Annotated in this window: 53 protein-coding genes, 4 tRNA genes and 5 pseudogenes (1 of these 62 running past the window's edge); 35 read left to right on the top strand and 27 right to left on the bottom strand. The window is 37.4% G+C overall.

The window, feature by feature from the left end; translation table 11 throughout:
• Window positions 1–33: 33 nt before the first annotated feature.
• Window positions 34–1,008 carry an NAD(P)-dependent oxidoreductase gene (locus QV06_RS04030; RefSeq protein ID WP_245174241.1) on the bottom strand — a complete coding sequence of 325 codons (975 nt, stop codon included), beginning with the start codon at window positions 1,006–1,008 and terminating at the stop codon, window positions 34–36.
• A gap of 117 nt (window positions 1,009–1,125) precedes the next feature.
• Window positions 1,126–2,784, bottom strand: coding sequence for a putative transporter (locus QV06_RS04035; protein WP_065237057.1), 1,659 nt, complete (start codon window positions 2,782–2,784; stop codon window positions 1,126–1,128).
• 183 nt (window positions 2,785–2,967) lie between these two features.
• Here QV06_RS04035 and QV06_RS04040 point away from each other — a divergent pair, with 183 nt between their 5' ends.
• Entirely contained in the window at window positions 2,968–4,752 is a 1,785-nt protein-coding gene (locus QV06_RS04040; RefSeq protein WP_065237058.1) for an ABC transporter ATP-binding protein/permease, read from the top strand.
• A gap of 54 nt (window positions 4,753–4,806) precedes the next feature.
• Here QV06_RS04040 and hpaC read toward each other — a convergent pair whose 3' ends face one another.
• On the bottom strand, window positions 4,807–5,307 hold the full coding sequence (gene hpaC, locus QV06_RS04045) for a 4-hydroxyphenylacetate 3-monooxygenase, reductase component (RefSeq protein WP_065237059.1): 501 nt from the start codon (window positions 5,305–5,307) through the stop codon (window positions 4,807–4,809).
• 64 nt (window positions 5,308–5,371) lie between these two features.
• Window positions 5,372–6,973 (bottom strand): 4-hydroxyphenylacetate 3-monooxygenase, oxygenase component, encoded by a 1,602-nt coding sequence (gene hpaB, locus QV06_RS04050; RefSeq protein ID WP_065237060.1) that lies wholly within the window; start codon window positions 6,971–6,973, stop codon window positions 5,372–5,374.
• 266 nt (window positions 6,974–7,239) lie between these two features.
• Here hpaB and hpaA point away from each other — a divergent pair, with 266 nt between their 5' ends.
• From hpaA to QV06_RS04115, 17 genes and pseudogenes are all read left to right on the top strand, one after another.
• The gene (gene hpaA, locus QV06_RS04055; RefSeq protein ID WP_082985036.1) at window positions 7,240–8,175 is read left to right on the top strand and encodes a 4-hydroxyphenylacetate catabolism regulatory protein HpaA; all 936 of its coding nucleotides are present in this window, start codon (window positions 7,240–7,242) and stop codon (window positions 8,173–8,175) included.
• Between the two features lie 232 nt (window positions 8,176–8,407).
• Window positions 8,408–9,433 (top strand): TRAP transporter substrate-binding protein, encoded by a 1,026-nt coding sequence (locus tag QV06_RS04060; protein WP_065237061.1) that lies wholly within the window; start codon window positions 8,408–8,410, stop codon window positions 9,431–9,433.
• 53 nt (window positions 9,434–9,486) lie between these two features.
• On the top strand, window positions 9,487–10,014 hold the full coding sequence (locus QV06_RS04065; protein WP_065237062.1) for a TRAP transporter small permease: 528 nt from the start codon (window positions 9,487–9,489) through the stop codon (window positions 10,012–10,014).
• 87 nt (window positions 10,015–10,101) lie between these two features.
• Window positions 10,102–10,670, top strand: a pseudogene (locus tag QV06_RS12065) (TRAP transporter large permease subunit).
• A 32-nt stretch (window positions 10,671–10,702) separates the two neighbouring features.
• Window positions 10,703–11,338 carry a TRAP transporter large permease subunit gene (locus QV06_RS12070; RefSeq protein ID WP_280641925.1) on the top strand — a complete coding sequence of 212 codons (636 nt, stop codon included), beginning with the start codon at window positions 10,703–10,705 and terminating at the stop codon, window positions 11,336–11,338.
• An 11-nt stretch (window positions 11,339–11,349) separates the two neighbouring features.
• Window positions 11,350–11,517: a hypothetical protein gene (locus QV06_RS11925; RefSeq protein WP_245174242.1), complete on the top strand. Its 168-nt coding sequence runs from the start codon at window positions 11,350–11,352 to the stop codon at window positions 11,515–11,517.
• A 12-nt stretch (window positions 11,518–11,529) separates the two neighbouring features.
• Window positions 11,530–12,036 (top strand): annotated as a pseudogene (locus tag QV06_RS04075) (fumarylacetoacetate hydrolase family protein); the annotation flags it as partial.
• A gap of 291 nt (window positions 12,037–12,327) precedes the next feature.
• Window positions 12,328–12,801: a fumarylacetoacetate hydrolase family protein gene (locus tag QV06_RS11930; protein WP_245174244.1), complete on the top strand. Its 474-nt coding sequence runs from the start codon at window positions 12,328–12,330 to the stop codon at window positions 12,799–12,801.
• 31 nt (window positions 12,802–12,832) lie between these two features.
• On the top strand, window positions 12,833–13,021 hold the full coding sequence (locus tag QV06_RS12170) for an aldehyde dehydrogenase family protein (protein ID WP_280641926.1): 189 nt from the start codon (window positions 12,833–12,835) through the stop codon (window positions 13,019–13,021).
• Entirely contained in the window at window positions 12,988–13,182 is a 195-nt protein-coding gene (locus tag QV06_RS12175) for an aldehyde dehydrogenase family protein (protein WP_280641927.1), read from the top strand. The genes QV06_RS12170 and QV06_RS12175 overlap by 34 nt, the downstream gene beginning before the upstream one ends.
• Window positions 13,179–14,297, top strand: coding sequence for an aldehyde dehydrogenase (locus tag QV06_RS04085; RefSeq protein WP_280641928.1), 1,119 nt, complete (start codon window positions 13,179–13,181; stop codon window positions 14,295–14,297). Before QV06_RS12175 ends, QV06_RS04085 begins: the two co-directional genes overlap by 4 nt.
• 16 nt (window positions 14,298–14,313) lie before the next feature.
• Window positions 14,314–15,162 (top strand): 3,4-dihydroxyphenylacetate 2,3-dioxygenase, encoded by an 849-nt coding sequence (gene hpaD, locus QV06_RS04090; RefSeq protein ID WP_065237063.1) that lies wholly within the window; start codon window positions 14,314–14,316, stop codon window positions 15,160–15,162.
• Between the two features lie 10 nt (window positions 15,163–15,172).
• Window positions 15,173–15,556, top strand: a complete 384-nt coding sequence (locus QV06_RS04095; RefSeq protein WP_065237064.1) for a 5-carboxymethyl-2-hydroxymuconate Delta-isomerase — start codon at window positions 15,173–15,175, stop codon at window positions 15,554–15,556.
• Window positions 15,557–15,577: 21 nt separating this feature from the next.
• Window positions 15,578–16,789, top strand: a pseudogene (locus QV06_RS04100) (Bcr/CflA family multidrug efflux MFS transporter).
• 18 nt (window positions 16,790–16,807) lie between these two features.
• Window positions 16,808–17,611: a 2-oxo-hept-4-ene-1,7-dioate hydratase gene (gene hpaH, locus QV06_RS04105; protein ID WP_065237065.1), complete on the top strand. Its 804-nt coding sequence runs from the start codon at window positions 16,808–16,810 to the stop codon at window positions 17,609–17,611.
• Between the two features lie 84 nt (window positions 17,612–17,695).
• Window positions 17,696–18,433, top strand: a pseudogene (locus tag QV06_RS04110) (aldolase/citrate lyase family protein).
• Window positions 18,434–18,449: 16 nt separating this feature from the next.
• A complete protein-coding gene (locus QV06_RS04115) occupies window positions 18,450–19,901 on the top strand; it encodes an NAD-dependent succinate-semialdehyde dehydrogenase (protein ID WP_065237066.1) in 1,452 nt (483 codons plus the stop codon).
• 48 nt (window positions 19,902–19,949) lie between these two features.
• Here QV06_RS04115 and accC read toward each other — a convergent pair whose 3' ends face one another.
• The 3 genes from accC to aroQ all read right to left on the bottom strand — a co-directional run bounded on the left by accC (window position 19,950) and on the right by aroQ (window position 22,342).
• Window positions 19,950–21,296 (bottom strand): acetyl-CoA carboxylase biotin carboxylase subunit, encoded by a 1,347-nt coding sequence (gene accC / locus QV06_RS04120; protein WP_065237067.1) that lies wholly within the window; start codon window positions 21,294–21,296, stop codon window positions 19,950–19,952.
• A gap of 69 nt (window positions 21,297–21,365) precedes the next feature.
• Window positions 21,366–21,827: an acetyl-CoA carboxylase biotin carboxyl carrier protein gene (gene accB, locus QV06_RS04125; protein WP_065237068.1), complete on the bottom strand. Its 462-nt coding sequence runs from the start codon at window positions 21,825–21,827 to the stop codon at window positions 21,366–21,368.
• Between the two features lie 62 nt (window positions 21,828–21,889).
• Window positions 21,890–22,342, bottom strand: a complete 453-nt coding sequence (gene aroQ, locus QV06_RS04130) for a type II 3-dehydroquinate dehydratase (RefSeq protein WP_065233697.1) — start codon at window positions 22,340–22,342, stop codon at window positions 21,890–21,892.
• A 224-nt stretch (window positions 22,343–22,566) separates the two neighbouring features.
• Between aroQ and QV06_RS04135 the strand changes: the two are divergent.
• Window positions 22,567–23,553, top strand: a pseudogene (locus QV06_RS04135) (2-hydroxyacid dehydrogenase).
• A 120-nt stretch (window positions 23,554–23,673) separates the two neighbouring features.
• Window positions 23,674–24,000 carry a thioredoxin gene (gene trxA / locus QV06_RS04140; RefSeq protein WP_065233699.1) on the top strand — a complete coding sequence of 109 codons (327 nt, stop codon included), beginning with the start codon at window positions 23,674–23,676 and terminating at the stop codon, window positions 23,998–24,000.
• Window positions 24,001–24,062: 62 nt separating this feature from the next.
• Here trxA and smpB read toward each other — a convergent pair whose 3' ends face one another.
• Window positions 24,063–24,542, bottom strand: a complete 480-nt coding sequence (gene smpB, locus QV06_RS04145) for an SsrA-binding protein SmpB (protein ID WP_065237069.1) — start codon at window positions 24,540–24,542, stop codon at window positions 24,063–24,065.
• A 144-nt stretch (window positions 24,543–24,686) separates the two neighbouring features.
• Here smpB and QV06_RS04150 point away from each other — a divergent pair, with 144 nt between their 5' ends.
• Genes QV06_RS04150 through QV06_RS04160 form a run of 3 tightly spaced genes read left to right on the top strand, consistent with a single transcriptional unit; the run spans window position 24,687 to window position 28,781 of the window.
• Complete coding sequence (locus QV06_RS04150) at window positions 24,687–25,994, top strand: acetyl-CoA C-acyltransferase (protein WP_065237070.1); 1,308 nt, start codon at window positions 24,687–24,689, stop codon at window positions 25,992–25,994.
• Window positions 25,994–28,135 (top strand): 3-hydroxyacyl-CoA dehydrogenase NAD-binding domain-containing protein, encoded by a 2,142-nt coding sequence (locus QV06_RS04155; RefSeq protein ID WP_065237071.1) that lies wholly within the window; start codon window positions 25,994–25,996, stop codon window positions 28,133–28,135. The genes QV06_RS04150 and QV06_RS04155 overlap by 1 nt, the downstream gene beginning before the upstream one ends.
• Before the next feature lie 10 nt (window positions 28,136–28,145).
• Entirely contained in the window at window positions 28,146–28,781 is a 636-nt protein-coding gene (locus QV06_RS04160) for a class I SAM-dependent methyltransferase (RefSeq protein ID WP_065237072.1), read from the top strand.
• 20 nt (window positions 28,782–28,801) lie between these two features.
• Here the strand turns inward: QV06_RS04160 and cpdA are convergent, their stop codons facing one another.
• The 4 genes from cpdA to QV06_RS04180 form a co-directional block, all read right to left on the bottom strand.
• On the bottom strand, window positions 28,802–29,629 hold the full coding sequence (cpdA, locus tag QV06_RS04165; RefSeq protein ID WP_065237073.1) for a 3',5'-cyclic-AMP phosphodiesterase: 828 nt from the start codon (window positions 29,627–29,629) through the stop codon (window positions 28,802–28,804).
• A 140-nt stretch (window positions 29,630–29,769) separates the two neighbouring features.
• The gene (nudF, locus tag QV06_RS04170) at window positions 29,770–30,402 is read right to left on the bottom strand and encodes an ADP-ribose diphosphatase (RefSeq protein ID WP_065237074.1); all 633 of its coding nucleotides are present in this window, start codon (window positions 30,400–30,402) and stop codon (window positions 29,770–29,772) included.
• Between the two features lie 9 nt (window positions 30,403–30,411).
• A complete protein-coding gene (gene psiE / locus QV06_RS04175; protein ID WP_065233706.1) occupies window positions 30,412–30,843 on the bottom strand; it encodes a phosphate-starvation-inducible protein PsiE in 432 nt (143 codons plus the stop codon).
• A complete protein-coding gene (locus QV06_RS04180) occupies window positions 30,840–31,559 on the bottom strand; it encodes a 4'-phosphopantetheinyl transferase family protein (RefSeq protein ID WP_082985037.1) in 720 nt (239 codons plus the stop codon). Before QV06_RS04180 ends, psiE begins: the two co-directional genes overlap by 4 nt.
• 157 nt (window positions 31,560–31,716) lie before the next feature.
• Between QV06_RS04180 and leuS the strand changes: the two genes are divergently transcribed.
• The 3 genes from leuS (at window position 31,717) to holA (ending at window position 35,929) form a co-directional block, all read left to right on the top strand.
• Window positions 31,717–34,299, top strand: a complete 2,583-nt coding sequence (leuS, locus tag QV06_RS04185) for a leucine--tRNA ligase (RefSeq protein ID WP_065237075.1) — start codon at window positions 31,717–31,719, stop codon at window positions 34,297–34,299.
• Between the two features lie 100 nt (window positions 34,300–34,399).
• Window positions 34,400–34,888 (top strand): LPS assembly lipoprotein LptE, encoded by a 489-nt coding sequence (gene lptE / locus QV06_RS04190; protein WP_065237076.1) that lies wholly within the window; start codon window positions 34,400–34,402, stop codon window positions 34,886–34,888.
• A 30-nt stretch (window positions 34,889–34,918) separates the two neighbouring features.
• On the top strand, window positions 34,919–35,929 hold the full coding sequence (holA, locus tag QV06_RS04195) for a DNA polymerase III subunit delta (RefSeq protein WP_245174245.1): 1,011 nt from the start codon (window positions 34,919–34,921) through the stop codon (window positions 35,927–35,929).
• A 2-nt stretch (window positions 35,930–35,931) separates the two neighbouring features.
• Here the strand turns inward: holA and mutT are convergent, their stop codons facing one another.
• The 3 genes from mutT to secM form a co-directional block, all read right to left on the bottom strand.
• A complete protein-coding gene (mutT, locus tag QV06_RS04200; protein ID WP_065233709.1) occupies window positions 35,932–36,336 on the bottom strand; it encodes an 8-oxo-dGTP diphosphatase MutT in 405 nt (134 codons plus the stop codon).
• A 106-nt stretch (window positions 36,337–36,442) separates the two neighbouring features.
• Window positions 36,443–39,145 carry a preprotein translocase subunit SecA gene (gene secA / locus QV06_RS04205; RefSeq protein ID WP_065237077.1) on the bottom strand — a complete coding sequence of 901 codons (2,703 nt, stop codon included), beginning with the start codon at window positions 39,143–39,145 and terminating at the stop codon, window positions 36,443–36,445.
• A gap of 75 nt (window positions 39,146–39,220) precedes the next feature.
• Complete coding sequence (gene secM / locus QV06_RS04210) at window positions 39,221–39,550, bottom strand: secA translation cis-regulator SecM (RefSeq protein WP_065237078.1); 330 nt, start codon at window positions 39,548–39,550, stop codon at window positions 39,221–39,223.
• A 96-nt stretch (window positions 39,551–39,646) separates the two neighbouring features.
• On the opposite strand from secM, the gene QV06_RS04215 reads away from it, so the two are divergent.
• On the top strand, window positions 39,647–39,967 hold the full coding sequence (locus QV06_RS04215) for a DciA family protein (RefSeq protein ID WP_231923567.1): 321 nt from the start codon (window positions 39,647–39,649) through the stop codon (window positions 39,965–39,967).
• Here the strand turns inward: QV06_RS04215 and QV06_RS04220 are convergent.
• The 7 genes from QV06_RS04220 to QV06_RS04250 form a co-directional block, all read right to left on the bottom strand.
• The gene (locus tag QV06_RS04220) at window positions 39,954–40,838 is read right to left on the bottom strand and encodes a Dam family site-specific DNA-(adenine-N6)-methyltransferase (protein WP_065237079.1); all 885 of its coding nucleotides are present in this window, start codon (window positions 40,836–40,838) and stop codon (window positions 39,954–39,956) included. The genes QV06_RS04215 and QV06_RS04220 overlap by 14 nt on opposite strands.
• Before the next feature lie 3 nt (window positions 40,839–40,841).
• Window positions 40,842–41,933 carry a 3-dehydroquinate synthase gene (aroB, locus tag QV06_RS04225; RefSeq protein WP_065237080.1) on the bottom strand — a complete coding sequence of 364 codons (1,092 nt, stop codon included), beginning with the start codon at window positions 41,931–41,933 and terminating at the stop codon, window positions 40,842–40,844.
• Window positions 41,934–41,966: 33 nt separating this feature from the next.
• Entirely contained in the window at window positions 41,967–42,494 is a 528-nt protein-coding gene (aroK, locus tag QV06_RS11935) for a shikimate kinase AroK (RefSeq protein ID WP_065233715.1), read from the bottom strand.
• Between the two features lie 233 nt (window positions 42,495–42,727).
• Entirely contained in the window at window positions 42,728–43,876 is a 1,149-nt protein-coding gene (pilQ, locus tag QV06_RS04235) for a type IV pilus secretin PilQ (RefSeq protein WP_065237081.1), read from the bottom strand.
• Window positions 43,873–44,412, bottom strand: coding sequence for a hypothetical protein (locus QV06_RS04240; protein ID WP_065237082.1), 540 nt, complete (start codon window positions 44,410–44,412; stop codon window positions 43,873–43,875). Before QV06_RS04240 ends, pilQ begins: the two co-directional genes overlap by 4 nt.
• The gene (locus QV06_RS04245; protein WP_065237083.1) at window positions 44,412–44,978 is read right to left on the bottom strand and encodes a hypothetical protein; all 567 of its coding nucleotides are present in this window, start codon (window positions 44,976–44,978) and stop codon (window positions 44,412–44,414) included. The genes QV06_RS04240 and QV06_RS04245 overlap by 1 nt, the downstream gene beginning before the upstream one ends.
• The gene (locus QV06_RS04250) at window positions 44,971–45,753 is read right to left on the bottom strand and encodes a hypothetical protein (RefSeq protein WP_065237084.1); all 783 of its coding nucleotides are present in this window, start codon (window positions 45,751–45,753) and stop codon (window positions 44,971–44,973) included. Before QV06_RS04250 ends, QV06_RS04245 begins: the two co-directional genes overlap by 8 nt.
• A gap of 86 nt (window positions 45,754–45,839) precedes the next feature.
• Here QV06_RS04250 and QV06_RS04255 point away from each other — a divergent pair, with 86 nt between their 5' ends.
• A complete protein-coding gene (locus tag QV06_RS04255; protein WP_065237085.1) occupies window positions 45,840–48,407 on the top strand; it encodes a penicillin-binding protein 1A in 2,568 nt (855 codons plus the stop codon).
• Window positions 48,408–48,449: 42 nt separating this feature from the next.
• Here QV06_RS04255 and QV06_RS04260 read toward each other — a convergent pair whose 3' ends face one another.
• Window positions 48,450–49,436 (bottom strand): Asd/ArgC dimerization domain-containing protein, encoded by a 987-nt coding sequence (locus QV06_RS04260; protein WP_065237086.1) that lies wholly within the window; start codon window positions 49,434–49,436, stop codon window positions 48,450–48,452.
• A gap of 68 nt (window positions 49,437–49,504) precedes the next feature.
• On the opposite strand from QV06_RS04260, the gene ybaK reads away from it, so the two are divergent.
• The 5 genes from ybaK to QV06_RS04285 all read left to right on the top strand — a co-directional run bounded on the left by ybaK (window position 49,505) and on the right by QV06_RS04285 (window position 50,524).
• Entirely contained in the window at window positions 49,505–49,981 is a 477-nt protein-coding gene (ybaK, locus tag QV06_RS04265; protein WP_065237087.1) for a Cys-tRNA(Pro)/Cys-tRNA(Cys) deacylase YbaK, read from the top strand.
• 171 nt (window positions 49,982–50,152) lie between these two features.
• A tRNA-Lys gene (locus tag QV06_RS04270) sits at window positions 50,153–50,228 on the top strand.
• Between the two features lie 23 nt (window positions 50,229–50,251).
• Window positions 50,252–50,327 (top strand) — tRNA-Lys (locus tag QV06_RS04275).
• Window positions 50,328–50,349: 22 nt separating this feature from the next.
• A tRNA-Lys gene (locus QV06_RS04280) sits at window positions 50,350–50,425 on the top strand.
• 23 nt (window positions 50,426–50,448) lie between these two features.
• Window positions 50,449–50,524: transfer RNA gene (locus tag QV06_RS04285), tRNA-Lys, on the top strand.
• A 241-nt stretch (window positions 50,525–50,765) separates the two neighbouring features.
• Here QV06_RS04285 and ilvA read toward each other — a convergent pair.
• The 4 genes from ilvA to ilvG all read right to left on the bottom strand — a co-directional run bounded on the left by ilvA (window position 50,766) and on the right by ilvG (window position 56,149).
• Entirely contained in the window at window positions 50,766–52,310 is a 1,545-nt protein-coding gene (gene ilvA / locus QV06_RS04290) for a threonine ammonia-lyase, biosynthetic (protein ID WP_065237104.1), read from the bottom strand.
• Between the two features lie 17 nt (window positions 52,311–52,327).
• The gene (ilvD, locus tag QV06_RS04295; RefSeq protein ID WP_065237088.1) at window positions 52,328–54,163 is read right to left on the bottom strand and encodes a dihydroxy-acid dehydratase; all 1,836 of its coding nucleotides are present in this window, start codon (window positions 54,161–54,163) and stop codon (window positions 52,328–52,330) included.
• Window positions 54,164–54,264: 101 nt separating this feature from the next.
• Window positions 54,265–54,492, bottom strand: coding sequence for an acetolactate synthase 2 small subunit (gene ilvM, locus QV06_RS04300; RefSeq protein ID WP_065237089.1), 228 nt, complete (start codon window positions 54,490–54,492; stop codon window positions 54,265–54,267).
• Window position 54,493: 1 nt separating this feature from the next.
• Window positions 54,494–56,149: an acetolactate synthase 2 catalytic subunit gene (gene ilvG / locus QV06_RS04305; protein WP_065237090.1), complete on the bottom strand. Its 1,656-nt coding sequence runs from the start codon at window positions 56,147–56,149 to the stop codon at window positions 54,494–54,496.
• Between the two features lie 355 nt (window positions 56,150–56,504).
• Between ilvG and QV06_RS04310 the strand changes: the two genes are divergently transcribed.
• Window positions 56,505–57,326: a Cof-type HAD-IIB family hydrolase gene (locus QV06_RS04310; protein WP_065237091.1), complete on the top strand. Its 822-nt coding sequence runs from the start codon at window positions 56,505–56,507 to the stop codon at window positions 57,324–57,326.
• Between the two features lie 11 nt (window positions 57,327–57,337).
• On the top strand, window positions 57,338–57,671 hold the 5' portion of the coding sequence (locus QV06_RS04315; RefSeq protein ID WP_065237092.1) for a fluoride efflux transporter CrcB. The gene runs 50 nt beyond the window's last position; 334 of the gene's 384 nt are visible here — the first part of the coding sequence; it begins with the start codon at window positions 57,338–57,340; its stop codon lies beyond the right edge, outside the window.

Genomic DNA, 57,671 nt, shown 5'->3' on the forward strand with positions numbered 1-57,671 from the left:
TGTCTACTATACCTTATCTATCGGGGATTTTTATTATGCAACATCCCGATTTACTAGGTTGGTAGTCGGCTTAGTCGGTTGCAATGCCACAATTAAATTATCTACCGCTAACTCAGCCATTTTATACCTTGTTTCAACAGTTGCTGAACCAATATGCGGTACTAACACTGCATTTGGTAAAGACAGCAATTCTGAATCAGCCGGCAATGGCTCTTGTACAAATACATCCAATCCCGCTGCCAAAATATGTTTATTCTTTAATGCCTCAATTAACGCCTGTTCATCAACAATTTTACCTCGCCCACCATTAATCAAAATACTGGTTGGTTTCATCAATGCCAATTTTTCTTTAGTTAGTAGATTTTCCGTTTCTGGTGTTAAAGGTAGGGTAATACAAACAAAATCAGCCTCTGTTAATAACTGATCTAATTCACACCATACAGCCTGATATTTTTGCTCAACCTCTGGTTTGTGTTGACGGCTGGTATATAACACTCGCATATCAAAACCACAAAAAGCCCGCTTAGCGACAGCTGCACCAATATTTCCCATTCCGATAATACCTATCGTCTTATGATGGACATCAACTCCAAATAAATCACGTCCAATACTCTTCTGCCATTTCCCTTGATGAATAAAATCAGAAACTTCAACTATCCGTCTTGCGGTCGTCAGTAATAAAGTAAAAATTAAATCTGCCGTTGTATCTGTTAATACTCCCGGGGTATGCATTAAACGGATATTTCTCTCAGTTAATTCACTAATATCAAAATTATCGTAACCAACAGAAATCGTAGAAATTGCCTTTAACTTTCTAGCGTTAGCCAGTTTTTCTCCTTTTATATTAACGCCTGAACCAATCACACCATCAGCATCAGCTAATACAGCCAAAAATTGTTGTTCATTATGGCTATCCACTTTATCAAAACAAATAAGATTAAATTCATTAGCTAAACGGGCTTGTAACTCTGCAGGGATTGGGGAATATAAAATAACTGTTTTTTTCATAATTTTATCGCTATAACTGTTATCTTTGTTATCCTATCACTTAACGGCTAATTTAACAGAAATAGATAAAAAAATAGCCTAACTCATTGAGTTAGGCTATTTTTCATCAGAACTATTTTACAGCGCGAACAACAATATCGCTAATAACTGAGGCGAGATAATCCGTAAGAACATCACTAACGGATAAACGGTTGCATAAGAAAGTGCTGCTGCACCGCTCTCTTCTTTCATCGCATTGGCAAATGCTAATGCTGGAGGATCGGTCATTGAACCAGCAAGCAAGCCACAAATAGTCAAATAATTCAACTTACCATAGATTCTTGCCACAACCCCGGTAACAAATAATGGGATAAATGTAATTAACATCCCATAAAGTGCCCATTCACCACCATCACCATCAATTAAAGATTCGAGGAAGTTTCCACCTGATTTCAAACCAACAATTGAAAGGAATAACACAATTCCAATTTCACGCAATGCCAAGTTTGCACTCGGTGGCATAAACCAGTAAAGTTTTCCGATACTACCAATTCTTGCCAAAATTAATGCAACTACTAAAGGCCCACCAGCAAGTCCAAGTTTTAATGCTACTGGGAAGCCCGGAATTTGTAAGGGAATAGAACCTAGCAATACCCCCAAAGCAATCCCAATAAACACTGGTAACATTTGTACTTGTTGTAATTTTTGTTGTGCATTTCCAATAATTGAGGTAACTGCTTCAATCGCATCTAAACGTCCAACAAGATTTAAAACGTCCCCAAATTGTAAACTGGTATTTTGACTCGGTACCAGTTCAACCCCTGCACGGTTTAAACGAGAAATCACTACTTCATATTTTTGATGAATATTGAGATCACGGATTTTCTTCCCTAATACTTGTTCATTCGTCACCACAACACGCACAGTACGTAAATCAGTACCTCGTGTAGTTAATAATTCACTACCAGCCAAATCACCAACCACTAATTGCACACGGTGTAATACAGCTGGTTCGCCCACTAAATGCAAATAATCATGTAAATTCACAATAGTGTCATCTTTTGGCACCAATAAAGTATCACCACGTTTCAAGCGAGAACAAATCACCTCTTTAACTTCCAATCCCGGAATTTCACAAATACGAAGTCCTTCTAAATTCGGATTCGTTACTCTAACATTGATAGCATGTAAGGTTTCTTTATCGTGATTCATTTCACGTTCAAACGCCGCAGCTTCCTGATCAATTTTCACTTTAAAGAATAAGCGAATCAGCCACATAGTTAATAAAATACCACAGATACCAAATGGATATGCCATTGCATACGCTGTACCCATTGTTTCAGTAATATTCATAAAACCAAGTTCAGAGAGAATTTGTTGCCCCGCACCTAGTGATGGTGTATTGGTCACCGCACCAGAGAAAATACCTAAAATAACAGGTAATTCTAAACCAAACAGCTTATACAGAATGACGACTAATAGTGCACCTAAAAAAACGATCATCATGGCGAATAAATTGAGTTTTAAGCCTGATGATCGTAATGAAGAGAAGAAACCTGGTCCGACTTGAATCCCGATAGTATAAACAAACAGGATTAATCCAAATTCTTGCACAAAATGCATAGTATGCGCATCTAGTGTAATCCCATATTGTGTTGTGAAATGTGATACCAATATTCCACCAAACAATACCCCACCGATCCCAAGACCGACCCCTCTTATTTTCCAGTGTCCTATCCATAATCCAAGTACAGCAACTAACGATAGGAGACTGATAGTGATAGCAATATCACTCATACAACTACTCCTTAATAGTTAAAAATAAAACTAGCAAAATTATATTGCTTTCTATTAAGAAAAAAACTGAGGCAAGGCAATTTTTTACAACTTTTTTAGAAATTTTTTGCTTAAATTGTTGTCTGTAAGCAAAATAATATAAGTCATCATATAAACAAGTTATCAATTTTAGGTTGTAATAGAATGGATTTAGTTTCAGAAGCAGTGACTTCTCTTTTTTGGATTGTTAAAAGTTTTATCATTAGCAGTATTTGTTTTTGTTTAGCTCTTACTTTATTAGTTAAGTTCACCCGTTGGGGACACCAATTTTGGCAATTAACTAAAGAGTATTTCATTGGCAAACAAGGTATTGTTCCACTTTTTACCTTCACTATTATTGTTTTACTCACGTTATTTTCCGTACGTTTAGATGTGATCTATTCGCAATGGTACAACAATATGTATAAATCCTTACAGGATCTAAATGAAGAAGCTTTCTGGCAACAAATGGTTGTATTCTGCGTAATTGCTGGTGTGAATTTAGTGAATGTCTTAGTAATCTATTTTGTGAAAAGCAAATTCAATATCCACTGGCGAGAATGGTTAAATAGCCATTTCTTAGATCGTTGGCTCAGTAATCAGAGTTTTTATAAAACACAATACACTTACAACCAACTGGATAATCCCGACCAACGTATTCAACAAGATATTACTGCCTATGTAGAAAATTCGATGAGTTTTGCAACAGGGGTTATTAGTGCAACTGTTTCAATTGTTGCCTTTACTGGTATTTTATGGCATCTCTCTGGTCCAATGAAAATTGCTGGATTTGAAATTCCACATATGATGGTATTTCTTGTCTTTATTTATGTATTGATTACCAGTGTATTCGCCTTTAAGTTAGGGCGTCCATTAATCAAACTCAATTTTGCTAATGAAAAATTAAATGCAGATTACCGTTATTCTCTTATTCGCATTAAAGAATATGCAGAGAGTATTGCTTTTTATGCCGGTGAAAAAATTGAGAGAATCTTATTGAATGACCAATTTAAGAAAATTATCGATAATATATGGAAACTTGTTTATCGTACTTTAAAGCTCTCCGGGTTTAACTTAGTTGTGTCACAAGTATCAGTTGTCTTCCCTTTTATTATTCAAGCACAACGCTTTTTCTCTAAACAAATTACACTAGGAGATATGGTACAAACTGCCCAAGCTTTTGGACAAGTACATTCATCACTCTCCTTTTTCCGTAACTCTTACGATACATTTACTGAATATCGTGCAACATTAGAACGGTTAAGTGGCTTTACTGCGGCAATTCAAACTTGCCAACAAGGAAATGTTGCTGAAATCACACATACCTCCGAGCAGATTGTATTTGATAACCTTTCGGTACTGAATGCAGAAGGTACGACCTTATTAAATCAACTTAACTTAACTTTAAACAGTGGACAACGCTTATTAATTCAAGGCCCTTCTGGGGTTGGAAAAACGACATTATTGCGAACAGTCGCAGGATTATGGCTCTACTCCAGCGGAAAAATTGCTTGTCCAGAAGAAGCCTTATTCTTATCCCAAAAAAGTTATTTACCACAAGGGACACTTCGTTCAACCTTATATTATCCAAACAATATTCCTGATAATGATAACGAACGGGCACTTGAGATTTTAAAAGCAGTTCAACTACCGCATCTTATTGAGAAGTTAGATGAATATCGTGATTGGACTAAAATTCTCTCTTTAGGCGAACAGCAACGTGTTGCAATTGCTCGCTTATTATTGGCCCAACCTAAAGTTGCCTTCCTAGATGAAGCAACTTCAAGTATGGATGAAGGCTTAGAATATTCAATGTATCAATTATTGATTGAACGTTTACCAAATACGATTTTAATTAGTGTTGGTCATCGTTCTACATTACATCAACACCACACAGATCTCTTAACCTTGCTAGGAAAAGGGGCGTGGCAAACAAAAGCACTAAATTAAGAAAAAAATAACCCGCATCTTATTGCGGGTTATTATTTATCTCACCTAATAATCTTATTTCACAACTTGGAATGTTCTATTGAAATAAACTAAACCTTGTCCTTCATGAACATCAATTTTATCTAATGTCACCAAGAAAAGAGAATGTGTACCTACTTCATGCACAGTCGTAATTTTGCCATGTAAATTAGACAGTGATCCTACTAGCGCTGGTGCATGGCCTGGTTCATGTTTTTCTTTCCATACATCCATCTTAAAGCGATCTTCCATCGAACTTTCTCGCATTCCCGCAAAATGGCAAGCGAGTTCTTCCTGTTCTGCCGATAATACATTAATACAAACTTGTTTATTTTGTTGGAATACAGGGTTCATTTGGCTATTACGATTAACACAAACCAATACCGTAGGAGGCGTATCCGTAATCGAGCAAACCGCAGTTGCAGTAATACCACAAGTTCCTGCCTCTCCGTGTGTTGTAATGATATTTACTGCAGCAGCCATTCTCGCCATAGCATTACGGAAATTTTGTTGTTCTGGGGTTAAGGTTTTCGACATAAAACACTCCTAGCGTTCAGGATAAAAGAAGGTATGCGATCTAAACCGCATACCTTGTCTATGATTATTTACAGAATTTATTAAGGTCACCGAGCATATTAATATCATCTGGGTTAGTCAAGTGCGGAACTTTCCAGCCATTTTCGTCATAATCAGCCAAACATTGATCCACAAGATCAAAGCATTTTTGTAAAATGCCGTTTGCGGTTGATTGACCAAGCACTTGTAAACGGACCTCTTCTTGGCTACCAGCATAGTTAATTTCATAAAGCTCATGACGACCACCAAACTCAGTACCAATGGCATCCCATAATAATTTTAGAATCTTAATCCGTTCGCGATATTCAATATTATTTGAACCACGAACATATTTTTCTAAGTATTTATCAATATCTGGGTTATTAAAATCAAGTTTATGCGATGGTAAATAAATCAATCCACTGGTTACAGTCTGCTCTGCAATTTTCTTCACCGCAAGATAAGCCATTGGTGCCATTACTCGATAAGTTTGAATTGCAGGTAAGCTTGGCATACGACAACCGCTTTCCCAAGAGAACGAGTTTCCATACATTGCATCAGTTAATGACCAGAATAGGTTACGCCATGCTAATACTTCACCCATTTGTGCTGCTACACCACGGAACTCAATAACACCTGTACATTGTAGTGCTTTGTGAATGATACCTGATAAGAAATCTAATTTAACTGCTAAACGTGTACATGCTTGCATTGGGAATAATGTTGCAAACCCAGCATATTGAGCCCATTTACGGCAACGTTCAAAATCTTTATAAATTAAGATATTTTCTTTTGGAATAAATACCTTATCCAAAACTAGAATTGCATCATTTTCATCAAAACGGCTAGAAAGAGGGAAATCATATGGTGAACCAGTTGCACCTGCGGCTAATTCATAAGAATGGCGACAAATTAATTTCACTCCTTTTGCATCCATTGGTGCAATAAACATCATCGCAAATTTTTCATCTGAACCGATAATTTGTGCAGAACCAAAACCGATAAAGTTATAGTGGGTTAATGCAGAGTTTGTAGCCACTACTTTCGCACCACTGACAATAATACCGTTTTCTAACTCTTCTTCGACTTTAACATAGACATCTTTTACTTCATCAATTGGTTTATTACGATCAATAGGTGGATTAACAATCGCGTGGTTAAAATAGAGGCAAGATTCTTGAATACGTTTATACCATTCACGAGCATTATCCGCATAAGGACCATAGAACTCTGCATTAGCACCTAATGATGTACCAAACGCAGCTTTATAATCAGGTGTTCTACCCATCCAACCATAACTTAGACGAGACCAGGCTGCAATCGCATCACGTTGCTCACGTAAATCTTCAGCCGTTCTTGCGTAACGGAAGAATTTATGGGTATAACCGCCATTCCCAGTATCTGTTTCCCAGCATAATTCATCTTTGCTTTTTGGATCATGTAATGCATCATAAAGTCTTGCGATTGATGCTGCTGCATTTCTAAATGCAGGGTGAGTCGTTACATCTTTAACACGTTCACCATAAATATAAATTTCACGACCGTCACGAAGACTTTCTAAATATTCTTCGCCGGTAAATGGACGATTTTTTTCTTTACGGCAATCATCAGGTCTTTTATGTTGATAGTAACGATTTTGATCGGTCATGGCAGTCACTCCTTAATAAAGTTATTTGGAATTTTTACCCTTATTGGGTAGGTATTAACATTTATAGAGGAGAATTTGTGTTATTAAAATGTAATTTTTAAGTTAAAAAATGTACTTTTCTGTTATTTCTCTGTTTTATAGATAAAATGTGAGTCAGATCTCATTTACTTGGATTGACTAGTTTTTTACCTAAGAAAGAATGATAAAATAAGTATGTTTTATTTGATATCTATTGTTAATGTTCAGTAAATTTTGAGGTCTCGTTTATGCGCATTTATGATAAAGAAAGTTTTATTACCCTATTAGACGATGCCAAAAACCAAGCAATTAATATTGATATCAACCAAACCTACGGTGCACCAAAGGATGGTTCACAGATTCATTATGAATCCTTCGAGAAATTACGTATCTTTTATGGACAATTTTCAAAACTTCATTTTCATGATCGTTATTTTCAACTGCATTATTTAACTAAAGGAGCAATTTATTTACAGTTAAGTGAGAATATTTATTCCTTGAAAGCACCTTGTTTTATTTTAACTTCCCCTTCCGTTCCACATAGTTTTTATACCGAACTTGATACAGTTGGTCATGTATTAACTATTCCACAACAATTTATTTGGGATTTATTGCGTTCTATTCAGCAAAATAACAATTACTTCCAACCGCTTTGTATCGAATTAGCCACAGATAGTCCTGAAACTAAAGAGATAGAAAATATTTTAGATAAAATTGTCGAGGAATACGAAGATAGCCGTCCAGAAAAACATACAATATTACGTCTATATACCAAAATTTTGTTTATTAATATTGCTCGCTTAAAAGAAAAGAATTTACAAACTGCAGAAAAGCTACCTGTGAAAGGTGGCGATATTGATCTATTCAACCAATTAATTGAACAAAACTTTAGAAAAAACTGGGTAATCTCTGAATATTTAACTCATCTCTGCATTAGCGAAAACCGTCTCAATGTTTTATGCAAAAAGTTTTCTGGTCTTTCGCCTAAACAAATTATCATTGAACGTCAGCTACAAGAGGCAAGATATCAATTAATGTTTACCCAAGACTCTATTAGCAAAATTGCTTATGATCTTGGTTTTAGTGACCTGCTTATTTTTCTCGTTACTTCCAAGCTCGTGTTGGTGTTTCTCCAAAAAGATCTCGCGATCGAGATCACACATCCTAAAAACTCTTTCCATTGAACAGGAAAAGTACATTTTTTCACGAAAAGTACATTTCAAGTTTGTAAAAAAATCTATTATAAATTTTAACAATCTTAATAATTTTTAACCAATAAGTATTAAGATTCTGTTTTGACTATTCTGTCTGTTTTCTAAATTGTCTTAACGATTTTAATAATAATTACTCTGCTTGCTTCTATGGTTTTAAGCAAGTGTTCATGCAACACTTCATATTTATGATGGAGACCTTACCATGAAAAAAATGACACTACTTGTCCCTGTTTTAGCTTTTTCGTCTATCACAAACGCTTTGGCTGCAGATAAAGTCACGTTAAAAATCGGACATTTTTTACCGCCACTTTCTACAATTCATCAACATATCCTTACCCCTTGGTGTAGTGATTTAAATAAAGAATCTAAAGGTCGAATTGAATGTCAACTTTATCCATTAAACCAACTTGGTGGCACTCCAGCACAACTGGTTGACCAAGTTCGTTATGGCGTTGCTGATATTGTCTGGACTGCACCTGGCTGCTCTGCTGGACGTTTTAAAACCATTGAAGCCTTAGAAACACCATTTCTTCTACCTAATTCCCGAGTAGGTAACCAAGTTGCATGGAAATTCTTTGAGAAACATTCTAAAGATGGTGAATTCAAAGATTTCAAAGTTATCAGTGTACAAACCGACGGTGGGGTCACTTTCCATGCAAATAAACCGCTAGACAATGTAAGTGATCTCAAAGGAATGAAACTAAGAACGCCTACTCGTTTAGCTTCTCAAGTAATGAAAGCACTCGGTGGCGAAGCAATTTCAATTCCACCATCACAAGTGGCAGAAAGTATTTCTAAAGGCGTTGTAGATGGTGCAATGGGTGCATGGGAAGTCGTACCACCATCTAAACTCGATGAAGTTACTAAATATCACGTATTGCCAGAAAGTGGACAACCATATCCAACTGTAACGGTATTAATGCTGTTAATGAACAAAAATAAATACAACAGTATGCCTGCTGACTTAAAAGCTATCTTTGATAAATACAGTGGTCCAGCTATGGTTGAACGTATTACCAAAGCATGGGAACAAGCTGAAAAAGAGGCAATTGATAAAACATTAGCAGGTAAAGGTGTTATCGCAAAATATGACGCAGCAAAAATCCAACAAATGCAAGAGATGACAAAATCTGTTACTGAACAATGGATTTCTGATGCGAAAAAATCTGGTGTAGATGGCCAAGCATTAATTGATGACATCAAAAATATGGTTAAAGAACAACAATAACCATTATTTTCTCAAATTTTAGCCCCATCTTTTGCGTGGGGCAGGAGGATGCAATGAGTGAAACATTGCCAGTCAACGAAGTACCTACTTTAGTTGATACCCCTGTGGGACGAGTTCTATATCAAATCTCTAAACAATTTGCCTTGTTAGGTGGATTTATTTTTCTTGTGCTAATTGTTATTTCACTCTACTCATTAATCGGGCGCAAGTTAGGCTTTGGCGGTGTAGTTGGTGATATTGAGCTGGTTCAAGCAGGCGGGGCTGTTGCTGGTTCATTATTCTTACCGTTCTGTACCATTATGTATGAACACTTAAAGGTTGATTTCTTCACTATGAAATTGCCTCTCAGTATTCAAAACAAACTTGATGCACTTGCTGATTTAGCATTATGTGGTGTTGCTTTATTGTTGGTATATCGAATGGCAATCCAAAGTGTAGCGTTATATGACTTTGCCGAAGTCACAGCATTAATGTCTATCCCTGTATGGATCCCCAATATGCTGATGATCCCTGGATTTTGTTTAATGGCAATTTGCTCACTATATTACTGCATAGTTCACGCTACACAAAAAGGAGAATAACCTATGATGAGTGGCGTAGAAATGGGAATTGTAGGATTCCTTATCTTATTAACCTTACTATTAATTCGTATCCATATTGGCATTGCAATGTTCCTAGCCGCCGCAGGTCTTTATCTCTATTTAGGCCAAGGTGATGTGAGTATGTTAATGTTCACGTTAAAAGGTTTAGTGTATGCCCGCTTATCTAACTACGATCTTGCTGTGATTCCATTTTTCATTTTAATGGGACAATTTGCATTAAATGGCGGTATGTCAAAAGCTTTATTTAGAGCAGCAAGCAGCTTTATTGGACATTGGCGAGGTGGTCTAGCTATGTCAGCGATTGGTAGTTGTGCTGCTTTTGGTGCCATTTGTGGTTCATCTTTGCTACCGCAGCAACTATGAGACAAGTCGCCTTACCTGAATTAAAGAAAAGAAAATATTCTGGTGCATTATCTACTGCAACATTAGCTGCTGGTAGAACATTGGGTATCTTAATTCCCCCGTCAGTTCCATTAATTATTTATGCTGTATTAACACAAGAATCAATTGGTAAATTATTCGTTGCCACAATTATACCTGGCTTATTAGCTATGCTCGGTTATGTTTTAGTGGTAAAAATCCTCGTTACCATTAAGGCCCAACATCAGAAAAAATGCCTTTTAAAGAGGCTCTAAAAAGCCAATTTTAGGTCATTCCAATTTTTATTGTGCTCTTAATTGTAATTATCAGTATTTATGCTGGTTGGGCAAATCCAACAGAATCTGCCTCTATTGGTGCAGCTGCTTGTGGTGTGGTTGCTTGGCTAAATGGTGGTTTAACTTGGCGAGGCGTACTCGATAGTATTTTAGGGACAGCAACCACTACCGCAATGATTTTTATGGTACTGATTGGTGCTGACTTATTAAACTCAGGTCTAGCTATTACACAAATGCCTAATCAATTAGCAGCTTGGATAGTAGAACAACAATTTCCACCATTATTAGTTCTATTCATAATCTTACTCATTTATCTCTTTTTAGGCTGTGTTATGGATTCTCTTGCCATGATCCTCCTCACTATTCCTATCTTTTATCCAATTATTATGGGATTAGATTTTTGGGGATTAGCCGATCAAGATAAATCAATTTGGTTCGGAATTTTGGCCTTAATGGTTGTAGAAATTGGTTTGGTTACATCACCGGCTGGGATGAATCTCTTTATTATCAATAAAATCGATGGTGAAACCTCTTTAGGACAAACATCAAAGTGGATCGTGGCATTTCTCTTCTCTGATTTTGCACGTATCGCATTAGTCACTTTTGTACCAATTTTAGCGTACGGACTTGTTCACCTATTTGAATAGAAGGTATTTTTATGACTCAAACATCATTAGCCAAACAAGTGGTTGAAACCTGCACTACCGCCGCACCATCCGTGTTTGCGATTGCATTAAATAGCCGTGAACAATTAGCACGACTAGATGAAAAATTTAACCAAGCACCTTATCAAACACCGCCAAAAACACCGGTAATCTTCTTATAACCACCTAGTACATTAAACATCAATGGTGGTGCAGTAGTATTGCCAGAAGGGCAAGCTGAATTACGCATTGAACCTCATCTCGGTGTGGTATTTGCCGATACAACCTCGAGAATCAATCAAGCAGAAGCGTTCAACCATATTCGTGGATTTGTGCCTGTTAATCTCTTTTCACTCCCTAGTGATGATTACTATCGCCCTGATATTACAGGTCGTTGTCGTGATGGGTTCTGTTCCATTGGTCAAGAGATCAAACAAGCTGCCGTTACTGATCCAGATAACATCAGCGTTAGTATCAGTGTAAATGGTCAATTTAAGAAAAAAAGTGAGGGAAATATTATGTTACGCAGCATCTCAGAATTAATCGCTTTCCTTAGCCAATTTATGACTTTTAGATGCGGTGATATTTTATTAGTTGGTACTGATGATTGTCCAATTATTATGACTAAAAATAGCTGTGTAGAAACTACTTTTGAACAGCTTGGTACTGTGACTAACACCGTTATCGAGTCAGCTAAATAAGGAGAACACTATGACGAAATATGCTCGTGTTTTATATCGTAATCAAGTCCATGTAGTCACCGTACTTGATGACAATACATTGCTATTGGCCAATCAACAAACTATTCCTGCTGCCGCAGTGCAATAGCTGCCTCCATCAACAGGAACAATGTATGCACTTGGTTTAAATTATGCAGATCACGCTTCTGAATTGGCATTCAAAGCACCAACAACACCATTAGTATTTATCAAAGCACCCAATACTTATACTGGCCACAAACAAGTAACTTGCGCCCAGATAATGTTGAATATATGCATTATGAATGTGAATTAGTCGCTGTTATTGGAAAAGTTGCTAAAGATATTAAAAGAGAACAAGCAATGGCATACATTGCTGGATATACCCTTTGTAACGATTACGCCATTCGTGATTATCTAGAAAATTATTACCATCCTAATCTTAGAGTCAAAAATCGTGATGCAACAACCCCTCTCGGCCCATGGATTGTGGATCGAGATGATATTGCCGATCCAATGAATTTAACCTTAAAAACGTGGATTAATGGTGAGTTAAAACAACAAGGCACCACCAAAGATATGATTTTTGATATTCCATTTTTAGTTAAGTACCTCTCGCATAGAGTGGCATTGCAACCCGGTGACATGATTGCGACAGGCACCCCGAAAGGGTTAGCTGATGTGAAACCAGGTGATGTTGTTGATGTTGAAATCGAACAGGTTGGCAAGCTAACAAATTATCTTATAAGTGAACATGCTTTATTTTAATCGATAAACAGTTTTTAGAGAGGAGCATACTATGATTAAACATTGGATCAACGGCAAAGAAGTCGCAAGTGAAGAAACATTCCAAAATATTAATCCTGCAACTGGAGAAGTGATTTGTGAAGTAGCCAGTGGCAGTGAAAAAGAAATTAATGCTGCAGTACAAGCGGCAAAAGAGGCCTTTCCTAAATGGTCGCCCCCGCTAAAGAACGTGCTAAATTAATGCGTAATTTAGGTGACTTAATTGATAAACATATCGCCCAACTCGCAGAATTAGAAATTTTAGATACCGGTTTACCAATTCATCAAACTAAAAATGTTCTCATTCCTCGAGCTTCACACAACTTCAATTTCTTTGCTGAAGTCTGTACCCGAATGAAATGAATGGGCACTCTTATCCTGTTGATGACAAAATGCTTAACTATACGCTCTATCAACCAGTTGGTGTTTGTGGGTTCGTTTCACCTTGGAATGTACCTTTTATGACAGCCACTTGGAAAACTGCACCTTGTCTAGCATTAGGTAATACCGCAGTATTAAAAATGTCTGAACTCTCACCACTCACAGCCAATGAATTAGGTCGTTTAGCGTTAGAAGCGGGTATTCCAGAAGGGGTATTTAATGTGGTGCAAGGTTATGGTGCCACTGCGGGTCATACCCTTGTTTGTCACAATGATGTTCGTGCAGTTTCTTTCACGGGCGGTACCGTTACTGGTCGCAATATTATGCGTAATGCCGGTTTGAAAAAATTCTCAATGGAATTAGGTGGAAAATCACCAGTATTGATCTTCGATGATGCAGATGTAGAACGTGCTTTAGACTCTTCTCTATTTGCGATTTTCTCTTTAAATGGCGAACGTTGTACCGCAGGTTCACGTATTTTCATTCAAGAAACCATCTATGATGATTTTGTTAAAGAATTTGCAGAACGCGCTAAACGTATCATTGTTGGCGATCCACAAGATTTTAATACCCAAGTAGGTTCAATGATTACTCGCCAACATTATGACAAAGTTACCGGATACATTCGTATTGGTATTGAAGAAGGCGCAACCTTAATGGCAGGCGGTCTAGAACGCCCAGAAGGTTTACCAGAACACCTCAGTAAAGGTAACTTCATTCGCCCAACTGTATTCGCTAATGTGAATAATAAAATGCGGATCGCACAAGAAGAGATCTTTGGTCCAGTCGTTTGCTTAATTCCATTCAAAGATGAAGAAGAAGCGCTTCGCTTAGCCAATGATGTAGAATATGGTCTTGCTTCTTATGTCTGGACTAACGATCTCGGTAAAGCACATCGTTTAGCACACGGTATCGAAGCCGGTATGGTATTTATCAATAGTCATAATATTCGTGATCTCCGTCAGCCATTTGGTGGTGTAAAAGCGTCTGGTGTTGGTCGTGAAGGTGGTGAATACAGTTTTGAAGTCTTTGCTGAAATCAAAAATATCTGTTTACCGTTACAAAATCACACTATCCCACGCTGGGGCGTAAAATAAACATAAGGAGAGCACTATGGGTAAACTAGCATTAGCCGCCAAAATTACACACGTGCCGTCAATGTATCTTTCTGAATTACCGGGGAAAAACCACGGTTGCCGTGAAAGTGCAATCCAAGGCCATTACGAAATTAGTCGCCGTTGTCGTGAGTTAGGGGTCGATACCATCGTTGTTTTTGATACACACTGGTTGGTGAATAGTGCTTATCACATTAACTGCTGTGATCATTTTGAAGGGATCTATACCAGTAATGAATTACCTCATTTCATTAAAGACATTACATTTAATTATGATGGTAATCCTGAATTAGGGCATTTAATCGCTGATTTTGCTGTGAAGAAAGGTGTACGTGCCCAAGCACATGAAATTCCAAGTTTAAAATTGGAATATGGCACATTAGTTCCAATGCGATATATGAATCAAGATAAGCATTTCAAAGTTGTATCAATTTCTGCATTTTGTACCTCGCACGATTTTGAAAATAGTCGCAAATTAGGTGAGGCTGTACTAGAAGCAATCGAGGCTTATGATGGTACTGTTGCGGTATTAGCTAGTGGTTCACTTTCACACTACTTCATTCCAGATGAACGTGCAACAGAGGGAATGAACAGTTATACCAGAGAGTTTGAACATCAAGTTGATTTGCACGTCGTTGATATGTGGAAACGAGGCAACTTCAAAGATTTCTGTGCAATGTTGCCGGAATATGCTGAATTTTGCCGGGGTGAAGGCAATATGCATGATACTGTGATGTTACTCGGTATGCTTGGTTGGGATAAATACGATAAGGGTGTAGAAATCCTTACCGATCTTTTCCCAAGTTCTGGTACTGGACAAATTAATGCGATTTTCCCGTTTGCATAAGGAGCAATAAATGCCACATTTTATTGTTGAAGCAACAGATAATCTAAAGGGTAATGTTGATTTTGCCGCTCTTTTTCCACAAGTGCATGACTATCTAGCTGGTACAGGTATTTTCCCTCTTGGTGGTATCCGTAGCCGAGTACATTGGGTTGATGTTTATCGTATGGCAGATGGTAAAGAAGATGATGCTTTCATCCATATCACCTTAAAAATTGGTGCGGGACGAGATCAAGCTGAATTAAAACGTGTTGGGGAAAACCTGTTTTCATTATTAACACAATTTTTTGAACCAACTTTTGCTAAACGTTATTTCGCATTATCTTTTGAAATCAGTGAGTTAAGTGAAACATTGAATTTTAAAAAGAATAATGTTCACACACGTTTTAAAAAATAACTTCACTAAATAGGAGAGTATATGCCGAACTCACGTACACCAATTAAACCTTTATCTGAAATTGCTCTGATCATTTTTTTAGGTGGTTTAGTTGGCTTCGGCCCACTCTCTATTGATATGTATCTGCCTACCTTCCCTAATATTGCGGAATACTTAGGAGCAGAAATATCTCAAGTTCAATTTACAGTAAGTACATTCCTGATGGGCTTTTGTGCAGGGATGTTACTCTATGGACCATTATCCGATCGTTATGGACGCCGCTTTATTTTAATTATTGGTATGTCGCTCTATGTCTTAGCGAGTATAGCCTGTTTATTTGTCACCAATATTGAACAATTACTTATTTGTCGATTTTTGCAGGCATTTGGCGGTGGCGCTGCTCCCGTTTTAGGACGGGCTATTGTGCGAGATCGCTTTCCACCGCAACGCACTGTAAGCATTCTATCCATGATGCAGCTAATCACAATGTTAGCGCCATTACTCGCCCCTATGATTGGCGGCGTATGATTGCTCTTCTTTGATTGGCGTTCCAACTTTGTATTACTTGCTATTTTAGGTGCTATCTGTTGGATTATTGTCTATTTTCGCCTTGAAGAAACTCATCAGGTTAATGTTTCTGCTCCATTAACATTAACAACTATATTTCATCCTTATTGTATTGTCCTTCGTAATCCACCTACCGTAGGCTATATTTTCTGCCTATCTTCAATGTTTGGTGGCTTATTCACCTATGTTGCAGGTACACCTTTTGTTTACATTGATTACTTTCATTTCTCACCACAACATTATGGTTATTTCTTTGGACTCAATGTTATTGGGATCATCATATGTACTTTATTAAATAATCGATTTGCCAAAAAATATTCATTACAAACTCTCTTAGCAGGCGAAGTCAGTTTAGTCGCCATTGCGGGTATTGGATTTGCTTTCGCAGATCCTAACAACTTAATCGCCATTATGTTGCCATTATTCCTTTTTATTGGCCTAACTGGTGCGATTGCACCTAACATTATGGCAATGCTATTACAACTACATCGTGATCGTGCGGGCACAGCAATGGCTCTTGCTACCTCAATGCAATTTGCTGGAGGTCTCTTCGCTAGTGCAGCACTCTCTTATTTTTTTCAAGGAACACCACAAACCATGCTTCTCGTGCTTTGTGTCTGTTCTATCTGTGCAGTAACAGGATTTTTACTCGCTGCATTTTTATCAAATAAACAACAAACATCATAATAGGTTTAAGGTGAAACTATGTTAACTCAAGACATCATTCAACAAGCGGCACTTGCATTAAATCAAGCAGAAAAAAGTAGAGCTCAGATTGAACAATTTTCTTTAGCTTATCCAGGAATTACGATTGAAGATGCGTATGCAATTCAAAAAGAGTGGGTGGCAATGAAAATTGCAGAGGGGCGTGTTTTAAAAGGCCATAAAATTGGTTTAACTTCTAAAGCGATGCAGAATAGTTCACAAATTGATGAACCTGATTATGGGGCATTATTAGATGATATGTTCTTTGAAGAAAATGGGGAAATTCCAATCTCACGTTTTATTGTCCCGAGAGTGGAAGTTGAATTAGCCTTTATCCTAAAACGTGATTTAACGGGGCCTAATTGCACTATTTTTGATGTATTAGATGCCACTGACTATGTGATTCCTGCTTTAGAAATTATTGATGCTCGCATTGAACCTTTTGATCGAAAAACTAAAGTTCCTCGTCGTGTATTTGATACGATTTCTGATAATGCTGCTAATGCTGGCGTGGTTTTGGGCGGCCGTGCAATTAAGCCAATGGATGTTGATTTACGCAGAGTTGCTGCAGTGCTTTATCGTAATGGTATTGTTGAAGAATCTGGAGTATCCGCAGCAGTATTAAATAATCCACTTAAAGGTGTTGCTTGGTTAGCTAATAAATTAGCACCTCATGGTGTCACCCTCAAAACAGGCCAAATTATTTTAGGAGGCTCTTTTACTCGTCCGGTGCCAGCAAGACAAGGCGATACATTCCATGTGGATTATCACGAGCTCGGCAGTATCTCAATGCAGTTCGTTTAGGAGGAATTGCTAATGAAATTACCTGAAAATTTATTTAAAAAAGCGATTAATAACAAACAAGCTCAAATCGGTGTCTGGGTGGGTATGGCTAATGGATATGCTTGTGAAATAGCAGCGAATACTGGCTTTGACTGGTTATTATTAGGCGGTGAACACGCCCCCAATGATATTCAAACCTTATTATATCAATTACAAGTTGTTAGCGGTTATCATTCAACTTCAGCTATCGTTCGTCCACCAATTGGTGATCCTGTGATTACTAAATAGTTATTAGATATTGGTGCACAAACCTTATTAATTCCAATGGTAGAAACTGTTGAACAAGCAGAAGCATTAGTTCGAGCAGTACGCTATCCACCTCGTGGTATTCGTGGTGTTGGTAGTGCCTTAGCTCGTGCTTCACGTTGGAATAATGTAGAAAACTATTTACATCAAGCTGATCAAGAAATTTGTTTATTACTGCAAATTGAAACTGAAAAAGGATTACAAAATCTGTCTGAAATTGCTAAAGTGGATGGGGTTGATGGTATTTTCATTGGACCAGCCGATTTAAGTGCTTCATTAGGTCATTTAGGTAATCCGGGACACCCGGAAGTACAAGAATATATTGAGCAAGCGATTAGAATTATTCGCCAAGCCAATAAAGCACCAGGTATTCTTTATACAGATCCTAAGATGGCACATCACTATTTAGCATTCGGTTGTCTTTTTGTCGCAGTAGGCGTTGATACCTCAATTTTAATGCGAGAGTTATCTAAATTGGCGAGTAGTTTTAAACAACAAACACCAACGATAACAACAAGCCGTAATAGTGTGTATTAACACAAAGGAACAAATTATGGATCTTTCAAATTTTAGTTTATTACGAACCCAATCATACATTAACGGTCATTTTGTTAATGCAGAATCAGGTAACGTTTTTCCCGTTACTAATCCTGCCACTGGTGAAGTGCTTTGTGAAGTTAGCGATGCAGGTATTAAAGAAACTGAACGAGCTTTATATGCTGCACAACAAGCACAACAAGCTTGGGCAACGAAAACAGGCAAAGAACGTGGTCAAATCTTACGTCGTTGGTTTGATCTCGTGATGACAAATCAAGAGGAACTTGCACAATTATTAAGCCTTGAACAAGGTAAACCATTGGCTGAAAGTCGAGGTGAAATTGCTTATGGCTCCAGTTTCTTAGAATGGTTTGCTGAAGAAGCAAAACGTGCTTACGGTGATGTGATTCCACAAGATAAAGTGAATCGTCGTATTGTCGTGATTAAACAGCCTATCGGGGTTGTCGCAGCAATTACACCTTGGAACTTCCCGAATGCGATGATTACACGTAAAGCTGCACCTGCACTCGCCAGCGGTTGTACGATGGTTTTGAAACCTGCACCGGAAACCCCATTATCTGCTTTAGCATTAGCTGTATTAGCAGAGCAAGCTGGCGTTCCTGCCGGGGTGTTTAATGTGGTTATTGGGACTGATGCCGTCGGTATTGGTAAAGTCTTAAGCCAACACGATATTGTAAAAAAACTCACGTTCACTGGTTCTACTCGTGTCGGTAAAATTTTAATGGAGCAATGTGCTTCAACAGTGAAAAAAGTTGCTCTTGAATTAGGTGGTAACGCACCATCTATTGTATTTGATGATGCTGATCTTGATACAGCGATCGAAGGCATTATTGCTTCTAAATTCCGTAATGCTGGACAGACTTGCGTTTGTACCAATCGTATCTATGTACAACGTGGCATTTATCAGGCTTTTGTCGAAAAATTCTTAGCACGTGTACAACAGATGAAGGTAGGCTCCGCTTTTGAACAAGGCGTAGAAATTGGTCCTTTAATCAATCAAAATGCTGTTCATAAAATCGAAGATCATATTGCAGATGCATTAGCTAAAGGAGCTACTCGTGTGTGCGGTGGTAAGTTACATGCTCTTGGCGGTACTTTCTTTGAGCCAACTATTTTAACTAGCGTTAATCAAAATATGAAAGTTGCTAAAGAAGAAACCTTTGCACCATTAGCACCAATTTTCTGTTTTGATACGGAAGAAGAGGCTATCCAAATGGCAAATGATACTGAATTTGGCCTTGCATCTTATATCTATACACCAAATATGAGCCGAATTTGGCGAGTCAGTGAAGCACTTGACTATGGTATAGTAGGAATTAATGAAGGCATTATTTCTACTGAAGTTGCACCATTTGGTGGCGTGAAACAATCTGGGCTAGGACGCGAAGGTTCACGTTATGGTCTTGAAGAGTTTATGGAAATGAAATATCTCTGTATGAAAATTTAGCATTTTCGCTGATAAAAAAATGCCAGTGCTTCGACACCGGCATTTTTATTATTCATTTAAACCAAGTTTTTTCTCTAAGTAATGAATATTAGTACCACCTTTTTGGAAATTCTTATCATCAAGAATCATCTCATGTAGTGGAATATTGGTTTTAATCCCTTCAATAATGGTTTCATTTAATGCAGTTTGCATACGACGAATAGCCACTTGACGATCTTCACCATAACTGATTAATTTACCAATCATTGAGTCATAATTCGGCGGTACAGTATAACCACCATAAATATGGGAATCCCAACGGATACCAAAACCACCTGGCGAATGTAAATGCTCAATCTTACCTGGTGATGGTAAGAATGTCGCAGGATCTTCTGCATTAATACGACATTCAATCGCATGGCCACGTACTTTGATATCTTCTTGTTTGAATGAAAGTGGTAAACCCGCCGCAATACGCAACTGTTCTTTCACTAAATCTACACCAGTAATCATTTCAGTTACTGGATGCTCTACTTGAATACGTGTATTCATTTCAATGAAATAAAATTCACCATTTTCATAGAGGAATTCAAATGTACCTGCACCACGATACCCAATTTCTTTACAAGCATTCGCACAACGTTCACCAATATTACGACGCATTTCTTCAGTAATGCCTGGTGCAGGTGCTTCTTCAACCACTTTTTGGTGACGACGTTGCATAGAACAATCACGTTCTGCTAAATAGATTGCATTGCCGTGTGTATCTGCTAGCACTTGAACTTCAATATGGCGTGGATTTTCTAAATATTTTTCCATATACACCATATCATTATTGAATGCTGCTTTTGCTTCTGCCTTAGTCATCGCAATTGCTTCTTCTAAAGCACTCTCTTGACGAACAACACGCATACCACGTCCGCCACCACCACCTGATGCTTTAATAATAATTGGATAGCCAATACGTTTCGCAATTTCTTTATTTTTATTAATATCACGACCTAATGGACCATCTGAACCTGGTACACAAGGTACCCCCGCTTTTTTCATTGCTTCAATCGCAGAAACTTTATCTCCCATTAGACGAATAACGTCTGCTGTTGGTCCAATAAAGATAAATCCTGAACGCTCTACTTGCTCTGCAAAATCTGCATTTTCAGATAAGAAACCATATCCCGGATGAATCGCATCTGCACCAGTTACCTCAGCTGCCGCAATAATTGCTGGAATATTTAAATAGCTTTTTGCTGAAGGAGCTGGCCCAATACATACCGTTTCATCTGCAAGCAATACGTGTTTTAACATACGGTCGGCGGTTGAATGAACTGCTACCGTTGCGATATTTAATTCTTTACACGCTCTTAAAATACGTAATGCGATCTCACCACGGTTGGCAATAACCACTTTTTCTAACATAACTTGTATCCATGATTTGAAAGTTAACAACGCAACTTGTTATGAATTGCGTTGTAGATAAACATTGGTCTATTCGATAACGATTAATTGCTCATCAAACTCAACCGCATCACCATCATTGACAAGAATCGCTTTTACAACACCTGCTTTATCAGATTCAATACGATTCATCATTTTCATTGCTTCAACAATACAAAGGGTATCACCAACTTTAACGGTTTTACCAACTTCAACGAATGGTGCTGCTTCTGGGCTTGGGCTACGATAGAAAGTTCCCACCATTGGAGAGCGAATAATATGACCAGTTACAGTACCTTTCTCTTCTGCTGATATTGCTTTTGGTGCTGGCTCAGCCACTGCTGGTGCAACTTGTTGAGGTACAACAAATGATTGCGGCATTACTGGCACTGGTGCCGCAGCAACGTTACCACGACTAATACGTACTGACTCTTCACCTTCGGAAATTTCAATTTCCATGATGCCTGATTCTTCAACCAATTCGATAAGTTTTTTTATTTTACGAATATCCATAATTTGATCCGTTATAAGTTAATTGTTTAATCGACAAACCACAAAAACGCTGGTGGCAATGATTAATTTGCTTGTTGCTGCTGCAAATAAGCAACGGCAAACTGTAACGCATATTGATATCCTGCCGCACCTAAACCACAAATCACCCCCACAGCAACATCACTTAGGTAGGAATGATGACGGAAAGGTTCACGGCGATGAATATTTGAAAGATGAATTTCCACAAAAGGAATCTCAACTGATAATAGAGCATCTCGCAACGCCACACTCGTATGAGTAAAGGCTGCTGGATTGATCAAAATAAAATCCACTTCACCTAAGCTATCATGAATTTTATTAATAAGCTTTTCTTCGCTATTTGTTTGGAAACAAGTCAACGCAATATTGTATTGTGCTGCCACCTTTTGCATATCGTTTTCGATATCTTGTAATGTTTGTTTACCATAATGTTTAGGTTCTCGTTTACCTAACATATTCAAATTTGGTCCATTTAACAGCAAAATACGAAATGACATAATTTCCTCTTCTTCATTCTCTAAATGAAATGCCACATTATAACGATTTTATTGAAAATCACAGCATTTATCTGCTCGTACCACTCAAATTATTCTAAATTTTATCAAAATCGTCTTTTTTAACAACAAACGATATTCGCAACTTTTCACCCACTTTCTGCATTTCCTAATAACACCTAAGCATCAATAAGCGTTAAGATACTCCTCAATAAAGGAGTATTACCATGAAAATTGCTGTTTATAGTACCAAAAGTTATGACAGAAAATATCTTGAACTTGTGAATGTCAAATATGGTTTTGAATTAGAGTTCTTTGACTTTATGTTAAGTAAGCGAACTGCCAAAATGGCAGAAGACTGCCAAGCTGTCTGTATTTTTGTTAATGACATTGCCGATCGAGAAGTATTAACCCAACTTTCCTAATTAGGTATCCAAACTGTTGAATTACGCTGCGCTGGTTTTAATAACGTTGATCTTAACGCTACCAAAGAATTAGGTATTAATGTTGTCAGAGTTCCAGCATACTCACCTGAAGCGGTTGCTGAACATACCGTTGGTTTAATGCTAACCTTAAATCGCCGTATTCACTGGGCATATCAACATACTCGGGAGGCAAATTTTTCATTAGAAGGATTGATTGGTTTTAATATGCACGGACGTACGGTAGGTGTTATCGGTACAGGGAAAATCGATCTTGCTGTGATGCGGATTTTAAAAGGCTTTGGTATGTATATACTTTGTTATGATCCATTTAAAAATCCAGCTGCACAAGAACTTGGAGCAACTTATGTTTCTTTAGATGAACTCTATGCTCATTCTCACGTAATTACCTTACACTGCCCTGCCACACCAGAAAATTATCACTTGTTAAACCCTGATGCATTTAACAAGATGAAAGATGGTGTGATGATTATTAATACTAGTCGCGGTACATTGATTGATACTAAAGCTGCTATTGAAGCCCTAAAATCACGTAAAATTGGTTCATTAGGGATGGATGTTTATGAAAATGAACGCGATCTCTTCTTTGAAGATAAGTCAAATGAAGTGATTCTTGATGATGTATTCCGCCGTCTATCTTCTTGTCATAATGTCTTACTGACAAGACATCAGGCATTTTTAACTGAAGAAGCATTGACCAGTATTTCTGAAGTAACGCTCAACAACATTGCTCAAATTGAACAAAAATTACCCTGTGCGAATTCACTTTAGATTTTAGCTATTATTGGAATTCATCTTTTTTCATAGAATAATGTTATAATGTTGCAACATTTTTAACATTGCTTAAAAAACAAGCAATATTAATCTATTTATTAACACAAGGATTTAATTATGAGTGATAAAATTGTTTATTCTAGTGATGCAGCTTTCGAAGCAGATGTTTTAAAATCAGATGTACCTGTATTACTTGATCTTTGGGCGCCTTGGTGTGGACCTTGTAAAATGATCGCACCTATTTTAGATGAACTTGCAGAAGAGTTTGGTGACAGATTAAAAATTGTAAAAATTAATATTGATGATAACCAACAAACACCTGCAAATTTAGGTGTACGTAGTATCCCTACTTTAATTATCTTCAAAGATGGTCAACCTGTTGCTACCCAAGTTGGCGCTTTACCAAAACAAAGATTAGCTGATTTTATTAATAATGCGATCTAATTGAAAGTTGAAAAAAGCCTTAATCTTTACGATTAAGGCTTTCTTTTACTACCTAATACTAACTAACGCCATGCATTTTTCATAATGCGATCTTTCATTAATTTCCATTCACGTTCTTTAATATCTTCACGTTTATCGTGTTGTTTTTTACCTTTAGCAATACCAATCTTCACTTTAGCCCAAGCGCTCTTCCAATATAACGATAAAGCAACAATGGTATAACCATCACGATTTGACTTACCAAATAAAGAATCTATTTCTCTTTTACTTAATAACAATTTGCGTGTACGTGTTGGATCACAAACAACATGAGAAGAGGCGACATTTAATGGCGTAATATTGGCACCAAATAAAAAAGCTTCACCATGTTGGAAAATGACATAGCTGTCGCCAATATTTGCTTTTCCTGCTCTTAATGATTTAACTTCCCAACCTTGTAATGCCAGCCCAGCTTCAATTTCTTCTTCAATAAAATAATCATGTCTAGCACGTTTATTCAACGCTATTGTATTATCTTTCTTAGTTACTTTTTTCTTAGTCATTTTTTATATCCTATCAATTTTGTTGGCTATTCTACCCAATCACTTTTGGAAAAACAAAGAAAAGCGTCCCTATTCCCAGTTATCGCTCTCTAGTATAGAATGCGCTACAATTTAGCAATATTATTTTAATATGATGAGGACATTATGTCTGAACAATCGATCTTAACTACATCTAAAGGGGCTAGAGTTGCCGTTGTTGATGGACTGCGAACTCCTTTTATTAAGCAAAATACCTTATTTAAAGAGGCAAAAGCGAAAGATCTTGGGGCTATGGTGGCGAACGAACTTTTAAGCCGTTTAGCTATTCCCAAACACAAAATTGAACAAGTGGTATTTGGGCAAGTCATTCAAGATCCCGATATTCCAAATATCTCTCGTGAAATCTCCTTACTGCTAAATATGCCTCATGCGCAATCTTATACTGTTAGTAGTTCTTGTCCAACTGGATTACAAGTTTTAGTCAATTTAAGTAATAGTATCTTAATGGAAAATGCACATTATGCGTTAGCTGGCGGTGCAGACTCATTATCTAATGCACCAATTCGTTTAAATTCTCATTTAATTCAGTTAATCCGAGAAATTCTTGCCGCTAAGAGCTATGAAGAAAAATATCACCTTTTCCGCCAAATTAGTTGGCAAGATCTCAAATTACAAGCCGTTAATCTTAAAGATCCATTAACTCAATTATCCCTCTCTGATGTTTCAGAACAGATGGCGCAAGATTTTCATTTAAATCGCCGAGAATTAGATGAATACGCTGCTCGTTCACATCGTTTAGCGTATCAAGCTTGGCAAAGCGGAGAGTTACGTCAACAAGTTATGGTTTCTTTTCCACCACCTTATGAAAAATTCGTGGTTTCAGATAACCAAATTGAACGTAATCCAAAACCAGAATTATTTGAAAAATTTAAACCTTTTAATGGTAAAAACTATGGTACTGCTACCGATTGGAACACATCTCACTCTTGTGATGGTGCAGCTGCGGTCCTATTGATGAATGAGCATACTGCTAAAGCAGAAGGATTAAATATTCTTGGTTATATTCGCCACTATACAATGACGGCGAATGATATCTGGAAAAATATGTTTGTTGGCGTTACTCATTCAGTAGCCAAAGTATTAGAAAACGCCAATATGCAGTTAAGTGATTTAGATCTTATTGATTTCCACGAAACGTCATCCTCTCAGATCCTAGCAAATTTAAAATTACTCGAATCAGATACGTTTGCACGCCAACATTTAAATCGTTCAACCGCTATCGGTTCTGTCGATATGACTAAATTTAATATTCTCGGTGGTTCAATCGCTTATGGTAATCCACGTGCCGTCAGCAGCTTAAGATTAATCATCCAATCTTTATATGCATTAAAACAACGTGGTGGTGGTACGTCTTTAATCGCTTCTGGTGGTTTAGGTGGTATTGGTGGCGCTATGATTTTGGAGAGTGAATAATGAATACGTTACAAGAAAATCAATTATCTCCATTTACATTAACTATTGATGAACAACAAATTGCTTGTGTGTTGATTAATGTCCAAGATAAAAAACGCAATACATTATCAGCTAATTTCGTTGCTCAACTTGATCAGTTATTAACTTCATTACCTGCTAGTACGAAAGGATTAATTATCCAATCTGCTAAAGAGAATAATTTTATTCAAGGTTTTGATCTTAATAGCTTAGTTGATAAATCCGATTTGCAATTAGAAGCATTTATTAATCAAGTTCATCAATTAATTGCTAAAATTCAGAACTTACCTTTTCCAACTATTGCCGCAATTCATGGAGCTTGTTATGGCATTGGTTTAGAAATTGCATTGGCTTGCCGTTATCGTATTGCATCAGATGATATAAAAACACAATTTGCTATGCCACAAGTACGTTCAGGTGTTGTTCCTTTTGCCAATGGGATCTCACATCTTGCTGAACGTGTTGGTTTAAAAGCAGCCCTCTCATTCTTACTTTCCGGAGATAAATTTGATGTTCATACGATGCAATCATTAAACTGCATTGATGAAGTTGTGCCAAAAAGTTTACTCTTACCAACAGCATATGAATATTTTTCTAAGCAAACTTTTGTGGCAAAAACCCTTTCTCAAACTGCATTAGTATGGCAAAAAATCCAAGGACACTTGCACAATAATCCGCTTACTCGCCATATTCTGTTTGATGCAGCTGAAAATAAAGAATGGTTAGGTCCTGTCGATAATTATCCTGCAATGGCAAAAATTATTGATATTTTAAAACAACCTACATATCAACAACGTTTAGAGGTAGAAAAAAACGCCTTTATTGCCTTATTTAATAGCGAAAATTCTCGTGTATTGCGCAACCTTGAACAAACTAAACATGCAATGCGTATGCAATATGAAACTCGAGGCAATGTTCGTGATGTCAATAAACTCGCAATCATCGGTGGTGGTTTTATGGGAGCAGGAATTGCGTATATTACTGTACGTAATGCTAAAATTCCTGTTCGTATTAAGGATATTCACCCGAATGGTATCACCAAAGCTTTACATATGACTCACTCTTTACTGCAACGAGAAGTCAGTAAAAAATTAATTTCTTCTGGTGAAATGCAACAGTTAATGTATTTAATTTCTGGTGGCGAACGTTTTCTCGCTACACCTGATGCAGATTTTGTCATTGAAGCTGTGTATGAAGAGTTAGAGGTCAAACAACGTGTATTACGGGAAAGCGAAGTGTTTTATGGTGAAAATACTATTTTTGCAAGTAATACCTCAACACTTTCTATTGCTGATATTGCAAGTGAAGCAAATCATCCAGAAAACGTGATTGGTTTCCACTATTTCTCTCCAATTGCACAACGCAAAATGCTAGAGATTATTCCTCATGCCAAGACATCAGAAAAAACCATTGCAACCGCTATTCACTTTGCAATTCAACAAGGCAAAATTCCATTGCTGGTTGCTGATAAACCAGGATTTTTCGTTAACCGCATTTTAATTCCATATTTGCTAGAAGCTTTCTACTGCTTATGTGATGGTGAAGCGGTTGATTTTGTTGATCGTGCTTTACAAGAGTTCGGTTTTGAAGTCGGTCCATTAGCTATGTTAGATGACTTTGGCTTGGATTTACTCGCCAAAATGTTACCAAACTTAGAACAACATTATGGTAAGCCTTTTGCGGTTCCTGCTAAACTTGGTAATTTATTACGTGATGATCGTAAAGGACGTAAGAATAGACGTGGCTTCTATCTCTATAATTTACAAACTGATGAACGCACCATGGTAGATAAAAGTATCTATTACGTGATGGAAACCATCTCTGAAAATAACCTTGAGTCAGAACAAGTAGTGCGTCGCTGTATCTTAATGATGTTGAATGAAGCTGCTCGTTGTTTAGAGGAAGGCGTTATTAGTAGTCCAGAAGAAGGCAATATGGCTTCTGTATTAGGTGTGTTCTTCCCTGATTTCCGTGGTGGTATTTATGCTTATATGCAACATATTGGTGCAACCTCCATTATGAAAGCGTTAAATGAACACGTCAACTTGTATGGCAAACGTTTCCAACCTTGTGAATGGTTGTTGAATCAAGCAGCACAAGAACAACAAACCTTAACACATTAAGGAGCATAAAATGGCATCTGCAGCGCGTTGGAATCATTACAGTAAAATCTATAATTTTTTCCTTCAAGCTGCAGATAATATGCGCCAGAGCCAATTTGCCTTACTAGACCAACAGCAAATATGGCATCATTCTCCGCTGAATATCTATATTGCAGGAGCGGGTACAGGATTAGATGTACCCTATCTTGCAACACGCCTTAAGCCAAACAGTCAGCTCACATTAATCGACTTTTCTGCTGATATGCTAGCAAAAGCAGATAAGCTCATTCAGCAGCAACAATACCCTTGGCAAATTACGACTAAGGTTGGACGAGCAGAACAAAGTGAACTAGCGGATCAAAGTTGTGATCTTGTGTTGCTACATTTAGTTCTCGCTGTAACATCAACACCACAAGAGCTACTTACTGAAATTGTGCGAGTTCTGAAGCCAAATGGCATAATTTCTTTGTGGGATAAATTTTTACCTGATGGGCAACAAGCTTCGTTTTGTAGGAAAAGTATTGATAAGATTACTACGGCACTAGGTACAACAATCAATCTACGTTTACAAGATCTGATTGCACCATTGCCATTGACAATAGAACAACATCAATTTTGCCATTGGGGCTTAATGCAACAAGTAGTATTACGCAAAACTACCACGTAATACCACTTTTGCCATTTTATTTAATAACCACTCATATTATCTTTTGGTAAAAAGACTTTCTCTTTAATACGCTGCACTTTTGTTTCAATATGACCATCTGGGTGTAGAGTAATTTCACGCCAACCTGGTTGTAAACTATCTAAAGTAAAATGCGCACAATCTGGTTTGAACTGAATACAGGTCGATGGCGTCGCAAACACAGGAATACCTTGCCATTGTGCATTCACCTCTTGGTGAATATGTCCGTAAAAAATACCTTTTACTTTTTTATGTTTAGCCAACACTTCAGAAAAATCATATGGATTTCTTAAATTATGCTGATCTAACCAAGCAGAACGCGTTGGAACCAAATGATGATGCAAAACCACTAACGTATTACGCTCAGGATACATCAATAGATGATGTTCTAACCAAGCTAATTCATCTTCACTCAACATACCATGTGGCACCCCGTATAACTGGCTATCTAATAATAAAACTTGCCAATGTTCACCGAGTAATAAGTGTTTATGTGGTTGAATGATCGCTTTATATACATCAAAAACAGCTTCCATTTTAGGTTGGAAGTCGTGATTGCCTGGAATCCAGAAAACTTTTTTCCCTAATTGTGCAATTTCTTTTACGAAACGATGATATCCCTCTTCACTACCATCTTGCACAAAGTCCCCTGTTGCTAAAATAAAATCACTCTCAAAGCCAGAATTTTTAATTTCGCTTAATACCTGCTGGAAACTTGCAAATGTATTAATGCCTAATAACTCACTCTCTGCATCCGCAAACAAATGAGGATCTGTCACTTTGAGCAACCTTATTACACCAGCCGATTCATCTTGAAAAAGATCTGACATAATGCCCCCTAAAATAATTTAAACTCCTTTTTACTACTTTAGACATTTAAATAAAAAAGTCAGTAGGCAAATAGTAAAAATGTTAGTTTACGCACATTTTTTAATAAAATTTTTTCAGAATTGTTTGCTGTATCACAGATTTACTGCCATATTTTTTGCAATTTTCCATAATTTAATTGTAACCATTGCAAACCAATTACTGCGACACCATTGTCAATTTTACCTGCCTCTAGCCATTGATATGCTGTTTCTCTTGCCACCACATGCACACGAATATCTTCATTTTCTTCTGCTAACCCGTGAATACCACCCACTTTACTAGAGTCAACACGTCCAGCGAATAGATGTATCCGTTCCGACATTCCACCCGGACTATCCCAGAATTGCATAATAGGTAATATCTCTGTCAACTGTACACCAGCTTCCTCTTCACTTTCACGTACAGCAACCTCGTCCGGTTTTTCACCCGTTTCAATCATTCCGGCAACCAATTCTAATAACCACGGCGAAGCTGAAGATGTTGCATCAATTGCACCAATACGAATCTGTTCTACTAAAACGACATTATCTCGTTGCGGATCATATAAAACGACTGCGGTAGCTTCATTTTTGGTTAAGACTTCCCTCGTTACCACACCACTCATTTCACCTGAAAATAAGCGGTGACGAAACTGCACTCGTTTCATGGTATAAAACCCTTTAAATACCACTTCATCATGTAACATTTCTACATCTTGTTGCCCATATTGGCGGATAACGGTTTCCTTTGTCATATAACTCTCCTATTTTCTCTTTTCCGCAATATTAGCTAAGAACAAAGCGCCTACCATTAATAAAACAGCTGCTGATATTGCTAAAGTACCTAATGCACTTGAATGATCGACAATAATTAAACGAATCATTGCCGTGATCCCGATATATAAAAAATAACGTAATGGAAAATGGAATCCAGCATTGAAATACTTCACGATTAAAGCTAAGAACTCAAAATACAAGAAATAAACCACAATACGTTCTGCTAACACATACGCTATCGTAGTATCACTTGCTTTCAAAACTAAAATTTGTCCAAGTTCAAAAGTTTGTTTCCCTAATAACACCACTAAGATCACTGATAAAACGATCAAAGCAGCATTCAAGATCCACTGCAAAATATTGGCAAACTTTAACCCAAATTCATGTTGGTTATAATGTTTAGATGGTTCCTCTGTCATGCTTGCTCCCAATTCACAACCAAATAACGATTAAATTTTGTTATAACTTGCGCTAACTTATGGTTATCCCATTGATAACAATAACAATGTTCCTCTCTATAATCTTCTACATAACAAGCCAAATAAAAAGGAAGTGTTGATGTAAATAACAGTGTCCCTGCAGGTGCATCACTGGTACTAAATCTCTGTTGTGTTGGTTCAAACATCACTTTAGAGATAGCACCAATACCACGACCCTTTGCTTTTAAAATCGCCTCTCTTGCACACCAGCTTAAATAGAAAGCCGGTTCTGGATGTTGGCATTCCTGCCACCACTTGAGTTCTTCTTCTGTCGCATAATACGCCAATAATCGAGCCAAATTACGTTGTTTTTTCGGATGTTCTAGATCTATTGCAACTACACTCTGATGTTGTCTGCGTTTAGCTAAAATCACCGCAACCCAATCTCCTGAATGGCTTAAATTAAAATCAAACATTTGATTAAGCAAACAAGGTCGCCCATTTTCACCACGAGTTATGCCTTGAATAAAAACACGCTCATCACCAATCTGCTTTAATAATTGCCACAATAAAAAATAAGCTACTTGGCGTTGTCTTTGTTTCTGTTCAGGCAACGCTGGCTGCTGAAATTTAATCTCAGAATAATGACAAGGTGGCTGTAAGTGAAAAGGGTAGATTTGCTGGATATTTCCCCAAGCAATAAAAACTTCAGACATAATAGGATCATTGTTCACAACATAGTGCAAGTGTACTCAAATTCATCGCTAATACCAATAATATTTCTATTAATTACCCGCATTTTAAGCTATTCTATACCACATTTTTTAATTCTAAATATTAACTTAATTATCGGTACTAATAGGACAACTTATCATGCAAGAACAATATCGTCCCGACGTAGTAGAGAGTCGCATTCAAAAATTCTGGCAAGACAACAAAACCTTCAAAGTTCAACAAGATCCCCAAAAAGAAAAATATTACTGCTTATCTATGTTCCCTTATCCATCTGGTCGTTTACATATGGGGCACGTACGTAATTACACCATTGGTGATGTAATTTCTCGTTATCAACGTATGAATGGGAAAAATGTATTGCAACCAATTGGTTGGGATGCCTTTGGCTTACCTGCAGAAAATGCAGCAATTAAAAATAAAGCAGCACCGGCGACTTGGACTTACGACAACATTGAGTATATGAAAAACCAACTCAAAATGTTAGGGTTCAGTTATGATTGGGATCGTGAAATCGCAACCTGTAAACCAGAATATTATAAATGGGAACAATGGTTCTTTACTGAGCTTTATAAAAAAGGATTAATCTATAAAAAAACCTCAACAGTAAACTGGTGTCCAAACGATCAAACTGTGTTAGCCAATGAACAAGTAAATGATGGTTGTTGTTGGCGTTGTGATACTCCAGTAGAACAAAAAGAAATTCCACAATGGTTTGTAAAAATTACTGATTACGCAGAACAATTACTGCAAGGTTTAGATCAATTACCTGATTGGCCTGATCAAGTCAAAGCAATGCAACGTAACTGGATTGGTCGTTCAGAAGGGGTAGAAATTACATTTAAAATGCAAGACAGTGATGAAACTGTGACTGTCTATACTACTCGTCCAGATACATTCTATGGTGTGTCTTATCTTGCAGTTGCAGCAGGGCATCCACTTGCAGAGCAAGCTGCGAAAAATAATCCAGAACTCGCAAAATTCTTACAAGAATGTCGTAATACCAAAGTTGCTGAAGCAGAATTAGCAACAATGGAGAAAAAAGGTATGTTCACAGGCCGTTATGCATTACATCCAATTACAGGCGAAGCGGTACCTGTGTGGGTCGCTAACTTTGTGTTAATGCATTATGGTACTGGTGCCGTTATGGCTGTTCCAGCTCACGACCAACGTGACTATGAGTTCGCTCAAAAATACGACTTACCACTAAAACCTGTGATTACCCCCACTGATGGTAGTGAATTAGATCTTAGCAAAGCCGCTTATACCGAACACGGTATTGCGATTAATTCAGCTGAATTTAATGGTTTAGATTTTGAACAAGCTTTTAATGGTATTGCTGATAAATTAGAAGCGATGGGGGTTGGCAAACGCCAAGTGAACTATCGTTTACGTGACTGGGGTGTTTCTCGCCAACGTTATTGGGGTGCACCAATTCCAATGATGACTTTAGAGAATGGTGAAGTTGTTCCTGTTCCATTACAAGATCTCCCAGTAATTTTACCTGAAGACGTGGTCATGGATGGGGTGCAAAGCCCAATTAAAGCTGATCCTAACTGGGCGAAAACAACCTATAATGGACAATCTGCTCTACGTGAAACAGATACCTTCGATACCTTTATGGAGTCATCTTGGTATTATGCACGTTATACCTGTCCACAATACCAACAAGGTATGTTAGATAGTAAAGAAGCCAACTATTGGTTACCAGTTGACCAATATATTGGAGGAATTGAGCATGCTACTATGCACCTACTCTATTTCCGTTTCTATCACAAATTATTACGTGATGCTGGCTTATTATCTTGCGATGAACCTGCTACCAAACTACTTTGCCAAGGAATGGTATTAGCAGATGCTTTCTATTACACCTCACCAACCAACGAACGTATTTGGGTATCTCCAACTAAAGTGAGTGTAACACGTGATGAAAAAGGACGAATTGTTAAAGCAGTTGATCCTGAAGGTCACGAATTAGTGCACGCTGGTATGACAAAAATGTCTAAATCTAAAAACAACGGGATCGATCCACAAGAAATGGTGGAAAAATATGGTGCAGATACCGTGCGTTTATTTATGATGTTCGCCTCACCAGCTGAAATGACTCTTGAATGGCAAGAATCTGGTGTTGAAGGCGCTAACCGTTTCCTTCGCCGTTTATGGAAATTAGTCTATGACTATCAACAACAACCAGCAACAACCGCTATTGATGTGACTGCACTTAATGCTGAACAAAAAGCATTGCGTCGTGATTTACATAAAACTATCGCAAAAGTAAGTGATGATATTGGTCGTCGTCAAACTTTTAATACAGCCATTGCCGCCGTGATGGAGTTAATGAATAAATTAACTAAAGCATCTTTAGCAACCGAACAAGATCGTGCGGTAATGAAAGAAGCATTAAATGCTGTGGTGAAAATGCTTTACCCAATTACACCACATATCTGTTTCCAGTTATGGCAAGATCTTGGTAATGAAGATATGATTGATTTCTCTCCATGGGTCGTTGCTGATGAAAAAGCAATGATTGATGATGAAAAACTTGTTGTGGTACAAGTGAATGGTAAAGTTCGCGGTAAAGTAACTGTACCAGCTTCCGCTTCTGAAGACGAAATTAAAGCTGCTGCTATGGCAGACGAAAATGTACAAAAACACTTAGAGGGTTTAAACATTATCAAAGTAATTTATGTTCCAGGTAAATTACTCAGCTTCGTTGCCAAATAACAAGTTATTTAACTAATCAAGTGGTGCCATATTCAATGACTGAAATACGACTAATATAATATTTCTATGAATATGGCACTCTATCTGTAAAGGAATCCCTATGAAAAAGCTAAAACACATTTTTACTTTATCATTAACACTGTTGCTATCGGCTTGTGGATTTCATTTTGCCAATGATGAACTTTCCAAAAACACCTTTAAAGAGGTGCAATTAGAAACAGGTGATAAATATAGTGATATTGCTTTAGCGATGAAAAAAGAATTGCGTTCACGTGGCGTTACGTTAGTCGAAAAAGGTAACACACCAATTTTACATTTAAATGGTGTATCCACTAATGACACTGTTGCTTCTGTGTTTAAGCAAGGACGTGAGGCTGAAAGCTTATTGACACTATCTGTTAATGCTTCCTTACAAATGCCTGATAACAAACGTTATCCAATTAATATTCAAGTTTCACGCACATTCTTCGATAACTCACGTGCAGCTTTAGCAAAAAATGCTGAACAACGTACTATCTGGAGCGATATGTACCGTCAGGCAGCACAACAAATTTTGGTAAAAATGATCAGTATCCAACAACAATATTAATTTATGATAGTAAGGATCTTTGCCAATAAATTGAGCTATTCTCTCCAACAGCAATCTTATCTTGGTTATTTGCTTGTGGGGCAAGATCCTTTACTTTTGGAAGAAAGCAAAGCTACGATTCTGGAATTTGCTAAGCAACAAGGTGTCGAGCAAAAACAAGAACTTGTTATTGATACTAGCACTGATTGGTCACAACTCTTCAATGACCTACAAACATTTGGTCTGTTTTCTAGCAAGCAGCTCTTTTTTATCACGTTACCAGAAAATCTCTCCACTACTTTACAACAACAGTTACAACAATTAGTTTCTCTCTTACATTCAGATACGATCGTTGTATTACAACTGGCAAAACTCTCATTAGCGATGGAAAAACAAGCTTGGTTTATAGCTTTAAACCAACTCGCTATTTTACAGGTAAATTGTCAAACACCACCACTAGAGCAATTACCGCAATGGATTAAACAACGTGCCACAATGATGTCACTTAATCTTGATCCTGCTGCAATTGAATTACTAGCTTACAATTATGAAAATAATTTAGCTGCCTTAAAGCAAGTTTTGCAGTTAATGCAACTGCTATACCCACAACAAACAATTACACCGTTAAATGCTAACCAATGCATTGAGCAATCTGCTGTATTCACGCCTTATCAGTGGGTTGATGCAATTTTACAAGGTAAAGGCTATCGGGCTGCGCGAATCTTAGAACAATTACATAATGAAGGGGATATTCAAGCTGTTGTTTTATTAAGAATCTTACAAAAAGAAGTATTCTTATTGTTGGAATTAGGTACCGAACCGCAAGCAAAAATTTCACCTCAACAACATCTTTCTGCGATGGGTGTAAAAGAACGCTTTGATCACTTACGCATCTGGAAAAACCGTCGCCCTTTTTACCTTAACGCGATTCAACGTCTTTCCTATCAACAGATATACCAATTAATTCATCAATTAACGGCATTAGAAAAAGAACTCAAACAAAATGCAGATGCCAATGTTTGGCAATCATTACAAGAAATTGCCATTAATCTGGCCAGTTAAAATCACTCTTCTGTTTCAGCGAGTAATCGTTGGATAATTTTCACATTCGCTGGTGGAAACTGCCCTATATCCAGTTGTTTTTGCTCTAACCAAAATCCTTCTTGTCCTTCGCGACCAAAAGGTTCTCCGACCCACTCTTCAACTAAATAAAAATAGAAAGAAATAATTTTTTGTGGATACTCAAATTGGAAGTGTTCATACAATTTTGTATTAAGTACAAAAATACCCACCTCTTCTTCAAGCTCTCTTTTTAGTGCTTGCTCTGGCGTTTCACCTTTATCGACTTTTCCCCCTGGAAATTCCCATGATTGGGCGAAATCTTTTCCTTCTAAACGTTGAGTAAGATAGATTTGTTTGAATTCATTACGAATAATTCCTGCGGCAACTTTAACTAACGGCTTTTTCATATTTTCTCTCTTATTGCTTAATCCTATTTCATTTTATTGATAAAAAAGCTGTACACATCTCCTGATAATGTACAGCTTCTCTGTTATCTAAAGCAAATTAAAAGCGCTATTTAATTTTGCCACAACAGTGTTTATATTTTTTACCCGAACCACAAGGGCAAGGTTCATTACGTCCGATTTTACGTTGTGATGCTCCATCTTCGGCTTGTCCTGACTCACTGTGGTATTCTACTTGTGCTTGTTCCGCCATTTTTGCAGCAGCCGCAGCTGCTTGAGCTCTCGCTTGTTCCGCTGCTTCGATCTCTTCTTGTGTACGAACTTGGACTTTAGTCAAAATACTTACCACATTAAACTTCAAGGTTTCCAACATATCCGTAAACATTTGGAAGCACTCTTTCTTATACTCTTGTTTTGGATCTTTTTGTGCATAACCACGTAAATGGATACCTTTACGCAAATGATCCATTGCAGAAAGATGTTCTTTCCAAAGTTCATCTAATGTTTGTAACATCACACCTTTTTCGAAATTACGCATGGTTTCAGCACCAACCATCGCTTCTTTCTTCTTATAATCTTCAACTGCAAGTTCAACAATACGTTCACGTAATGTTTCTTCATGTAAGTTGTGATCTTCATCCAACCATTTTGCAATTGGTAAATCCATATTGAAATCCGCTTTTAAGCGTTTTTCTAAACCTTCCACATCCCAAAGTTCTTCGAGAGATTGTGGTGGAATATATTGATCAATCACGTGGTTAAATACATCTTGACGGATCACATCAATAGTTTCAGAAATATCATCATTTTCTAATAACTCATTACGCTGTGCATAAATTGCATGACGTTGGTCATTAGCGACATCATCAAACTCAAGCAAATTCTTACGACCATCAAAGTTATGGGCTTCAACTTTTGCTTGTGCAGAAGCAATAACTTTGGTCAACATTTTCGATTCCATCGCCTCGCCTGGCTCAGAAAATGCTTTACGCATTAGATTTAATTTACCTTCATTCAGGTAAATTCGCATTAACGCATCATCGAGTGATAAATAGAAACGCGAAGAACCTGGGTCACCTTGACGACCAGAACGACCACGAAGCTGGTTATCAATACGACGTGATTCATGACGTTCCGTACCAATAATGTGTAAACCACCTGCTTTCATTACAATATCATGGCGTTCTTGCCATGCTTGTTTAATCGCTTCAATTTGTTCCTCAGTTGGATTTTCTAATTTAGCTATTTCCGCTTTCCAGTTACCACCTAACACAATATCTGTACCACGACCAGCCATATTCGTTGCAATGGTTACTGCACCTGGATACCCTGCATCCGCTACAATTTCTGCTTCTTTAGCATGGAATTTCGCATTCAAGACATTATGTTTAATCCCTTCTTTCTTCAAAATATCAGACAGTAACTCTGATTTTTCGATAGACACTGTCCCCACCAACACTGGTTGTTGGCGTGCAATACAGTCTTTAATGTCTTCAACTATCGCTTTGAATTTATCTTCTTCGCTCTTAAACATTAAATCTGTACGGTCATCACGAATCATTGGCTTATTCGTTGGAATAACAATGGTTTCTAAGCCATAAATTTGTTGGAACTCAAACGCTTCAGTATCCGCAGTCCCTGTCATTCCAGCTAATTTTTCATAAAGACGGAAGTAGTTTTGGTAAGTAATTGACGCCACAGTTTGGTTTTCGCTTTGAATCTTCACCCCTTCTTTTGCTTCAATAGCTTGGTGTAAACCATCAGACCAACGGCGACCTGCCATCGTACGTCCTGTATGTTCATCAACGATCACGATTTCGCCATCTTTCACAATGTAATCCACATTACGTTCAAACAGAGAATGTGCTCTTAATGCAGCATAAACGTGATGCAACAAGGTGATTTTTGCAGGTGAATAAAGTGATTCATCCTCTTTCATTAACCCAGCTTCCATCAATAATTTTTCAATTTTGATCTGGCCACGTTCTGTTAAATATGCCTGTTTATTTTTTAAATCAACAGTATAATCACCATCACCTTGGAACTCTTCACTATCTTCTTTTTCTTGCTTAATTAAATGCGGAATGAGCTTATCAATAGCAATATATAACTCAGAACTATCCTCTGCTTGCCCTGAAATAATTAATGGCGTACGTGCTTCATCAATTAAAATAGAGTCCACTTCATCGACAAGTGCATAATGTAATGGACGTTGGAAACGTTCTTGCATACTGTGAGCGAGATTATCACGTAAATAATCGAAACCAAGTTCACTATTGGTTGCATAAGTGATATCCGCAGCATAAGCAGCTCGTTTCTCCTCAGGCAACATTCCCGGTATATTTACGCCAACTGTCATCCCGAGAAATTCGAACAGAGGACGGTTGGTTTCCGCATCACGGCGAGCAAGGTAATCATTGACAGTAACGACATGAACTCCTTTACCTGTTAAGGCATTTAAATAACATGGTAAAGTAGCAGTTAAGGTTTTTCCTTCCCCTGTACGCATTTCAGCAATACAACGATTATTTAACACCATTCCCCCAATTAACTGCACATCAAACGGACGTAAACCTAAAACACGTTTACTTGCCTCACGTACAGTAGCAAAGGCCTCTGGTAATAATTGATCTAAGGTTTCACCTTTTTCTAAACGATCACGAAACTCTGCTGTTTTTGCTTTTAATTCATCATCTGAAAGTTCTGCAAATTTAGGTTCTAATTTATTAATTACGGCCACACGTTTATTTAAACGGCGTAAAATACGGTCATTACGACTACCAAAAATTTTTCTTGCAATAGCTGATAACATAATAATTTCTTTTTCTTGTTACAAAATCATACTTGCTGACGTACAAGTCAACACACCAAAATAATTATATACAGATTAAACTTGATAGGTTGGTCCAGCACGGATTAAGATCTGATAACGATTAATTTGTTGCCACTTATTTTGTTGCATCGCAACAAAAACAGGCTGAACTTTAATCTTTTGGCGAGAAATAACGGTCTGTTGTTGAGCTTTCCGCAATAACAAAAAGTGAGAATTAACTTGTTGCTGTTGGATTGCTGAAACAGTTTGATTAGCTTCTAATGGAATTGTTGTAGTATGGGTTGGCTGTTCTGCGTGGATCGGTAGAAAGAATAAGGTTAATAACCCTAATAAAAGCCGCTGCCATAATGCTTTTTTTCCGACCTTGGTTAATTGATAATCCACAATAATAAACCCAACAAAACCACTAAAAATAATAAGTTACGATTATAGAATAATTCCTCTATAATGTCATACAAATTGCTGTAATAAGGTATGCAGATGGCAACAAACAAAGACGTACGCAATCAAAAAGTGATGAATGTAAATGATATTTTGCAGCGTTCTTCACTTTCAACCTTGATAGAACAACACAATCAACTACAACAATTCTATCTTGATATTGAAAAATTAATTCCTGCCCAATTTCAGGGAAAGATGCGCCTCGCCGATCAATCCGAAAACAAGCTACTTTTTCATGTCGCTAATGGCATTGTTTACCAAAGTTTGTTGTTTCAACAGGCCCAACTACTAGCCAATATTCAGAAAAAATATCCAAAAATTCAGCAGATTGAATTTAAAGTCATTCCTAGCTTAGGATAGAGTTGTTTTTTGCCAACCATTTTTCTATCTTAGCGCGTGAAAATACAGCAATAAGTTCTTTCACTTTTACCCGTCGTTCACTGGATTGGCTAATCGAGCGTTGTACATTAATCTTACGAATCTTTGCCCCTTGATATAAAGCACGCGTAAAGCTTGTATCATGATTTGAGATCAATACGGTTGCATTCTGTCTTAATGCGGTCATTCGTGCAAATTCAGCTAATTGCTGTTGTTGCTGTAAACTAAATTCATTGCCAGCATAACGCGTAAAATTTGATTCTTGTTGTAACGGTGCATAAGGTGGATCACAATACACCACACTTTGCTCTGTTGCTAATGCAAATGTTTCTTGGAAAGAGACACAAATAAACGTAGCCTGTTGAGCCTTTTCTGCAAAATATCGCAATTCATTTTCTGGAAAATAATGTTGGCGATAGGCCCCAAATGGCACATTGAATTCATTATCACTGTTATAACGACATAAGCCATTAAAACCAAAGCGATTTAAATAGAGAAAAATTGTTGCCCGCCGCCAAATATCATCACTACGATTAAATTCATCACGCAACGCATAATAACGTTGTGCTGTATTCGCTTCTGCATGAGCAAAAAGAATTCGTGTTTCTTTGATATATTGCTCAACATCCGCCTTAACTAATTTAAAAAGATTGATCAAATCTGGATTAATATCGGCTAATAGATATTGTTCAAACTCACTATTCAGAAATACAGTTCCAGCACCAACAAAAGGCTCAATTAATTGTGATTTTCCTTGTGGGTAAAGGCGCTTAATTTCATCAATTAAGCGATATTTACCACCAGCCCATTTTAAAAACGATCGATGTTTTGGCGAATGTAGTTTATGTGACATGGATTAATTGGTTTGAATACAATCTTGAATCGCTTGTAACACTAACGATTTATCAACATCCGCAGTCACATATGCTCTACCAAGAGATTTTAATAAAATTAGACGCAATTTACCGGCTAATACTTTTTTATCACGCATCATATGCGGTAAATAATCTTCTGCTGTCATTTGTTCTGGAGAAAAAATTGGCAAGTTCGCTGCAACTAATAATGCTTGCAAACGGGTAACATCTTGTTGTGTAAGATCACCTAAACGATGAGATAAATATGCAGCTATCATCATTCCTGTTGCAACCGCTTCACCATGCAGCCATTCGCCATAACCTAGATGCGCTTCAATCGCATGACCAAAAGTATGACCTAAATTGAGTAACGCACGCTCACCTTGTTCGGTTTCATCTTTTGCGACTGTATCCGCTTTTAATTCACAGCAACGTTGAATACAGTACTGCAATGCCTCTGCATTTAATTGCATCAAAGCAGTAATATTCTGTTCCAACCAAACAAAAAAGGCATTATCTAAAATCGCACCATACTTAATGACTTCCGCCAAACCGGCACTTACTTCACGAGCTGGCAATGTCGTTAAAGTATTGGTATCAATTACCACTTTTGCAGGTTGATAAAACGCACCAATCATATTCTTACCTAATGGATGATTTACTGCTGTTTTACCGCCAACAGAAGAATCCACTTGAGCTAATAACGTTGTTGGTACTTGAATAAAACGTACTCCACGTTGGTAAGACGCTGCTGCAAATCCAGCAACATCACCAATTACCCCACCCCCTAAAGCTAAAATTGTCGTATCTCGACCATGTTTTGCTTCAAGTAGTGCAGTAAAAATTAAATTTAATGATTCTAGCGTTTTATATTGCTCACCATCTTGTAACAACACTTCGCTGACTTGACAACCAACTTGGTGTAATGCTGTTTTTACTGTTTGTAAATAATGGCTTGCCACAGTTGGATTGGTAACAATCATCACTTTGTCACCAGACTTTAAAGGACAATAACTACTTGGTTCTGCTAATAATCCACTTCCAATACTGATTGGATAACGTCTTTCTTTAAGTTCTACATAAACATCTACCATTTTTCTATCCTTTAAAGTTAATGTATCAACTGATTAACCAGTGAAATTCTCTAACAAATCAATGATGTTATTTGCCATTAATTTGGCACTCTGATCATCAGTTTGTAAGGTAATATCCGCAATTTCTTCATATAAAGGCGTACGGATTTTCGCTAAATCTTCTAATACTTGGCGAGGGTCTTCAACACCTTGTAATAAAGGACGTTTCTTATCACGTAATGTACGTTGATGTTGTTTTTCTACTGTTGTTTCTAAATAAATAACAATCCCACGAGCGGAAAGATGATTGCGATTTTCTTTTGACATTACCGCACCGCCACCAGTAGATAACACAATACCTTGACGTTGAGTTAATTCATTGATGATTCTCTCTTCTCTTTTTCTAAAGCCTTCCTCGCCTTCAACATCAAAAATCCACCCAATATCAGCCCCTGCTCTTTGCTCAATCTCAGTGTCTGAGTCCACAAAATCCATACTTAATAATTGAGCAAGTTGACGTCCAATCGTACTTTTTCCTGCTCCCATAGGGCCAATTAAAAAAATATTTCTTTTTTCTGCCATGTTTTTATCGTTCTAAATGATTTAAAGATAAATGAATAGTTTGATCTTTGAGTGTGCGTAACTGAATCTAAGTTACTCATTATGTTGTTTTTACTGCAAAAGAAAAAGAATACCGAAGTATTCTTCTATAATCACAACACTCAAAAGATCCCCAAGACCTCGAATGTTCATTGAGATAGCGTGATATTATCTCAATAAATAGGCGCATTTTTCAACCTTACATTCAATTTTTATCAAAGTTTATTCGAATGGATAAATACGTCTTTGCGTTTCTGATAATTTTCTAATGTTTCCGCAGCATTATGAATAATTCTAGGTGTAATAAAAATCACGAGCTCACGCTTTTGATGGCGTTCTGTTTTACTACGAAATAACTTACCTAATCCAGGAATGTCCCCTAACAACGGCACTTTATTTTCTCCTTTTCCCATTAAATCATGGAAAATACCCCCTAAAACTACGGTTTCCCCATCTTTCACCATCACTTGTGACTGTACTTCTTGCTTATCAATCGTCACCACTTGTCCTGCACCATAAGGAATTGCAGCCCCTGCAGAATTTTGTGTAACAATCAGATCTAACGCAATCATTCCTTGATGCAATATTTGCGGCGTTACCTCCAAACCTAAAACGGCTTCTTTAAACTCAATATGGGTACGACTACTCCTTTCATTGTCATCTTCTATCACATAAGGAATTTCTGAACCTTGTTTAATCACAGCTCGTTTTTGATTGGAGGTTAATAAATGAGGACTAGCAATAATTTCTACATTGTTTTCTTGTTCTAAGGCTTTCAACTCAAGATCTAATAATCGCCCATGAATTTTGGCGACTTGTAGTGCAATAGAAGCTGCTTCCGAACTGGTAGAAAAGTTGACATTGAGGTGAGCATTCAAATTCTCTACACCAAAACTATCCAATTTGGCAGCTACTTTATGAAAATTTTCTGTTTGTCCAAAAATACCCCAACGTACACCTAATTCCTGCAAACTTTCATTATTAATTGTCACAATCCGAGCTTCAATTGCGATTTGCTCCCCTGGTTTATCTAATTGCATAATTAACTTTCTAAAACGTTCAATCTGATTTTTATCTCCTTTTACTAAAATCAAATTATTCCTAGGTTCAACGCTAAATCCCGATAACGCAGATAATAATCCGCCACCATTTTCATTGAAAACTTTAGCTAATTCAGTCACTTGAATATATTTTACTGCAATAGCTTCATAGTCATCTAATGGCATATCTACATCGGTTACAACCGGATCATTCTCCATAAAACTTGGCGTGATAGATTCAAAAAAGGGATCATTAATTGATGGTTTAGCGATGCTCATTATTGAAATCACACTACACAATAAACAGATACTTAATTTATTCATACACGCCTCATTTCAGAAAATAACTGGATTGATATATGTAATCGTCTATACCCTGTTGCATCAGAATCACGTTCGAGTCGAATTGATGAAATTGCCCATTCAGCAAAAATGGATTGAAATAACAGATCAAAATTTGCAATAAAATCTTGGAAAGAGGTATATAAATGCAAATCAACTTTGAGCAAGTCTTTATTACTCATTTGCATATCAAAATGGATCTCTGTGTCCTGACTAAGTTGAGTTAGCTGCTGATGTAAGGTAGCGATCTTTTGGGTATTACTTTGTGTATCTTGCTGTTCATTCACTTTCTTTTGTAAAGCTTGCAGAATGTTTTGTTGCCTCTTTTCTGCTATTGTTAGTTCAGCAATCGTTGCTTTTAATTGAGAAAGTCGATAATCAGAATACCAATTTTGCCACACCGGATAAGCCAATATTACAAATAAGGCGACTAACCATAGTAACGCCAACCAATAAGTTGGCAAATACAAAAGATACCAATAGATTCCTTGTGGATATTTTGTTGCTCGCTTTGACATTAATTGTCCTCTTTCTTATTGAAACGCAACGTAAAGTTGTACTGTTTCTGTTGATTTTGGGTTAATGCACTCGGTTCTAATTCAATAGGATAAGGCCAATGGGATAATAAATATTGCTGTAAACGATAGAAGGTTTGTTGATCAACATTCTCTCCCATCATCAAAAAACTTAATTTCTCTTTCTGTTCTATCGCAAACGGACTAATATCAATTTGTGCCATCAATAAACGCCCTTTATCTAACGGTATTTGCACTAATGACTGCACAAAATGCACAATATCTTGCAAAGGGATTTTTGCGAGTTGCAGTTGATGGCTAAGAAGTTGTCGCTGTTTTTGTTGGGCGGAGTCTAATTGCTGTAATTGCGTTACTAACTGTTGTCGCTGTTGATCTAACAGGATATATTCCTGACTCTGCTGGCGGGTATCACGTAATAAAGAAAACCATCCTGCTATGGACAATATCAAAAGTAATAATAATAAAATCATTAAGATACGAACTCTGTTAGCGTAATGTTGTTGTCGCCAGTTAAGTAAATTTATTTTATTACTCTGATAATCAAACATTTTGCCCCCATAACGCACACCCTAAACAGATGAATTCACTCACAGATATCTTTGGTAATTGTTGAATAAGATACTTTTCGCTAACCGAGGATAAATCTATCTGTTCCATATCCTGGTCTTGAAAAACAACAATCGTATTAATTGTTTGGTTTAGCTCTGTAAGATATTTCTCTAGATTAAAAGCAATATTTTCTTGTAAAACAAAGATATCTGTTTTCTGTGGTAAGTCCAAGAGGAGAATCAATGACGTGGTGAAATAACAATACAGCGTATTTCCTACGGAACAATTCGATGATAAATGACGAAAAGATCTTAATAACACTCGAGGTAACACATCCAGTACCCCCAGTTTCAGTGGTGCATATTTAGTGATTTCTTGCTCAGCATATTCCCGTCTTACTGCATAAATCTCTAAATGTTGTTGCTGATAACAATAATCAAACCAAACCTGCTCACGTTCTATCGGTAATTCATGTTCTAACAGGTGGTAAACCTGCTGCTCGATTGCATATTGAGTTAATGTTTGTGGATAGTAATAACTTTTTCGCCAAATTAAATGAAAAGGTAACACAGATACATACCTAACATAGCGTAGATCAAGCTGATATTTGTCAATTAGGCATTGCTGTAAGCAATTAATACTCTCTACACTACCAGATTTAACCTCAAGATCTTTACTTAAAAAAGCATAGTAAAAACAATCAGATAAATAAAAAATACCTATATTAACTGTTTGTTTTTTACCTTTTTTTCGTGGAGGAAATATAGCTTTCATCGTATAATCGTCACCCAAATTGCAAAACACAAATACACTTTACTGTCATTTATTCGTTTTATTTTGATATAGAGGGTCTTTTTTCGATGAAGATCGTAAAATTAATATTTAGTTCTATTTTGACCTTAGTTGTCATTGGTTGTGTTGCCGGTGGGTTATTCTATTTTCATATCAAATCCCAATTACCAGACGTTAATGAATTAAAAAACGTAGAATTACAGCAACCAATGCAAGTCTTTACCGCTGATGGGAAATTAATCGGGGAGATCGGTGAACAACGCCGTATTCCCGTACCATTAGATAAAATTCCACAACAGATGATCAATGCCGTTATCGCTACTGAGGATAGTCGTTTTTATGATCACCATGGAATTGATCCAATTGGAATTGCGCGTGCTTTAAAAGTTGCACTCACTTCCGGTGGGGCTTCACAAGGTGCAAGTACCATTACACAACAAGTAGCACGTAACTTCTTCCTAACGCCAGAAAAAAAATTAATGCGTAAAATTAAAGAGGCGGTGTTAGCGATTGATATTGAAAACAACTTAACTAAAAATGAAATTCTAGAGCTTTATCTTAATAAAATTTATCTTGGTTATCGGGCTTATGGTATGGCTGCCGCTGCACAAACCTATTTTGGCAAAACATTAGATCAATTAACCTTAAGTGAAATCGCCGTATTAGCTGGACTACCTAAAGCCCCATCAACAATGAACCCACTCTATTCATTAAAACGAGCAACTGAACGTCGCAATATCGTACTTGGGCGGATGTTAGATGAAAAATATATTACTCAAGAACAATATCAACAAGCCCTGCAAGAACCGATTGTAGCGAGTTATCACGGCTCAAAATTAGATCTACAAGCAGATTATGTTGTCGAAGCAGTTCGTCAAGAGATGGTCAAACTTTATGGCGAAGAACAAGCCTATACCAAAGGTTATCAAGTCTTTACTACTATTAATTCAGAAGATCAGCTCAATGCTCAACAAGCATTAAGAGATAATCTTTTAGCCTATGATATGCGTCATGGCTATCGAAAAAATGCAACACTATGGAAACCAGATGAAGTTGCTTGGGATAAAGATAGAATTATCGGTTTTCTCAATAAGCAGCCTAATTCTGATCCTTTACAACCAGCTGCTGTATTGGCTGTAAAAAACAACCAAGCTGAGGTGATGCTTGCTAATGGAGAAACAATTAATTTAACTCAAAATGCCGTTAAGTGGGCTGGCAATATCAACAAGATCTTACATACTGGGGATATGATTTGGCTGATGCAGGACAATAAAAAGCAGTGGGTATTGCGTCAAATTCCAATCGCCAACTCTGGAATGATCTCATTAAATAGTACCAATGGTGCAATTGAAGCAATGGTAGGTGGCTTTAGTTTCGCTCGCAGCAAGTTTAATCGAGCTACCCAATCTATGGTGCAAGTTGGCTCATCAATTAAACCTTTCATTTATACTGCAGCATTAGATAAAGGCTTAACACTGGCTACTATTTTAAATGATGCGCCAATTACATTACGTAAAGCAGGTCAGGCACCTTGGCAACCAAAGAACTCACCAAATGTTTTCAATGGTCCATTACGTTTACGAGTCGGTTTAGGTTTATCAAAAAACGTTATGATGGTACGCGCTGTTAATATGGTAGGTATCGATTATATTGCCGACTATTTACAACGATTTGGTTTCCAAAAAAATCAATATGCTGCCACAGAGGCCCTTGCTCTTGGTGCAGCCTCATTTACACCATTAGAAATGGCTAGAGGATATGCGGTTATTGATAATGGCGGATTCTTAGTTGATCCTTATATTATTCAATCCATTAAAGATAATACTGGTAATGAGATCTTTACTGCTAAACCAAAAATTGCCTGTTTCCAATGCAGTGATAAACAAATTCCTGTAATTTATGGCGAAGTAAAACCGATTGATTTCTTATCTTTAAAAGTGGATAACTCTGCAACAGAAGGAACAACATCAGACACGCCATTATCTGCAAACACTGAAGTTGATGAAGATAATAGTGAAGCAGTACCTGATGTTCCAGAATTAAATACGAATAATGTTCAACTTGAGAATGCACCAAGTTTATTAGGCAAAAATAACAAAGAAAATACAGCGGAAAATACCCCACAATACGCTCCTCGTGTGATTAGTGGAAAAATTGCATTCTTAATGCGTAGTGCGTTGAACTCTGGAATTTATGGTGAACCAGGCGGTAGTTGGACAGGAACAAGTTGGCGTGGTAAAGCGATTGGTCGTCAAGATATTGGTGGAAAAACAGGAACAACAAATAACTCCAAAGTCGCTTGGTATGTAGGTTATGGTAGTGATTTGGTTACCTCTGTTTATATCGGCTTTGATGACAATAAATTAGATCTTGGACGAGGCGAATCTGGTGGTAAATCAGCTATGCCTGCATGGGTTGATTATATGAAAAATGCTTTAAAACCTTTACCAGTAAGAGAAGATCCAATGCCTGATGGTGTTATTCAAAAACGAATCTCTATGGAAAATGGTCTATTAACAGATTCTGGCGGTAGATTAGAATATTTTATTGAAGGTACTGAACCTACTCGTCATTATGTTCCTGAACAAGGAAATCAAATTATCAATAGTCAAGGCGAAGTCAAAGAGCTGTTCTAAATAGACTATTAAGGGGCTTAATAAGCCCCTTTTAATACTTAATTAATCTTGCCGCTCATCAATTAATTGTAACAACTCAATAGCTAATCTTGCCCGCGCAAAACCACGTTCATCGCCCACTGCCCACAAACTTAATTGCTCATCATCAGTATGTATTTGGCTAATATGTAATTGAGGTAATTGTTCTGTATTTTCTTCAGTTTCACCATTAATAACAGGTGTTACAATCTGTTCTGGATGATATGTTAATAATGGCTGCGATTGCCACACATTGGTAAAATCAACTTGTTCAAGATCATAACCCCCAACAGTGATCATTTGTGAAAAACCATAGAATACAGGTACTTGGATTTGATGTTCTACAAATTGTCCGGTGAACTCTGGCAAAATTTTAGCTAATAAAATACGCTGTTTATTCAGCTCTTCCCGACCAGTTATTGGTGCAACATCAAAAGCTAAGCGCTGTTGCTCTTCACTTAGTGGTACACCATTTAATAATTGTGCTGTTTGTCCAACTAATTCTCGTACTCTTTCTTCGCCAAAATACGCCATTGGTAATAATGAAGTTACCGATAATTCGGTCACTTGATATTGTTGTAATAATGGCTTTAATATTAACGCTAACTGAGAAATCTGTGGATTTGGTAATGAAACAATATTTCTCAGTCTTAAGTCAGCTAATACGTCATTATTCACAGTCGGTACAACAGCTGGAATATCAGTTAAATAAGCACAAATCCCTAATACATCAATAGCAATACACCCAGTTTCCGCTGCCGCAGCCAAATGGGGAACTTGCTCGAGCTTTCCAGCAAATAATAAATAGTCATATTCTCGCCAATCTACATCATCAAAATTTAACTGTTCTACATATTTACCATTAAAACGAATGTTTTGTTCTTCAGAAAACTTCTCTGCTTCAATAACTGTAATATTAGCGGTACTTAGCCGGCTTTGTTCCAAAATAGTGACTAATTTTTCTGTTAAAGCAAAATCAGCTGCAATTGCGATATTTAAACTTGAATTCATTTTCTTCTCCGTGCTACTCTTCGGCTCGCTATTCTAACAAATTAACTTTTAACTCGGGAATGTTTTCCATGACTCCAGCGATTAACCTACTCAAAAAACAAAAAATTTCATTTCAAATTCATCAATATGATCATGATCCGAATAACACTAATTTTGGTAAAGAAGCTGTAGAAAAACTCAATCTTTCCCCATTACAGACCTACAAAACATTATTAGTCACTGCTAATGGTGATGATAAACATCTTGCTGTTATGGTTGTACCTGTTGCATACAGCCTTAATTTAAAAAAGACCGCAAAAGCATTAGGTGTAAAAAAGATCGATCTTGCAGATAAACATCTAGCCGAGAAAGTGACAGGTTACTTAGTTGGTGGAATTAGCCCTTTAGGTCAGAAAAAACGCCTACCTACGATTATTTCTAAAACAGCTGAAGATTTTAGTACGATCTTCATTTCCGGCGGTAAAAGAGGTATTGATATTGAGTTAAATCCACAAGATCTTGCAAAACTTACACAAGCAAATTTCGCAGATATTAATGAAGAATAATTAACAAATAGGATAAACTTTTTGAATTTTCATTATCTATTGAATGTCATTAGGTTATTTTTCAGGCAAACTGGTTTTGATTAAACCAAACAGCAAAAAATCTAAAAATTTTTATTGATTAGTTCCTGAAAATCAGTATTATAAGCACCCGTTGCAATGTGGTAACACTTTGGGTCGTTAGCTCAGTCGGTAGAGCAGCGGACTTTTAATCCGTTGGTCGAAGGTTCGAATCCTTCACGACCCACCATTTATTCCATATTCCACCCTTTAGGGTCGTTAGCTCAGTCGGTAGAGCAGCGGACTTTTAATCCGTTGGTCGAAGGTTCGAATCCTTCACGGCCCACCACTTAACACTTATTTATTTAAGTGGGTTATTAGCTCAGTTGGTAGAGCAGCGGACTCTTAATCCGTCGGTCGAAGGTTCGAGCCCTTCATGACCCACCACTATATTACTAACTCACGTCCTAGGGTCGTTAGCTCAGTCGGTAGAGCAGCGGACTTTTAATCCGTTGGTCGAAGGTTCGAATCCTTCACGACCCACCATTAATTAATCCTAGAATTAAATATATTATTTCAATAATCCTCCTATTCTTTACTAAGTTTCTTTCACATATTTTATCTTGTATTGTCTAATGCTTATCGGGCATATAGGAAAGCACCATAAGACAAAATGGTCGCTAAAAAGTGGTTTAAATACTTATAGTAAAAGACTTTAAGCCGCTTTTTTGAAAAATAAAAAACACTCTAACTATTTAGCTAGAGTGTCCTTCATTAATTGCTATGATCAGCTCAAGAAATACCGATACGCTTTACTATCTGTTACATCTTGACACACATAACCAAGTTGACTGAGATGCTGTTTAAAATCAGCGAAGTCATCATTGTCAAATTGAAATCCTGCTAGAATATTGCCATAATCTGCACCATGTGCACGATAATGGAATAATGAGATATTCCAATGTGTGCCTAATGTTTCCAGAAATTTCAATAATGCGCCTTTTTGCTCAGGAAACTCAAAACTGTATAAACGCTCTATTTTCTGGCTATTCGGACGACCACCAATCATATAACGAATATGGGTTTTCGCTACATCATCATCGGTCATATCTTCAACATAGAAACCTGCTTGACTCAAATCATTAATAATTTCAGCTTTCTCAGCTTCATTAATGGTTCGCACCCCAACGAAAATACAAGCTTTTTCTTCATCCGCATAACGGTAGTTAAATTCTGTAACGGCACGATTACCTAATAAATGACAGAATGTTAAGAAACTCCCTTTCTGCTCAGGGATTGTCACAGCTAACAATGCTTCACGGTTTTCCCCGATTTCGCAACGTTCAGATACATAACGAAGAGTATGAAAGTTTAAATTGGCGCCAGATAAAATTGCTGCTAAATTTTCATTTTTTAATTGATGCTGACGAACATATTTTTTCAAACCAGCTAGCGATAATGCACCCGATGGCTCAGCAATAGCACGCACATCTTCAAACAGATCCTTCATTGCTGCACAGACTTCATCGCTATCCACTATTACTACATCATCCAAATATTGTTGGCATAAACGGAAAGTTTCATCACCAATACGTTTTACCGCCACACCATCAGCAAATAAACCGACTCGATCTAAATCAACGGGATGTTTCGCTTGCAATGCCGCATATAAACAAGCCGAATCTTTCGATTCTACGCCAATCACTTTAATTTCTGGCATCATTTGTTTAATGAGTACAGCAACGCCCGCAGCCATCCCACCACCACCAACAGGCACAAAAATCCAATCAATATCCGAATTTTGCTGTAACATTTCCATTGCTAATGTTCCTTGCCCTGCAATCACTAATGGGTGATCAAACGGTGGAATAAAGGTCATTTTTTTACTTTGAGAAAGTTCTATTGCTTTTGCTTTCGCTTCATCAAAGTTTGCTCCATATAACAACACTTCTCCCCCAAAACCACGCACTGAATCAACCTTAATACTTGGCGTATTTTGTGGCATCACAATTAAGGCTTTTAGACCTAATAATTTTGCTGATAAGGCTACGCCTTGTGCATGGTTACCAGCAGAAGCGGCAATTACACCTGCCGCTCGCTGTTCTGGAGTTAATGTTGATAACATGGCATAAGCACCACGCAATTTAAAACTGTGTACAGGCTGGCGATCTTCTCGTTTGATAAAAATTTGATTATCTAGACGATTAGATAATTTCTCCATCTTTTGTAATGGAGTCACCTGTGCGGCTTCATAAACTTTTGAACCAAGCTTAACAATTGCTTTTAAATATTGAGAACCGCTTGGTTGTACTGTGGTGAGTAATGCTTGCATATCCATATTATTACCACTTATAGTTTGCTACGGTCACGTACCGCACCTTTATCTGCACTGGTTGCTAAAGACGCATAAGCTTTTAACGCAAAGGAAACATGACGTTGACGATCTTTTGGTTTCCAACCTTGTTGTTCGCTTTCAGCACGACGTTTACTTAATTCAGCATCATCAACTAAAAGTTCAATCTTACGTTGTGGAATATCGATCGCAATGAGATCGCCATCTTCTACAAGTCCAATCGTACCACCATTTGCAGCTTCTGGAGAAACGTGACCAATAGACAATCCAGACGTACCGCCTGAGAAACGTCCATCTGTCAATAATGCACAAGCTTTACCTAAGCCCATTGATTTCAAATAGCTTGTTGGATAAAGCATTTCTTGCATACCTGGACCACCTTTTGGTCCTTCATAGCGAATAACTACCACATCTCCCGCCACAACTTTACCGCCTAAAATGGCCTCTACCGCTGCTTCTTGGCTTTCATAAACTTTAGCTGGGCCTTTAAATACTAAGATACTTTCATCTACTCCCGCAGTTTTCACAATACAGCCATTCTCTGCCAAATTACCGCTAAGCATTGCTAAACCGCCATCTTGACTATAGGCATGAGCTTTATCACGAATACAGCCTTGTTCACGATCATCATCTAATGTATCCCAACGACAAGCTTGCGAGAACGCTTCTGTGGTACGAATTCCAGCTGGACCTGCACGGTAGAATGTTTTAACGGCATCACTCACATCTCGTTTCACATCATATTGATTTAACTGTTGTTCTAATGTTAAACCTAATACGGTATGTGTTTGATTATTTAATAAATGTGCGCGATCCAATTCTCCTAAAATACCCATTACCCCACCAGCACGGTGTACATCTTCCATATGATATTTGTTGGTATTTGGTGCTACTTTACATAAGCATGGTACGACACGAGAAAGTCGATCAATATCTGCCATAGTAAAATCCACTTCAGCTTCTTGTGCAGCCGCTAATAAGTGCAATACTGTATTTGTTGATCCCCCCATCGCAATATCTAGACTCATTGCATTATTAAATGCATCTTTAGTCGCAATTGAACGAGGTAATACTGAGCTATCATCTTGCTCATAATAACGACGGCAAAGCTCCATAATTTGTGAACCCGCTTGTAAGAAAAGTTGCTTACGATCTGCGTGTGTTGCTAAACAAGAGCCATTCCCCGGCAAACTTAATCCTAATGCTTCTGTTAAACAGTTCATTGAATTTGCAGTAAACATTCCTGAACATGAACCACAAGTTGGGCAAGCTGATCGTTCAATAATTTCACTATCCTGATCGGACACTTCTGGATTTGCACCTTGAATCATTGCATCAACTAAATCCAAACGAATAAGTTGGTCTGATAATTTAGTTTTCCCCGCTTCCATTGGGCCGCCAGAAACAAAGATAGTCGGGATATTAAGGCGTAATGCCGCCATTAACATTCCCGGAGTGATCTTATCACAGTTAGAAATACAAACCATTGCATCCGCACAGTGGGCATTTACCATATACTCTACTGAGTCCGCAATTAATTCACGTGATGGTAAAGAATACAACATTCCACCATGTCCCATTGCAATTCCATCATCTACTGCAATTGTATTAAACTCTTTCGCTATTCCACCTGATGCTTCAATTTGCTTTGCAACTAGCTGCCCTAAATCTTTTAGATGCACATGCCCAGGCACAAATTGTGTAAATGAATTAACAACAGCAATAATTGGTTTACCGAAGTCAGTGTCTTTTACTCCTGTGGCACGCCATAAGGCTCTTGCGCCAGCCATATTGCGACCTTGTGTACTGGTCGCTGAACGTAATTTAGGCATAATCTCTCCAATCTATAATTTGTTTTCTTTTAACACGATAAAATGTTCGACTAAGCGAATCATTGACTCTTTTCGCTCTGGCAGACTTTCTGCCACTACATTTACTCCAATACTGTAACATCCGTTACGCCATATAACTTCACTAATTGGTTAGTTAATAAAGATAGCTCTCTTTCACTACAAAGCGACATCGTTAAGCTTAATTGTTGGTTTTCTAATTGACTTGTTAGCGTTGTTACAACAAAACCACGATGTCTTACAACCCGTAAAATTCTTTCTAATGTTTCTGGGCGCCATTCCGCTTGCACACTAATTTGATAACTCTTCATGTTACACCCCAATATCCTCTAACATCTCATCATTCCTTGCACCAGGTGGAACCAATGGCCATACATTTTCATCTTCATGAATACAAACATGTAATAAGTAAGGTCCTTTGGCATTTAGCAAACGATCTAATGCTCCATCTACCTCACTACCTTTTTCAATACGCTCTCCTGGAATATCGAAGGCTTTTGCTAACATAAGAAAATCTGGGTTATCATCTAAAATTGTTTCACTATGGCGACCGCGGAAGAATAAGGTTTGCCATTGACGCACCATTCCTAAACGTTGATTATCTAACAGTAAAATTTTAACTGGTAATTGCCCACGTTTAATTGATCCTAACTCTTGGATATTCATCATAAATGAACCATCTCCAGTAATCAGGATAACAGGATCTTCTGGTCTGGCTTTCTGTGCACCAATTGCAGCAGGTAAACCAAATCCCATTGAACCAAAACCTGCAGAAGTGATGTAGTTTTTTGGATCAAAATGCTGCATATGCTGTGCTGACCACATTTGGTGTTGTCCAACATCAGTAGAAATCACGCTATTTTTAGTACGTTTTTTCGATAAGGTATGTAATAACCACCACGGATTAATATTGGTATCACCACTATTTTCCGCATAACGGAAATCGTAACTGTGTTTTAAACGTTTCACATCATTACGCCAATCATCAATCGCTAATGGCATTGCCAACGCTTGTAACACTTGTTTCATATCACCCATAATCGCAACATCTGCACGGCGTAATTTATTAATTTCTGCAACATCAATATCAACATGGATTACTTTTGCTGATGTAGCAAAACTGTCTAATTTTCCCGTTACTCGGTCGTCAAAACGTGCACCAAACACTAACAATAAGTCACTTTCTTGTGCTGCATAGTTGGCTGCTTTTGTGCCATGCATACCGATCATGCCCATATAATATGGATTATCTACCGGTAAGGAACCTAATCCTTTAATCGTCGAAAAGCTTGGTATCTGTGTTATTTGCACAAATTGGCGGAGTTCTTCCACTGCATTAGCCATCCCTACACCACCACCGACATAAAGAACTGGGCGTTTCGCTTGTTGTAATAAGGTTTTAGCTTGTTGCAATAATTCGCTATTAACGGTTTGTGGTTTAGGGAGAGGATTAACGAGAGGTTGACTATCAATTTGAGCAAACTGTACATCTTTAGGAACATCAACTAATACTGGACCTGGTCTGCCACTTTGTGCAATTTCAAATGCTTTCGCCATTACTTCTGGGAGTTCATCGATACTTTGCACAATAAAACTATGTTTAGTACAGGCTAATGATAATCCCAACACATCTGCCTCTTGGAAAGCGTCTGTACCAATAAATGGCGAGGCGACTTGTCCAGTGATCGCAACAACAGGTATTGAATCCATCATTGCATCGCCTAATCCTGTTACTAAATTTGTTGCGCCTGGTCCTGAAGTTGCAATACATACACCAACTTTGCCACTTGCGCGAGCATAGCCAATCGCAGCCATTGCTGCACCTTGTTCGTTACGACAAAGTAAATGATCTAATCCCGAATCATAAATTGCATCATACACTGGCATAATCGCACCGCCAGGATAGCCGAAAATAGTTGTTATTCCGTGTGCTTTTAAACATTCTGTGATAAATCTTGCACCATTCATTTTTATTTCCTTTAAGCTATAAAAAACCCCCGCCTAGTAGTGGCGAGGGTTCATCTGACCTAAAATCTTTTATTGAAAGTTTTATCAGCTTGTACCACTCACCTCGTAGTGCTAATCACCACGAGGTTAATAATAATGCCAATAAAACGAATAGAATTCATAGTTTCAATATCCAATGTGGGTCTAAGTATGTATGTTGTGTGCTTTTGAGCGTCTTTATTGATATCACATTTTTTGAATTAATCAAACATTTTTTTATGAAAAATTTTTAATTTTTCTTTGCCATAAAAAGATACGCCGTTTATCACGATTTTTGCTAACATATACAATTTTTAGGGAACAATTTAGGAACATTATGCGCAGTTTACTTCCTTTTCAACTTGTTGCCTCAGATCTTGATGGCACACTACTCAATGCCCAACATATTGTTAGTGACTTCACGATTGATACATTAAGAAAACTAGAACAAAAACACGTTGATATTGTGTTAGCTACTGGACGAAAACACGAAGATGTTTTCTCTATTGTGAAAAAAATCGGAATTGAAAATATTCAAATTATTACGTCTAACGGCGCCAGAATTCACGATTTGTCAGGCAAACTTCTTTATAAAAATGATTTACCTGTGGATTTGGCGTTAGACATTATGAACACCCCTTTCGACCAGAATAAAATCTTTGTTCACTCTTACCAAGATTCAGGTTGGTTTATCGATCGTGATATTCCACAAATGGCGAAATACCATCAAGATTCTGGTTTTACGTATCAAGTCACTGACTTTCGTCATCATGATGCCTCAGGAACAGAAAAAGTCTTTTTTATTGCCAGAACTCAAGCTGATTTATTGGAGTTAGAACACTATTTACGTAAAACCTATGGTGATCAAACCGAAATTGTCTATGCTTCATTAAATTGCTTAGAAATTATGAATAAACAGGTTTCTAAAGGCAATGCACTTAAAAAAGCATTAGCGGATCGCCACTTCTCAGCAGAACAATGTTTAGCCTTTGGTGATGGAATGAATGATGAAAGTATGTTGGATTTCGTTGGCAAAGGCTGCATTATGGCAAATGCCAATCCAGCGCTTATCAAAGCGTTACCTCACTTAGAAATCATTGGTTACCACGGACACGAAGCTGTGGCGAGTTATTTACGAGCAATCTTTAATTTAATCTAGGCATTACATTTATGTTGTCGATTGTTTATATTTCGATTGGTGCAGCCTTAGGGGCTTGTTCTCGTTGGGGGCTAAGCTTGTTATTAAACCCAATCTTTACAGGTTTTACTTTTGGTACTTTAATTGCAAATTATCTAGGCTGTTTTTTAATTGGTATTGCCAGCGGCGCACTCATCTCCTATCCGATGATTGGTAACGAGTGGCGCCTATTTTTTATTACTGGTTTTCTCGGCAGCTTAACGACTTTTTCTTCTTTTTCTGGCGAGGTAATTAATATTTTTCTAGATCAACAATGGTTAACAGGCGTAGGCGTTATTTGCCTCCATCTGTTTGGTTGTTTAGCTT

This window comes from Gallibacterium genomosp. 3, from assembly GCF_001678475.1.
GTDB classification, from domain to species: Bacteria; Pseudomonadota; Gammaproteobacteria; order Enterobacterales; family Pasteurellaceae; genus Gallibacterium; species Gallibacterium faecale.

Excerpts from the sequence above, each read along its gene's own strand:
- secA (WP_065237077.1), bottom strand. The coding sequence starts at position 39,145 with ATGTTATCAGCTATTGCAAGAAAAATTTTTGGTAGTCGTAATGACCGT.
- trxA (WP_065233699.1), top strand. The coding sequence starts at position 23,674 with ATGAGTGATAAAATTGTTTATTCTAGTGATGCAGCTTTCGAAGCAGAT.
- ilvG (WP_065237090.1), bottom strand. The coding sequence starts at position 56,149 with ATGAATGGTGCAAGATTTATCACAGAATGTTTAAAAGCACACGGAATA.
- mutT (WP_065233709.1), bottom strand. The coding sequence starts at position 36,336 with ATGAAAAAGCCGTTAGTTAAAGTTGCCGCAGGAATTATTCGTAATGAA.
- QV06_RS04085 (WP_280641928.1), top strand. The coding sequence starts at position 13,179 with ATGAATGGGCACTCTTATCCTGTTGATGACAAAATGCTTAACTATACG.
- QV06_RS04250 (WP_065237084.1), bottom strand. The coding sequence starts at position 45,753 with ATGAAAGCTATATTTCCTCCACGAAAAAAAGGTAAAAAACAAACAGTT.
- leuS (WP_065237075.1), top strand. The coding sequence starts at position 31,717 with ATGCAAGAACAATATCGTCCCGACGTAGTAGAGAGTCGCATTCAAAAA.
- aroB (WP_065237080.1), bottom strand. The coding sequence starts at position 41,933 with ATGGTAGATGTTTATGTAGAACTTAAAGAAAGACGTTATCCAATCAGT.
- QV06_RS04240 (WP_065237082.1), bottom strand. The coding sequence starts at position 44,412 with ATGTCAAAGCGAGCAACAAAATATCCACAAGGAATCTATTGGTATCTT.
- nudF (WP_065237074.1), bottom strand. The coding sequence starts at position 30,402 with ATGACAAAGGAAACCGTTATCCGCCAATATGGGCAACAAGATGTAGAA.
- QV06_RS12170 (WP_280641926.1), top strand. The coding sequence starts at position 12,833 with ATGATTAAACATTGGATCAACGGCAAAGAAGTCGCAAGTGAAGAAACA.
- QV06_RS12175 (WP_280641927.1), top strand. The coding sequence starts at position 12,988 with ATGGTCGCCCCCGCTAAAGAACGTGCTAAATTAATGCGTAATTTAGGT.
- QV06_RS04255 (WP_065237085.1), top strand. The coding sequence starts at position 45,840 with ATGAAGATCGTAAAATTAATATTTAGTTCTATTTTGACCTTAGTTGTC.
- aroQ (WP_065233697.1), bottom strand. The coding sequence starts at position 22,342 with ATGTCATTTCGTATTTTGCTGTTAAATGGACCAAATTTGAATATGTTA.
- accC (WP_065237067.1), bottom strand. The coding sequence starts at position 21,296 with ATGTTAGAAAAAGTGGTTATTGCCAACCGTGGTGAGATCGCATTACGT.
- QV06_RS04095 (WP_065237064.1), top strand. The coding sequence starts at position 15,173 with ATGCCACATTTTATTGTTGAAGCAACAGATAATCTAAAGGGTAATGTT.
- QV06_RS04030 (WP_245174241.1), bottom strand. The coding sequence starts at position 1,008 with ATGAAAAAAACAGTTATTTTATATTCCCCAATCCCTGCAGAGTTACAA.
- ilvA (WP_065237104.1), bottom strand. The coding sequence starts at position 52,310 with ATGCAAGCATTACTCACCACAGTACAACCAAGCGGTTCTCAATATTTA.
- hpaH (WP_065237065.1), top strand. The coding sequence starts at position 16,808 with ATGTTAACTCAAGACATCATTCAACAAGCGGCACTTGCATTAAATCAA.
- QV06_RS04310 (WP_065237091.1), top strand. The coding sequence starts at position 56,505 with ATGCGCAGTTTACTTCCTTTTCAACTTGTTGCCTCAGATCTTGATGGC.
- QV06_RS04060 (WP_065237061.1), top strand. The coding sequence starts at position 8,408 with ATGAAAAAAATGACACTACTTGTCCCTGTTTTAGCTTTTTCGTCTATC.
- QV06_RS04155 (WP_065237071.1), top strand. The coding sequence starts at position 25,994 with ATGAATACGTTACAAGAAAATCAATTATCTCCATTTACATTAACTATT.
- cpdA (WP_065237073.1), bottom strand. The coding sequence starts at position 29,629 with ATGTCAGATCTTTTTCAAGATGAATCGGCTGGTGTAATAAGGTTGCTC.
- pilQ (WP_065237081.1), bottom strand. The coding sequence starts at position 43,876 with ATGAATAAATTAAGTATCTGTTTATTGTGTAGTGTGATTTCAATAATG.
- accB (WP_065237068.1), bottom strand. The coding sequence starts at position 21,827 with ATGGATATTCGTAAAATAAAAAAACTTATCGAATTGGTTGAAGAATCA.
- hpaB (WP_065237060.1), bottom strand. The coding sequence starts at position 6,973 with ATGACCGATCAAAATCGTTACTATCAACATAAAAGACCTGATGATTGC.
- ilvD (WP_065237088.1), bottom strand. The coding sequence starts at position 54,163 with ATGCCTAAATTACGTTCAGCGACCAGTACACAAGGTCGCAATATGGCT.
- hpaD (WP_065237063.1), top strand. The coding sequence starts at position 14,314 with ATGGGTAAACTAGCATTAGCCGCCAAAATTACACACGTGCCGTCAATG.
- QV06_RS04260 (WP_065237086.1), bottom strand. The coding sequence starts at position 49,436 with ATGAATTCAAGTTTAAATATCGCAATTGCAGCTGATTTTGCTTTAACA.
- QV06_RS04035 (WP_065237057.1), bottom strand. The coding sequence starts at position 2,784 with ATGAGTGATATTGCTATCACTATCAGTCTCCTATCGTTAGTTGCTGTA.
- QV06_RS04040 (WP_065237058.1), top strand. The coding sequence starts at position 2,968 with ATGGATTTAGTTTCAGAAGCAGTGACTTCTCTTTTTTGGATTGTTAAA.
- QV06_RS04245 (WP_065237083.1), bottom strand. The coding sequence starts at position 44,978 with ATGTTTGATTATCAGAGTAATAAAATAAATTTACTTAACTGGCGACAA.
- QV06_RS04150 (WP_065237070.1), top strand. The coding sequence starts at position 24,687 with ATGTCTGAACAATCGATCTTAACTACATCTAAAGGGGCTAGAGTTGCC.
- QV06_RS04220 (WP_065237079.1), bottom strand. The coding sequence starts at position 40,838 with ATGTCACATAAACTACATTCGCCAAAACATCGATCGTTTTTAAAATGG.
- QV06_RS04065 (WP_065237062.1), top strand. The coding sequence starts at position 9,487 with ATGAGTGAAACATTGCCAGTCAACGAAGTACCTACTTTAGTTGATACC.
- QV06_RS04160 (WP_065237072.1), top strand. The coding sequence starts at position 28,146 with ATGGCATCTGCAGCGCGTTGGAATCATTACAGTAAAATCTATAATTTT.
- hpaA (WP_082985036.1), top strand. The coding sequence starts at position 7,240 with ATGCGCATTTATGATAAAGAAAGTTTTATTACCCTATTAGACGATGCC.
- psiE (WP_065233706.1), bottom strand. The coding sequence starts at position 30,843 with ATGACAGAGGAACCATCTAAACATTATAACCAACATGAATTTGGGTTA.
- QV06_RS04115 (WP_065237066.1), top strand. The coding sequence starts at position 18,450 with ATGGATCTTTCAAATTTTAGTTTATTACGAACCCAATCATACATTAAC.
- QV06_RS11930 (WP_245174244.1), top strand. The coding sequence starts at position 12,328 with ATGCATTATGAATGTGAATTAGTCGCTGTTATTGGAAAAGTTGCTAAA.
- ilvM (WP_065237089.1), bottom strand. The coding sequence starts at position 54,492 with ATGAAGAGTTATCAAATTAGTGTGCAAGCGGAATGGCGCCCAGAAACA.
- QV06_RS04215 (WP_231923567.1), top strand. The coding sequence starts at position 39,647 with ATGGCAACAAACAAAGACGTACGCAATCAAAAAGTGATGAATGTAAAT.
- hpaC (WP_065237059.1), bottom strand. The coding sequence starts at position 5,307 with ATGTCGAAAACCTTAACCCCAGAACAACAAAATTTCCGTAATGCTATG.
- smpB (WP_065237069.1), bottom strand. The coding sequence starts at position 24,542 with ATGACTAAGAAAAAAGTAACTAAGAAAGATAATACAATAGCGTTGAAT.
- QV06_RS04180 (WP_082985037.1), bottom strand. The coding sequence starts at position 31,559 with ATGTCTGAAGTTTTTATTGCTTGGGGAAATATCCAGCAAATCTACCCT.
- lptE (WP_065237076.1), top strand. The coding sequence starts at position 34,400 with ATGAAAAAGCTAAAACACATTTTTACTTTATCATTAACACTGTTGCTA.
- ybaK (WP_065237087.1), top strand. The coding sequence starts at position 49,505 with ATGACTCCAGCGATTAACCTACTCAAAAAACAAAAAATTTCATTTCAA.
- aroK (WP_065233715.1), bottom strand. The coding sequence starts at position 42,494 with ATGGCAGAAAAAAGAAATATTTTTTTAATTGGCCCTATGGGAGCAGGA.
- QV06_RS11925 (WP_245174242.1), top strand. The coding sequence starts at position 11,350 with ATGACTCAAACATCATTAGCCAAACAAGTGGTTGAAACCTGCACTACC.